This window comes from Acinetobacter sp. 826659, from assembly GCF_000588515.1.
GTDB lineage: Bacteria > Pseudomonadota > Gammaproteobacteria > Pseudomonadales > Moraxellaceae > Acinetobacter > Acinetobacter pittii.
In genome coordinates, this window is the sequence record NZ_JFYD01000001.1 from 807,397 (window position 1) to 865,067 (window position 57,671).

Genomic DNA, 57,671 nt, shown 5'->3' on the forward strand with positions numbered 1-57,671 from the left:
TTTCACGATCTTGTAGACCGCCACACATCTGAATAAAACGGTCAGCCAATGTAGACTTACCATGGTCAATGTGGGCAATAATCGAGAAATTTCGTATATTTTTGATATCGACGGATTTTTTAGCTTGCGCCATGGGTTACCTTGAGAAAATATAGAGTGCTATGTAGCTTGTTTTAATACACAGCCAAAGCGGTTAAATAAATTGCGTGAGATTATAACAGATTGCCGATATGAAAAAGATATAAATTCTTTCTTTTAAAAAAGCTTTTTAAACTTCTCAACATAACGATCTATTTCTCGTTGAAAAGCCTCTAAATCAGAACAGTTTTAACTCAAACTTAATTAGGCTTGCAGATAAATTATTGCCAGTTTCATTAGCTATATCCCCAATTAATTCAAATCCAAGTTTCTGCACGACCTGTTGAGATCTAATGTTCTGTTCAAATATTTCAGCCCAAACATATTTTATTTGTTTTTGGAATAATCTGCTTTGTTTCAAATACTGGATGAGCCCTACAAGAGCCTCTTGCATATATCCCTTACCCCATGCATTAGGATGAAGTTCATAACCAATGACAACCGCAAAATCATCACCAATTTGTTTGATAGTATTTACCCCACATGTTCCCAACATAGTTCCATCTTTTTTAAGACGAATAGCATGCCTAAAACCTAGCTGTTGATTCCATTTTTTATGCATTTTTTCAATTAAAGCCTCAGCTTCTTCCAATAAAGTAAAGGCTTTTAAATCATAAAATTCGAGTACGCTTGAATTTGAAAATAATTCAAAGATAAAATTTTTATCAGCTTCTGTAAGGTCACTTAAGATTAATCGATCGGTTTCTATGGAAAATAAATTCTTCAAATTCCAGCCTCTCTTTTTTACTTACTTACCATACGAAACGGTAAAATCGTAAGGGTTTATGCTTGAGTCAAGCGGCTTATATGCATGGGTAAAAGTTGGTGACATTCGTTTAGGACGTCCTGTAGCAATTTCAATACATGCCCATTTGGTATTTCCAACAAATAATACGGCCTGATCTAATGGGCGAAAAAACACATACTGGCGGAATGAATAAAGTGCATTAATGTCATCTAACCATGTACGTAACACAATTTGTTCGCCTTCAAATGCAGCTTTACGATATTGCACATGATGCTCAACCGCGACCATTGCGTGTTTTAACTCAAGATATTTAGTTACCCCTACTCCCAAAGTTTCAACATGGGCAGCCGCTACATCCTGCATCCACTGAACATACATTACGTTATTTACATGTCCCAACGCATCAATATGATGTGGCTGCACCTGAATATGTAAATCAAAAATACTACTCACAAATGAACACTCTTATTTATTAACCTTAAAACTGAAATAAGTGTAGGTAGATATCGCTAAACGCTCAAGATAAATAACAAAAACCACCCATTTTCAGGGTGGTTTATTGATTGGGTTAAGGATTATTGAATACGTAAACCAAGCATTGCGCGCTGTCCCTGACGAATAATAGCAACACGTGCTACAGTATTTTTCGGCAAGTTAGAAACAACTTTTGCAAAATCCTGACTATTTAAAATTTGGCTATTATTGACTTGGGTAATCACATCACCCGGAATGATATTGGACAATGACGCTAAACCACCACGGCGAACATCTTGTACAAAAATACCACCTTTTACACTCAACGCATTTTTTTCCGGTTCAGCTAGATCACGAATACTCATGCCTAAAACTGGCCCCTTAGATGCAGCACCTTGTGCACCAGTAGCAGGTGTTTCATCTGGTGCAGTCGTTAAAGTCGCTGAAATATTGCGTGTTTTATCATCACGTAACACTTCAAACTGAACAGTTTGATTTGGCTGTACTTTGTTTAATGCGTAAAGTAAATCACTCGTACGAAGTACAGGCGCACCATTTAATTTTAAAATCACGTCGCCCGCTCTTAGCCCTGCTTTTTGTGCAGGTGAGTTCGGAGAAATTTGAGTAATTAAAGCACCTTCAGGTTTTGGTAATTTGTACGCATCAGCAAGGTTTCGGTCAATATCTTGCATCATCACCCCTAGGTAAGAGCGTGTTACTTTACCTTTTGTTTTGAGCTGGTCTGCAACATCCATAGCTACATCAATCGGAATAGAGAAAGACAAGCCCATATAGCCGCCAGTACCACTAAATATTCGAGAGTTTACCCCGACCACTTCACCATTTTGGTTAAACAATGGACCACCAGAGTTACCCGGGTTTAAAGCCACATCTGTTTGAATAAACGGCACCGAAGTTTCACCGCTCATGTTTCGTGATTTTGCACTGACAATACCGGCCGAAGCTGAGTAATCAAAGCCAAACGGCGAACCAATTGCTAAAACAGGTTCGCCGACACGTAAACGGTCAACATTTCCTACTCGTAAAGCTGGATAGTTAGTTCCATTGACCTTTAACAATGCAACATCGGTGCGCTCATCACTACCCACCACGGTTGCATCAATTTCACGTCGGTCATTTAAAGTAATGCTGATACGCGAGGCATTTTCAATCACATGGTGGTTAGTAAGTAGGTAACCATCTTTACTAATGAAGAATGCACTTCCATAAGCTGTCTTTTCTTGTGGACCTTGTTGCTGTGGAATGATGACCTGATTGCCAAAGAAACGTTTTAAAATTTCAGGAACTTGCTGCTGCAACAGTTCATCCTGAGTCATTTTTTTTACGACATTTACACTCACGACTGCTGGACTAACTTGTTCAACAAGATTTGAAAAATCAACAGCAGCATTTGCTTGAACAGCAGCAACTGTAAATACCGCTGCATACATTCCTTGTTGTAAATAGCGAGATTTCATTCGGTGCTCACCCACAATTGGTCTACGAGAATAAGGATAAAACTGTTGTATCACAACGCTTTGAGGTTGTGCGTAACAATATGTTTATTTGTAATACGTCATCACAAGGATTATTTTACGCATTGCAACTTTTTAAGCCAATTGCAATTTTTCTCTGAGTTAGAGCGCTTAAGCTCTTGCCTTTTTAGGTAAAAAGGGGTGTCATTAGCGGACGTTTTAAATTGATGCGAATGGACATGCCTAATTTACAGACAATTCACCACTTTGACGTGATTATTGTGGGCAGCGGCGGCGCTGGTTTAAGTCTGGCTTTATCGTTACCAAATCATTTTAATATTGCAGTTTTAGCCAAAGCTGCTCTAACCGAAGCAAGTACCTTTTATGCTCAAGGTGGCGTTGCTGCTGTTCTTGATGAGACTGACTCTATTCAACAGCATATTAATGACACTATGATTGCAGGCGCTCATTTATGTGAAATGGACGCGGTACAACATACCGTAGAAGGCGGCCGCCCTTCTGTTGATTTTCTTTTAAAACAAGGCGTGCAATTTACCTTAGATGAAGATGAGCAACTTCACTTAACTCGCGAAGGTGGTCACTCGCAACGTCGCATTATCCATTCTGCTGATGCAACAGGCAAAGCCATTTCAACCACTTTAGTTGAGCGTGCCAAAGAACGTAAAAATATTACTATTTTTGAAAATTATATTGCGATTGATTTAATCACGTCGCATAAATTAGGCCATACCGACCAAGCGAATCGTGCTATTGGTTTATATGCATTAGATGAAAATACTGAAAAGGTTCATACTTTCCTTGCATCATTCACCGCATTGGCTTGCGGCGGTGCGATGAAAGCTTATCTGTACACATCTAATCCAGATATTGCCACAGGTGATGGTATTGCAATGGCTTACCGCGCAGGTTGCCGTGTAGCCAATATGGAATTTAATCAGTTTCATCCAACATGTCTCTATCACCCTCAAGCCCGCTCTTTCTTAATTACTGAAGCTATGCGTGGTGAAGGTGCTTATTTGCGCCTACCTGATGGTGAACGTTTTATGCTGCGTTTTGACGATCGTGCAGAACTGGCTCCTCGCGATATTGTGGCACGTACCATTGACCATGAAATCAAACGTCTCGGTATTCGTCACGTGTGGTTAGACATTACCCATAAATCACCTGAGTTTATTAAAGAGCACTTCCCTACACTTTATGCAAGATTGCTTGAGTTAGGCATCGACATTACCAAAGACATGATTCCAGTGGTACCAGCAGCTCACTATACATGTGGTGGTGTTGTGGTTGACTCAAATAGCCAGACGGATATTGATGGTCTCTATGCAATTGGTGAAACATCTTATACAGGCTTACATGGTGCAAACCGTATGGCAAGTAACTCATTACTTGAGTGCTTCGTTTATGGCATGAGTGCAGCAAAAGATATCGAAAATAAATTTGATGAAAACTTCAAATTACCTAAAGTACCAACTTGGGATGACTCACAAGTAACCAATCCAGATGAAGATGTTGTGATTTTACAAAACTGGGATGAGTTACGTTCAACCATGTGGAACTACGTTGGTATTGTCAGAACCACAAAACGTTTAGAACGTGCTTTACACCGTATTGAAATGTTAAAGCGTGAAATCACCGAATATTATCAAGACTACCGTGTTAGCAAAAACCTGATTGAGTTGCGTAACCTTGTTTTAGTATCGGAAATGATTGTTCGCTGTGCTATGCAACGTAAAGAATCACGTGGTTTACATTACACACTCGATTATCCGGAAACTTCGAGTGAAATTCGTAAAACTGTTTTAACTCCTCCAAATTTTGCAGTAGAACAGCCATTGGTTAATACTGACATTTAAGTTGTTCTTCTACAAAAAAGCACAGCTCTGACTGTGCTTTTTATTTGGTTTGATATTTATGCTCTAGGTGGGATTGAATAAGTCGCGGTCACATGCGCAACGGGTTCATCCAGACCAACTGAATAAATCCAGACTTCCCCAACAACCAAGCTCTTTCCAACCTTCATGAGTTTACATTCACTACGTAAGTCTTGATCACCTGCGGGTTTTCTTAAAAAATTAATATTAAAGTTGGTGGTTACGGCTAAACCAACAATACCGATCTCACCTAATATGGCAATATATAAAGCAAAGTCTGCCAAAGTCATCATGGTTGGGCCAGATATGGTGCCACCAGGGCGTTGATGCCTTTGGTCGACATGATAGTAAACAACTGCAGCTTTGGGAGTGACTGATTCAATTGTGCAATGTTCAAGACTTGGTGGAAATTCCTTTTCAAGAAATGCCACGATTTCTTCTTTTGAGCTTTTCATCCTTGTTATTCTTCAATCTATAAATCATGTGTAAGATAGCGTAAGAAAATAACAGATATTTTCTATGACGTTTTAAATCAGAATTAACGTCATTTTTCACCACTCCCATATTTTTATAAGAGTGGCTCATCCAATTGCTTACCGTAAATATTGTAGAGCTTGCTCAAACACCTGATCTGGACTTTGTGTAGCATCTAAACGTTTAATACGTTCCGGTTCAGCCTTCCATAAGGTTTCATAACCTTCACGGACCTTAGTAAAGAAGCTTAACTTTTCTTGTTCAAAACGGTCTAAAGCTCCACGTTCACGTGCACGGTTCATACCAAGTTCAATCGGTGCATCTAACCAGAAAGTCACCTCTGGCATGCGTGAAACGAAGTTCTGATTTAAAAGTTGTAATTTATCTTGGCTTAAACCACGGCCAGAACATTGATAAGCAAAACTCGCATCGGTAAAGCGATCACTTAATACAATTTTGTTAGCTTCTAAAGCAGGCAAAATGACCTGTTGTAAGTGTTGAGCGCGTGCCGCATAAATAAGCAATAGCTCAGTATCATGACTCATATTTTCATCATGATTCACCGCCAAAAGCATCGAACGAATTTGCTCAGCTAACGGTGTACCCCCCGGCTCTCGAGTTAAAATAACTTGTTTGCCTTGCTCTTCAAAATGCTGATGAATTTTTCGAATGAGTGTAGTTTTACCTACCCCTTCCGTGCCTTCAAAGCTGATAAACATCTCTTTTCCTTATTTCTTCGATCTCAACACGGATAAATATTCTTGCACAGCTTGATTATGAGCTTGCAAGTCTGCCGTAAATTTATGTCCACCATTACCAGTCGCTACGAAATAGATGTTATTTGAATCATCTGGATGTAATGCTGCTTCAATTGCTTTTTGGCTTGGCAAAGCAATTGGAGTTGGAGGCAAACCATTAATGGTATAAGTATTATATGGTGTTGGAGTACGGAGGTCTTCTCGGGTAATGTTGCCTTTATAGTTATTACCCATTCCGTAAATAACAGTTGGATCCGTTTGTAAACGCATACCGAGTTTTAAACGGCGGACAAAAACTCCAGAAACTTGTGTAAGTTCACTGTCTAAACTTGTTTCTTTCTCAACAATAGAAGCCATAATTAATGCTTCATATTTATCTTTATAAGGTAAATTCGGCGCGCGATTTGTCCAAGCTGCATCTAGAGCTTTTACTTGACGATGATATAAATCGGTAAGAATTTTCTTGTCAGTCTCGCCTTTGGCAAAGAAATAAGTATTCGGCGCGAACAAGCCTTCTGGATGATCGTAAGGAATCCCAAGCGCTTTCATAAGCTGATCATTAGGTAAATCCAATATTGTATTTTTTACATTTTTATCATTTTTGAGTGCAGTAATAAGCTGCTTAAAAGTTGTACCTTCAATCACCAAAACACGGTTCATCTGAGCATTATCAGCATCAGATAACATCTCTAACACTTGTCTTACACTCATCCCTTGTTCAATTTCATACACACCAGCTTTCATGCTGTCATGAATCATAAACTTTTGATAAAGCTTTAATACGATAGGAAAGCTAATTTTGTCTTCTTTTGCTAAACGATCAATAAAACCAGAATAAGTTTCCCCAGATGTAATAGATAACATCTGTTTTTTGCCTTCGATAGGATAAGCCTTAAACAAACTTGACCATAAAATGGCAAAAGTAGAAATTAAAACAATAAAAAGGCCAATTAGAACCAATCGCTTAGAAAATTTTGGAGCTTGTTTTTTGTTATTTTTCTTGGCGTTTTTTGCTTTCGCATTCACAGGTGGCTTCGGCATATTAATGAATCTGATTTAAGTTAAGGATATGAAATAAATCTATGCATGCCTGTGTTTCTAGCGTTTTCTCACCTAAATGAGTGACTACTCGCATAGGGTTTAAAGCATTACAAAAGAATAGACTTTGTATTTCAGATACTTCATCTAATTCAATCACACGTACTTCACAGGCAATACTATGGTGCTGCATACGCGCCAGAATTTCTGCCCGCATTACACCGTGGACGCCATTATAGCGAAGTTCAGGAGTAATCCATCTATCATTTAAACGAATAAAACAATTACTACTGATCCCTTCAACAATATAACCTTGTACATCAGTAACTAATGCTTCAGCCCACCCGAGTTGATCTGCTTCTTTTTTTAGCAATACTTGTTCAAGGCGGTTTAAAGATTTAAGCCCGACCAAGCTCGGCATGGTTAAACCTAGGGCCTGATTTAAAACACCGCACTGGATAGAGTCAGGCACAAACGGCTCTAAAGCTTTTGGATAAAACCAGATATAAATATCAGCTTCATGTTTCGGCAAACTATAACCGCGGTCGCCTTCCCCACGACTAATCACAATTTTTAAAGTGCCATTGAGTACGAGGTTGTGTTTTTGCAGTTGCTGTAAACTCAGTTCGATTAATTCAAAATTTACAGTCAAAGACAGTTTTTGACATGCAAGTTTTAGACGTTGCCAGTGCCTTTCTTTAAGCTCAATCTGATTTTGAAAAACACGAATTGTGGTAAAGCATCCATCTCCATAATGAAAGGCTCGATCTAATAAAGGAATAGTCTCAACGGGTTGCCCATTTTTAAAACACCACATGTTTGTTCCATCCTTTACTAAAAGCCGCACAACAATACAACACCTTTCATTTAAATAATAAATGATTGATTTTAAAAAATTATACCGATTTCTTATTAACTTTTGAAACTTGTTATATATCAAGATTTAAGAATAGTTTATCTCTTTTTATTATTTCTATTTTTTTCATATTAAATTCGTTTTTTATTATTTTTTTAGAATAAAGACTAGCGCTATTCTGCGTTCATGTTTTGAACATTTCATATTTTTTGAGGACTTATCTCATGCGTTTTTCTCAATTAAAAGTCGGGGTTATCGCTGCACTTCTTTCTGTTTCGTCATTTGCAGCCCAAGAATTTTTAAACGTTTCTTACGATCCTACTCGTGAGCTATATACAGATTTCAACAAACAGTTCGGTACTTACTGGAAACAACGTACTGGTCAAGATATTGAGTTTAAGCAATCACACGGCGGCTCTGGTAAGCAGGCTCGTGCGGTTATCGATGGCTTAAATGCAGATGTGGTGACATTAGCACTTGCAGCAGATATTGATGAAATTGCCGAAAAAGCAAAATTACTTCCAACCAACTGGCAGAAAAAACTGCCACAAAACTCAACGCCATATACATCAACCATTGTGTTTTTGGTGCGTAAAGGCAACCCAAAGCAAATTAAAGACTGGGCTGATTTAATCAAACCAGGCGTAGAAATCATTACACCAAACCCAAAAACCTCTGGTGGTGCTCGTTGGAACTATCTTGCAGCTTGGGCTTGGGCAAAACATCAACCAGGCGGCAATGACGCGAAAGCACAAGAATACGTTCGCCAAATTTATAAACATACTAAAGTTTTAGATTCTGGTGCTCGCGGTGCGACGACTACTTTCGCTGAGCGTGGCATTGGTGATGTATTACTGGCTTGGGAAAATGAAGCTCATTTAGCTATTCGTGAACAGCCGGGCAAATTTGAAATTATTACTCCGTCTCTTTCGATCTTAGCTGAGCCTCCAGTTGCAATTGTGGAGAAGAATGCAGCTAAAAAAGGCAACTTAACTATTGCTAAAGGTTATCTCAACTATTTGTACTCACCTGCTGGTCAAGAAATTGCAGCACGTAACTTCTACCGCCCTCGTAACGCAGCTGTTCTTAAAAAATACAGCAATGTATTTAAGCCATTGAAGCTTGTAACAATCGACAAAGAGTTTGGTGGTTGGACAAAAGTACAAAAACAACACTTCGATAATGGTGGTGTTTTCGATCAAATCGTGAAAATTAATAGTGCAGAGAAGTAATTCTTTGCACTAAAAGTAAGGAGAACAGACATGATTCACACTGTAATTGTTCCGGGTGTAGGTGGCAGTGAACATCAGCATTGGCAATCTTGGTTGCAGCGTCAACTCGTGTCTAGTTCTCGTGTTGAGCAAAAAAACTGGGATAGACCTGTATTAAGCGAATGGGTTGAGCAATTCGTTAAAACAGTTCAAGCAGCTCAAGCTCCTGTTCAAATTGTTGCACATAGTTTTGGATGCTTAACGAGTGTAGCTGCTTTGGCTGAGCATCCAGAATTAAGAAGCCAAGTTAAGAAACTAATTTTAGTCGCTCCAGCGAATCCGGCACGCTTTGGGGAAGCAGGGTTTGCTCGCCATAGCTTGACCGACTACAAAGATTATTTTCATCAATTAAAAATTGATGTGCCTGCAACGCTACTCATTAGTGAAAATGATCCATGGCTCGGCTTTTTTGATGCCTTACAACTTGCAAAATCATGGAAGTTAAATCCCGTTAATCTTGGTGAAGTGGGCCATATTAATGTTGCCTCAGGTTTTGGGCCATTCCCGGATTTGCTGAACTATTTGATTCCAGAAGATTCGATGTGTAGTCACTCATCTATCGACCCGGTAAAAACACATTTCTCTTTGAAATTTGCTTAATACCAATCTTTATACCGCACTGTTTATCTTTATTTATTCGCTTACTGGTTTCAGCAGGCTTTTCTCTTTGAGGAAATATCATGTCGCAGCGATCCCGAGTGCTGCCTGGGTTTGGTCTATCTTTGGGCTTCACCCTCGCCTATGTGTCTTTTATTGTGCTTATTCCATTAGCCGCAGTCTTTATCAAATCATTTGGAATCGGATGGGACGGATTATGGGAAATTTTAACGTCTGAGCGTATTTTGAAATCACTTCAACTCAGCTTTAGTTCAGCTTTAATCGCAGCATCTATTAATGTTGTGTTTGGTCTGCTTTTGGCTTGGTGTCTTGTCCGCTATAACTTTCCAGGAAAGCGTCTAGTTGATGCATTGGTCGATTTACCTTTTGCTCTTCCGACCGCAGTTGCAGGTATTGCACTGACTTCACTCTATGCACCTACTGGTTGGTTAGGTCAATATCTGGAACCACTTGGTATTCAGGTTGCCTATACGCCTATCGGAATTACGCTGGCATTGGTCTTTATTGGTATTCCTTTTATTGTTCGGACCGTTCAACCGGTACTCAGCGATATTGAAACCGAACTTGAGGAAGCAGCTTCAGCACTTGGTGCAAATCGTTGGCAGACCATTACTAAAATTATTTTACCCATCTTACTACCTGCTCTATTTACAGGCTTTGCTTTAGCATTTGCTCGCGGCGTGGGTGAGTATGGCTCTGTTATTTTTATTGCAGGTAACCAGCCGTTTAAAACAGAAATCGCACCGCTGATGATTATTTCTCGTCTTGAAGAATATGATTATGCAGGTGCAACGACCATTGCAGCGGTCATGTTAGTTCTCTCTTTTATCATTCTATTTGTCATTAACTTACTTCAAGCATGGGCAAACCGTCGTACAGGGAGAAACATCACATGAATTTACATACCGACAGCAATGCACTTGCCTTGAAGTTACAGTCTCGTGATGCAACACGTGAGCCGACTTGGGTACGTTATACCCTCATTACAATTGCACTGATTTTTTTCCTCAGTTGCCTCATGCTGCCACTCATTTTGGTTTTCGTAGAAGCATTTAAACAGGGACTTGAAGTCTATGTTCAGGCTTTGATTGATCCAGATACCTTATCAGCAGTGAAATTAACATTACTCACCGCAGCAATTGCAGTTCCAATTAATGTGATATTTGGTGTTGCTGCAGCTTGGGCTGTCTCTAAGTTCCAGTTTAAAGGTAAGGCAATTTTAACAACTATCATTGATATGCCTTTTTCGGTTTCACCCGTTATTGCAGGTTTAATGATTGTTCTAATTTTTGGTGCACAAGGCTGGTTCGGCGGCTGGTTAATGGACCATGACATTAAGATTTTATATGCCGTACCTGGAATTGTTTTAGCAACTATTTTTATTACAGTTCCGTTTGTAGCACGTGAGTTAATTCCACTCATGGAAGCTCAGGGAACAGAGGAAGAAGAAGCAGCAATTGTACTCGGTGCATCAGGTTGGCAAACCTTTTGGAAGGTTACACTCCCTAACATTAAATGGGGTCTGATTTACGGCGTGATTTTGTGTAATGCCCGTGCAATGGGTGAGTTTGGCGCAGTATCAGTGGTTTCTGGTCATATCCGTGGTGAAACCAATACCCTGCCACTTCATGTCGAAATTTTATATAACGAGTACACCTTTAGCGCAGCCTTTGCCGTGTCCTCACTGCTTGCCTTCTTAGCTCTTTTAACACTGATTTTAAAAACCTGGTTAGAGCTACATCAAGATAAACCAGAACCGCATTCAACTGATTCGTAAGGAATGAAATCATGAGTATTCAAGTTAAAAATATTGAAAAACACTTTGGTGCATTCCATGCGCTTAAAAATATTTCCCTAGACTTTCCAGAGGGTGAACTGGTTGCGCTACTTGGACCATCTGGTTGTGGTAAGACGACTCTGCTTCGTATCATTGCAGGTCTAGAGTCAGCCGATGGCGGTCAGGTTTTACTTGAAGGTGAAGATGCGACTAATGTACATGTGCGTGAGCGACAGGTCGGCTTTGTATTTCAGCACTATGCTTTATTCCGTCACATGACTGTATTTGACAATATTGCCTTTGGTTTACGCGTTCGCCCTCGTGCAACCCGTCCTTCAGAAGCTGAAATTAAAAAACGTGTCACTCGTTTACTTGATCTAGTTCAACTAGGCTTTTTAGCAGACCGCTACCCTGCTCAGCTTTCTGGCGGACAACGTCAGCGTATTGCTTTAGCCCGTGCTTTGGCAGTAGAACCTCGCGTGTTATTACTCGATGAACCATTTGGCGCTCTAGATGCCAAAGTACGCAAAGAATTACGTCGCTGGTTACGCAACTTACATGATGAATTGCATATCACTTCAATTTTCGTGACTCACGATCAAGAAGAAGCACTTGAGGTTGCAGACCAGATTATTGTCATGAATAAAGGTAATGTTGAGCAAATCGGTTCACCTCGTGAAGTTTATGAAAAACCTGCAACGCCATTTGTGTTTGATTTCTTGGGTCAGGCAAATCGATTTGAAGGTGAACATACGGAAGGTATTATCCGTATCGGTAATGACCGTATTCAATTACCAACAGCAGTTGAGGCACCTCAAGGAAAAGTGATTGCTTTTGCCCGTCCAGATGAGTTACATATTCACTCGCAACCGCAAGCGAATACCATTGAAGCGACTTTTGTACGTGAAATCTGGATTGCTGGAAAAGTAGTGGCCGAATTACAAGACCGTAATGGACGTTTAATTGAAATTGCTCTGAGCAGTGAAGCTGCAAAATTACATGCATTTAAACCTAATCAAACTGTTTGGGTGAGCGCATCTCAATTGCACTTATTTGCAGACCAAGTTGCTTAAGAAATATATTTGGTGAGGAAATATCTTGCGGATCTTTAGACGCTCCTCACCTCTTTTGAGGAAAAGTGTAAATGAACTTTCAACAATTAAGAATTATCCGAGAAACAGTACGCCAAAACTTTAACTTGACGGAAGCATCGGCTGCACTCTACACATCTCAATCGGGTGTAAGTAAACACATCAAAGATTTAGAAGATGAATTAGGTGTTCAACTTTTCGTTCGTAAAGGTAAACGCCTTTTAGGTTTAACTGAACCAGGACAGTCACTTCTTAGCATTGTTGAACGCATGTTAGTGGATGCTGAAAATATTAAACGACTTGCTGAAGATTTTAATAAGGTTGATGAAGGAACACTAACGATCGCAACTACGCATACTCAAGCGCGTTATGTATTGCCTCCAATCGTTAATCAATTTAAGAAATTATTTCCAAAAGTTCATTTGATTTTACAACAAGCTAGCCCCGTCGAAATTTCAGAAATGCTTTTACAAGGCGAAGCGGATATTGGAATTGCAACCGAGTCTTTAACGACTGAAGAAAATCTGGCTAGCATTCCTTACTATCAATGGCAGCACAGTATTATTACCCCGCAAAATCATCCTCTGGTGCAGGCGGATAAGATCACTCTAGAACTTTTAGCAGAATATCCACTCATTACTTATCATGGTGGTTTTACAGGTCGATCTAAAATTGATAAAGCGTTTGAAGAAGCTCATCTAGATGCAGATATCGTAATGTCAGCTCTTGATGCCGATGTTATCAAAACCTACGTGGAACTTGGCATGGGTGTCGGGATTGTCAATGACGTGGCTTATGATACAGAACGTGATTATCGTTTAAAGCAAACCAAAACTGATATTTTTGGTGTTAATACTACATGGATTGCGGTTCGCAAAGGCCACTTATTACGCGGTTATGGTTACGAATTTATTTCTTTATGCTCACCTGATGCGGATATTAAAGCGCTTAAGAAAATTGCTTACCCAGACGAATAAAAATTAAAAATAAATAAAAGAGCTTTTTAGCTCTTTTATTTATTTTATTAAATACAAAAAAAACGAGCCGTAGCTCGTTTTTTCTTTTGTGATCTTACCAGTAGAAGTTCACACCAACTTTACCAACTGGCATCCATTGGTATTTATCGTCATTACGAATTTCATTTGCTTCTTTATCAACAGCATCTTGGGCAGATGTTGGGTTACCTGTTACAGGAGAAAGGTTATATTGAGTTAACTGAACTTGTGGGTTACCAGTATAGTAAGCACCTACCTCACCAAATACACCCCAGTTTTTATTGATTTTAGGTGCAAAACCAAAACCTAAGTATGGAGCGATATCATTCTTGTAAGACATTTTACCTCTTACACCGCCCTCTTGACCTGCAACTGCTTGTTGATAGTTCTTACCATCAATTGATAAAGTTTCACCATTACCAATGCGTTTAGCTAAGTCATAATCATTATCTAGATAAGCAGCACCCGCAGCTATATATAAGCCTTGAGCCCAACGGTTAGCACTTGCACCCCATGGACGAATCTCAGCATTTAAATAGATATTATTGTTATCCATATCTAGGTCATATTTAGTACCATTTACAGAAACATCATCTGTCCACGAAATGTCACCACCGTTATAACCCAAAGCCAAACCTACATATGGGTTTGCTTGCCATAATAAAGCACCACCGTAACCAGTTGTACCTACCTCAGCACGTGCCCCCACAGGAATTAATTGGTTTTTGTCAAATGCGTAGCTGTCATGAACAACGGCTTCATCTGCCATAGCAGCGCCAGCAGCGAATAAAGCTGTTGTAGTGACTAATACACGTAATGCTTTCATAGTTTTCTCCTCAAAAAGGCTCTGTTTTTAATTTATTCATCTTGTGACTGAAATCATAATAATGACAGCTTAGATTCTTTTTTATACAAAAAATGCTAGATTTCTGTTATTTTTTGATACAAATTGAGTTAAATTTTTATTTTCAAATCATTTTTGTGTAAAAAACACTTGATTATCTAATAAGCTTATTTCGATTTACCTCATTTATATCATCAATCAAACGTAACACGTTTTTTGAAAGATTCTTGTCACAAATTAGTGTAAAATCTTTAAAATTTTTTATGGAAGGAAGATCATGTCTCAGCTTTCTACGATCATTGAGCAAGCATTTGAAGACCGCGCAAATTTTACTGCAGCAGATTGTTCAAGCGAAATTCGCCAAGCTGTTGAAGAAGCAATTGCTGGTTTAGATAACGGTACACTTCGAGTTGCTGAAAAAATCAATGGTGAATGGGTTGTTCATCAATGGTTAAAAAAAGCTGTTTTATTATCATTTAAACTGAATGACAATAAACCAATTGAGTCATGTGATCTTCGTTTCTATGACAAAGTTGAAACTAAATTCTCTGGTTGGACTGAAGAGCAATTTAAAGCTGCAGGTGTTCGTGTTGTTCCTCCTGCTGTAGCACGTCGTGGTAGCTTCCAAGCTAAAAACGTGGTGTTAATGCCATCTTATGTCAACATTGGCGCTTATGTAGATGAAGGCACAATGGTTGATACATGGGCAACTGTAGGTTCATGTGCTCAAATCGGTAAAAATGTTCACTTGTCTGGTGGTGTAGGTATTGGTGGTGTTTTAGAACCATTACAAGCTAACCCAACTATTATTGAAGACAACTGCTTTATCGGTGCACGTTCAGAAATCGTTGAAGGCGTAATCGTTGAAGAAGGCTCAGTCATTTCAATGGGCGTTTTCATTGGTCAATCAACTAAAATTTATGACCGTGAAACTGGCGAAATCCATTATGGTCGTGTACCAGCAGGTTCAGTTGTAGTTTCAGGCAGCTTGCCATCTAAATGTGGTACTTACAGCTTATATGCTGCAATTATCGTGAAAAAAGTTGATGCGCAAACACGCTCAAAAACAAGCTTGAACGATTTGTTACGCGCTGACTAATTTGTTATAACTCTCTTGCGGAGCTTTAATCGCTCCTCATCTCTACGATCAAACTGATCGTAGAGATTTTATTTTTTATATAGTGTGGTATTTCTAGAATGGCTTCCTTACGTTCCTCTGCAATTCCTGTCTCAGACCCTGCGTCCGGTTTACGCATTACCGAGATTTTTTACTCGTTGCAGGGTGAAGCAAATGCCTCTGGCCTACCGACTGTATTTATCCGTCTAACAGGCTGTCCATTACGTTGTAGCTATTGCGATACCACTTATTCCTTTGAAGGTGGCGAACGTTTTTCACTTGAACATATCATTGAAACAGCTACACAATTTCAAACACCTTATATTTGTGTAACAGGTGGTGAACCTCTTGCTCAGCCAAACTGTTTGATTTTATTACAACGTTTATGTGAAGCTGGCTTTGATGTTTCTTTAGAAACCAGTGGCGCTCTTGATGTGTCAAAAGTAGACCCTCGTGTCTCTAAAGTTCTGGATTTGAAAACACCAACTTCTGGTGAAGAACATCGCAATCTCATCAGTAATCTTGACCATTTAACACCACGTGACCAAATCAAATTTGTGATTTGTAATCGTGAAGACTATGAATGGTCAAAGCAACAAGTTGAAAAATATCAACTGCAAACCAAAGTCAGTACCGTTTGGTTCTCCCCTGCCTTTGCGGTTGAAAAAGGTGCTGTAGGCCTGCCACGTCTAGCACGTGATCTGGCACAGTGGATACTTGATGATAAATTACCTGTTCGTTTCCAACTTCAGTTACATAAACTGCTTTGGAATGATGAATCAGGTCGTTAATCACTCAATAAAATAAATCATTCCGAATATGGAGAAAAATATGCGCTCTCGTGCCATTGTTTTACTTTCAGGCGGCTTAGACTCAACCACTTGCCTAGCTTGGGCACAAGCGCGCTATGAATGTATTGCTATTAGTTTTATGTATGGTCAACGCTCAACTACTGAACTTGATGCTGCAAAAGCATTAGCTCAGCGTTCAGGTGTTGAACATCGTGTAATTAATATTGATCTAGCAAATTTAGGTGGATCAGCACTTACAGATCACAACATTGCAGTACCAGAACAGTTACAAGAAGGTATTCCTGTAACTTATGTACCAGCGCGTAACACTATTTTCCTCTCGTATGCTCTAGCAGCAGCTGAAGTATTTAATGCTGAAGCTATTGTTATTGGTATCAATGCTGTTGATTATTCAGGATATCCTGATTGTCGTCCTGAATTTATTGATGCTTTTGCGAATATGGCCCGTTTAGCAACTAAAGCTGGCGTAGAAGGAAAACCACTTAAATTTGAAACACCCCTGTTACATTTATCCAAAGCGAATATCATACGTTTAGGGATTGAACATGGCGTAGACTATAGTCAAACGGTATCTTGCTACCAAGCAGATGCTCAAGGACGTGCGTGTGGTAAATGTGACAGTTGCCGTTTGCGTAAAGAAGGCTTTATCGATGCCGGTGTTACCGATCCAACACGCTATATACCGTAATAAGTAGGTAAAATTTATGAAGTTGTTAAAATCAAATCTTATTCTTTCATCTTTATTCTCAGCAGCTGCACTTATGGCGGGTTCAGCTCAAGCAGCTGAAAACCCAGTTCAAGCGGCATATAAAAGCACTAACGTTAAAGGTGCATTAGTTAACGTTTGTAAAGAACAAACTGCTAAAGGCGGCAAGTTAAGTTCATCTGAAGTTAGCAAATTCTGTAGCTGCCAAGTTGAAGCACAAGGTAAAGTGACTGAAGCACAAAAATGGGAAATCCAAAGCGCAATCAATGCGAAGAAAAGCCCAAGTTCTCTAGGATTTGTACAACAACAAAACCGTGATCTTAAAGCATGTTTTGGTCCTCAGTTAACAACTAAGCTTGAAAAGTTAACTGAAGATGCAATGAAGGCAGCTCAACAACAAGCTCCTAAAAAATAAAATTTTAATGTTCCAAATTAAGCCTGCATTTATGCAGGCTTTTTTATAGTTTTGTTAAAATAACAGCACTTTTGACCAATTCATTTGATGTAAGCCATGCAAGAACAATGGAAAACTAATGCTAACCATAAAAGGTCTATTGTCTCATTTAGTGGAGGCAAAGACAGCTCTCTAGCACTCTACCATGCAATGCAGACAGGCGAAGTGATTGGATTGATCGTAATGCTAGAAGAACAAGGCCAACGTTCTCGCTCACATGCCATGCCTCTTGATATTATTCAAGCGCAAGCTAAAGCAATCGGCTTGCCCGTGTTTATGGCTTCATCAAGTTGGAATGACTATGAAGTAAAGTTTATTGAATTACTCAATCAAGCAAAGCAACAAGGAGCCGAGGTACTGGTTACAGGTGACCTTGATATGCCTGAACACGGCTGTTGGCATGATCGAGTAACGCAACAAGTAGGTCTTCAATTAGGAATGCCTCTTTGGCTACGTCCGCACCGTGAAGTTGTTGAAGAATTTATTCAACTTGGATTCCAGAGTGTAGTGGTGACCGTAAACCTTAAACTCGGGATGAATATAGAAGATTTAGGTAAAACCTTAACTTTAGAATATATCCAAGAGCTTGAGAACCGTGGCATTGATCCATGTGGTGAGGGCGGTGAATTTCATACGACTGTGATTGATGGACCAATTTTTAACAAAGCAATCCCTGTAAGAAAACTCAATATTGTTTATCATGAGGAATACGCTTTTTTACCACTTGAATTAGATCAAATTTAACTTTTAAAGGATAAGAAATGTCTGAGAATATTCAACTGCCAAATCAGGTGTTCCCTACTACACACGGCGAAGTGAACTTGACCGAAGTCGAAAATGAATGGCTAATCATTTACTTCTATCCTAAAGATTCAACACCAGGGTGTACAACACAAGCAGTGGGTTTTTCTTGTTTGAAAGATCAGTTTGATGCTTTAGGTGCCCGTATTTTCGGTATTTCACGTGACTCGGTAAAAGCCCATCAAAATTTTACAGAGAAGCAAGCACTTACTATTGATCTGATCAGTGATAAAGAAGAAATTCTTTGTAATCACTTTGATGTGATTAAAGAAAAGAATATGTATGGTAAAAAAGTCATGGGTATTGAACGTTCTACTTTTATTTTCCATAACAAAACTTTAGTTAAAAGCTATCGCAAAGTTAAAGCAGCTGGGCATGCAGAGCAAGTTCTAGAAGACTTAAAAGCTCTACAAACAGCTTAATAAACTTAAGAAACAAAAAGCGGGCATGATGCTCGTTTTTTGTATATGAACAAATTACTTACTCCTTTACTTTGGCGTATGATAAAGACATTAGAATAATTCACGCTAAGGTATTTACATGAGTCTGCTCAAAGTTTGTAATTTACTGTCTAGTGGTCTTGTTATCTCTGCTTGCTCCGTTAGTTCATCCAGTATGCCGCCCTCAATTACACCATCTACCACACAAGTTGAAACTCCACCTATAACAATAAGTTGCCAAGATTTACAAAACCCTGCCTATCAACAAACCGTACTTAAAATAATTAATCAGATTCGCCAGCAATCACGCCAATGTGGACAACAATATTTCGCTGCAACCAGACCATTAAGTTGGAGTAATAATTTATATAAAGGTGCACTTTCTCATAGTGAAGATATGGCAACACACAACTTTCTCGGACATGTTGGCTCCACGGGACTAGATTTAAAATCACGTTTGAAAATTTATAATACACTCGGTAAAGCCAATGGTGAAAATGTCGCAAGTGGACAGAAAACATTAGATGAAGTGATGTCTAGATGGCTGTCGAGTCCCCTACATTGTAGTAACCTAATGAACCCTAAATTTACAACTTACGCAATTGCTTGTGCTTCTGATCAATCTGTAAAACAAAAGAGCTATTGGACTCAACAATTTGGTACACGTTAAAAGGAAAAAAGATGCAATCAGGTTCGATCACCCCTATTTTAAGAATTTTTGATGTCGAGTTAGCTCAATCATTTTATCTTGAGTTCTTAGGTTTTCAGCTTGATTGGCAACACCAATTTGAAGACAACTTTCCGTTATATTTACAAATTTCTAAAGATGATTGCGTTATTCATTTATCTGAGCATTTTGGAGATGCGAGTCCTCATAGTGCGATCCGTATTTATTGGGAACATATCTATGAGTTGCACAGTGAGCTAAGCCAAAAAAATTATAAATTTTCTAAGCCTCAAGTTGAAAAAACAGATTGGGAGACACTTGAACTCAGCATCACCGATCCTTTTTCAAACCGAATTATCTTTTGGGCAGATGCTTAATTTATATGCACTTACTCAAAATCATCTAAATTAGAGCGATCATCTTCTTCAAAGCGTTGTTGCAACTGTTGATAAGTACGTGTTTTTTTAAATTCATCCAAAAATTGAATAGTTCCTACAGGGAAAAATTCGGTCTGGATTTCACCACGATAATAAGCTTCACGCATTGGCGTTGCCGAAATTGAATCTTTTAAACTATCTAGTTCAACCATAATCCACTCAGGAAATAGTCGTAAATAATATGAAGACTCATCCTTAAAGTGTCCAATCAAACCAACTTTTGAGTTCGGTTCAATTACGCCATTCACTAAAGATTTGACTTGTTTTACCCATTTTTCGTCATTATAAACATCTACTACATGTACAAAACGAATGCGTTTTTGCTCTTCTAACGAGAAATTTGACAAGATCATTTGCTCGCGCTCTACTGCTAAGAACGGATTTTTAATATTACGTTCCATTTGAGCAGAACCTAATGCCAAAACGACATAGTGGCTTTGTTGTAAGGCAATTTCAATTGTCTGCATATGAGCTAAATGAAATGGTTGAAAACGCCCTATAAAAACGAGATAGTCAAATTTATACATAATTAGATTTTCACTTTTTATGAACTCACCAGTTAACCGCATTACAAAAAATATGCGCCATAATGAGAACCTAAAAATTAACAACGTGGTTTAAAGCAAGGATAGTACGATGACACTTAGCTGTATTCAACAACCTCATCAACATTTACACGCAAATTTAGAAGGTGGCGTACTCACCTTAGCCATAAATCGCCCAGAAGCAAAAAATGCACTGTATGGCGAGCTTTACTTATGGATTGCCAAAGCACTTGATGAAGCTGACCAAGACAAAGATGTACGAGTAATCGTTCTACGTGGTGTAGAGCAAGATTTTACCGCTGGTAATGACATGAAAGATTTTATGGGTTTTGTACAAAATCCTAATCTAGGCTCAGCAGGTCAAGTCCCTCCGTTTGTACTCCTTAAATCTGCTGCTAGATTATCGAAGCCGCTTATTATTGCAGTAAAAGGTGTGGCAATTGGTATTGGTGTTACGATTTTATTACATGCAGATTTAGTTTTTGCTGACAATACCGCCCTTTTCCAAATTCCATTTGTAAGCCTTGGCCTTTCTCCAGAAGGCGGTGCAAGCCAACTATTGGTTAAACAAGCGGGTTACCACAAAGCAGCTGAACTGCTATTTACTGCGAAAAAATTTAATGCAGAAACTGCAGTACAAGCAAGCTTAGTTAATGAAGTTGTTGAAGATGCTTATGCATCTGCTCAGGCAACCGCTCAACATTTAGCAGCTTTACCACTTGCCTCATTAAAACAAACCAAAGCCTTGATGAAACATGATTTAGATCAAATTATTGAATGTATTGATCATGAAGCTGAAATCTTTATGCAACGCGTTCAATCTCCAGAAATGCTAGAAGCTGTACAAGCATTTATGCAGAAACGTAAACCAGATTTCTCGCAGTTTAATTAAAAATCAATTTCTATGATTTGAATAAACTCAAAGGCAGGCTCTTCATAAGGATGGCTTGCCTTTAATGCTTTTGTCACAGCCTTTGCATTTTCTTCAATTACAATTGTTTCAACTCGCCACTCATCAACTTGCTCAAGTTCACCCAGCTCTCCGATATAAGGATCTGCACCTTTGACTGGTTTAAATTGCCCTATTCCTTTCACTTGCCATGCGCAGTGTTCGTAATTACCGATACCCCCCGCACCAGCAGAAAAAATAGCTTGTTTAGTCGACTCAAGATGTGAATCAGGCACGTAATAAATCAGCTTTAACATAAGTAGAATGACTCAAAACTAGTAAACTTGCTTTAAATCATACCGTTAAAAAAGCTTCTAAATCAAAGTCAGCTCATCATTACCAAATAATTTGCTCCAATAAAGAGAATTTGAATGGCAAGCGCCAAGCCAAACAAGCGCCAGCCCTTATCTTTGGTATACATTGTTCTTATGTGATACTTATTTTTCATCATTTTGATCTCCGATTTTTATCGTTGTTACAGAGAAAGCAAAAATTGATCCAATTTTGAACAAACTATAAAGTGTTAAATAGCCGAATGTCTATAGGCTTATAATTTTTCTAAAATGCTTAAAAGAGCTACACTCATTTATATGTAGCTCTTATTCTGAACAAAATTTTAAATTTCAGTGTACTAGCTGCATCTTTATAATTTTAAGCATTCGATTTCTTTAAATATCTGTTCTCATATATTGTCATCATAAATGCTAAACCACATAAAATGACGAAGCCGCCAGTCATTGGTATTAATGTACCGTTATATAATTGCCCAATAATAGATGCCAGAATAAGTGACAAAACGGAGGATGCTGCACCAATAATGGCCGATGCCATACCAGCAACATGTCCCATCGGTTCCATTGCAATTGCGTTTAAATTTCCAAATAAAGTTCCAAATAATAAAAATAAAATGCAGGCATAAAGCATAAACATCCAGAATGAAACAGCCACACCTAAAAGTTGAATTCCTAAGAAAACTAAAGAAATTAAGCACAAACTTAGAAAGCCATAAATACAGATTGGACGCATACCAAACTTCATAACAATTTTAGAGTTTGTAAATGAAGCGACTCCCATTACACCTGCAAGCACAGCAAAATAAGTACTAAACTCTTGCCCTGTTTTCCCAAACTGCTGCATAAAAATTTGCTGAGAAGTACCTAAGTAACCAATGAATCCACCAAAACAGAAACCTGCACATAGCAAATAGCTCATGGTGGTTTTATTACTTACAACTTCTTTAAAACCTTCCCGAAATGCTTGTAGATGCATAGGTAAACGATTTTCTGGAAGTAACGTCTCTTCCAAACGTAAAGCAACCCATACCCCGACAACTGTGGCATAGGCCATATATAAAACAAAGATCTCACGCCAACCAAAGAAATGGATAATGAGCTGTCCCAAACTTGGTGCAATTGCTGGGGCAACCATAAACACCATCATAATTAAAGACATGATGCGGGCCATTTGAGCCCCACTGTATTTATCTCTAACAATTGAAATAGAAGCCACGTAAGGACCTGATACGCCAACCCCTTGAATGAAACGTCCAACTAAAAACCATTCAAAACTTTGTGTGGTAAAGCACAATAAACTTCCCAGAAAATAAATAACAATTCCTGTGAATAAAATGCGTTTACGGCCAATTGCATCGGATAGAGGGCCAGCAATCAATTGACCAATCGTCATACCAGAAAAAATACCAATAATGACCCACTGTGTCTGATTATTATTTTTTAAGTCAAAAACTCGTCCGATTTCGCCCAAAGCAGGTAGGACTGCATCTATTGAAAAAGAAACAATAGACATGAGCAATGCCATTAGTAATGCAAATTCATGGAAATGGATTTTTGATTTCATTTTTCTTCTCTGCTATTTATTAATATCGTACTACATACAAATAAGCCACCTTACGGTGGCTTATTTCAACTTTTATATTACCCGATAAACTTACGTGCATTACGGAACATACGTAACCATGCACCATCTTCAGTCCATTCTTCTGGACTCCAAGAGTGTTGAATTGCACGGAAAGTACGCTCTGGGTGTGGCATCATGATCGTTGCACGACCATCTTTAGACGTTACACCAGTAATCGCTTCAGGTGAACCATTCGGGTTCAATGGATAATGTTGAGTCGGGTTACCATGGCTGTCAACATAACGCAAAGCAACTTGGTTAGCTGCATTCAAGCCTGCAATATCAGCTTCACTCGCAACTGCACGACCTTCACCGTGTGCTACAGCAATCGGTAAAATCGAACCTTCCATTCCATTAAGCAATACAGAAACAGATTTTTCAACACGAACGTTTACACTACGAGCTTCAAAAACTTCTGACATATTGCGGTGGAAACGTGGCCAGTGTTCAGCACCTGGAATAAGTGGCGCTAATTGTGACAACATTTGGCAACCATTACAGATACCTAAGCTGAACGTATCTTCACGATGGAAGAATTGTTCAAACTGATCACGTAATTTCGCATTGAACAATACAGATTTTGCCCAACCACCGCCAGCACCCATTACGTCACCGTAAGAGAAACCGCCACAAGTTACTAAACCTTCAAAATCACTTAGACTAACGCGACCAACAAGTAAATCACTCATGTGCACGTCAACGGTATTGAAACCAACCTTATCAAAGGCTGCTGCCATTTCAATATGACCGTTTACACCTTGCTCACGCAAGATCGCCATATTAGGACGACGTGTGTTAATGAATGGTGCTTCGATAGGTTCATTCAAGTCAAATGTTGGTTTAGCAATTAAGCCTTGATGTGATTTATCTGCAATTAAAGCAAATTCTTGGTCAGCAGTTTCTACGTTATCACGTAAACGTTGGATCTGATGAGATACTTCAGACCAAGCCTGTTGTAACTCTGCGCGCTCTAAAGTCAAACCGTTTACAGATAATTGATCTGTGTTGTTTACACGACCAACTACAGCAATTGCATCTTTTAAGCTAGAAGCAGCAACTTCTGCTTGTAAAGCTTCCCAATCAGCTGCTTTGATTTGAACAACTGCACCAATTTCTTCAGCAAACAAACTTGCTGGAGTTTGGTCTTCTAATGCAACACCTAAACGTGCAGCAAACATCATTTCAGCAACAGTTGCAAGTAAACCACCATCACCGATGTCATGGTAAGCTTGAATCAAGCCACGGTTGTTCCAATCTTGAATTAAAGCAAAGAACGCTTTGAAATCATCAAAACTATCAACATCTGGAGTGACTGAACCAATTGCTTTATATACTTGCGCAAGAATAGAACCACCTAAACGGAATTGTCCTTTAGATAAATCAATACGGACAAGTACTGAGTCTTCTAAATTCTTAAGTTCAGGTGTTAAAGTCTTACGAACATCAGCTACTGGAGCAAATGCAGTAATTACACCAGTCATTGGAGATGTTACAGCTTTATCTTCACCATTATCATTCCAAGTGGTACGCATTGAAAGCGAGTCTTTACCTACAGGAATCGCAATTCCTAAAGCAGGACACATTTCCATACCAATCGCTTTCACACCTTCAAACAATGCTTGGTCTTCACCTTTTTGACCAGCAGCAGCCATCCAGTTTGCAGAAAGTTTGATATCGCTAATTTGTTCAATGTTTGCACATGCAATATTGGTAATTGCTTCAGCAACTGCCAAGCGAGCAGATGCTGCTGGATTCAACAATGCAACTGGTGGACGTTCACCCATCGCCATTGCTTCACCAGTGAAGCCTTGTAAGCTTGTAGTCGTTACTGCTGCATCTGCAACAGGAATCTGCCAACGACCAACCATTTGATCACGCGCAACCATACCTGTAATTGAGCGGTCACCAATGGTGATTAAGAATGATTTAGAAGCAACTGTTGGATTTTTCAATACGCGGAAAATCGCATCTCTCAAATCAACTTTTGAAGCGTCAAACTCGTTACCTTTACGCTCAATTGTTTCATAAGAACGTTGCATGCGCGGTGTACCACCAAGCATTACTTGCATTGGGATATCAACTGCATTGTTCTGGAACAATGGATCTTCAACAGTTAAATGACGAGCTTCAGTTGCTTCACCTAACACGGCAAATGGACAACGTTCACGAGCACAGATTGATTCGAACTGTTCTAAAGACTCTGGACGAATTGCAAGAACATAACGCTCTTGTGCTTCGTTTGACCAGATTTCCATTGGGCTCATGCCCGGTTCTAATGAAGGAATCTTACGAAGGTTAAGAACTGCACCTAACTCATGGTCATTCACAAGTTCAGGCATAGCATTTGATAGACCACCCGCACCAACGTCGTGTACAGAAACGATTGGGTTGAAGTCTTCTAAGCGCCAGCATGTATCGATCACTTCTTGACATCGGCGTTCCATTTCTGGGTTTTCACGTTGTACAGATGCGAAATCAAGGCTTTCACCCATTGTACCGCTGTCTACAGAAGATGCTGCACCACCGCCAAGACCGATTAACATTGCAGGGCCACCCAATACAATGAGCAAGTCACCTGGTTGAATCGCATCTTTTTCTACATGGTCAGGACGAATGTTACCGTAACCACCAGCGATCATGATTGGTTTATGGAAGCCCTTCACTTCACCATTTACATTTTGTTCGAAAGTACGGAAATAACCATTTAATGCAGGACGGCCGAATTCGTTGTTAAATGCCGCACCACCTAATGGACCTTCAATCATGATTTGTAATGGCGATGCCATACGTGAAGGTTTACCGTAGTTTTCTTCCCACGGTTGTTCAAAACCAGGAATATTTAAGTTAGAAACTGTAAAGCCCGTTAAACCAGCTTTTGGTTTACCACCACGACCAGTTGCACCTTCATCACGGATTTCACCGCCTGAACCAGTTGCAGCACCAGCAAATGGAGAAATTGCTGTTGGGTGGTTATGAGTTTCAACCTTCATTAAAATATGAGCTGCTTGGCTCTTATATTTATAAACAAAGTGACCATTTTCATCCGCTTTTGGATAAAAACGCATCGTATCATAACCAACAATTACAGACGCGTTATCTTTATATGCAGATAAAACATCAGTTGGAGATTCTTTATAAGTGTTTTTAATCATCTGGAACAATGATAATGGTTGTTTTTCACCATCAATTGTCCATTCAGATCCAAAGATTTTATGACGACAGTGCTCAGAGTTTGCTTGTGCAAACATCATCAACTCGATGTCATTTGGATTACGACCAAGCTTAATGAATGCTTCAGTTAAGTAATCAATTTCTTGTTCAGATAACGCAAAACCAAACTCATTGTTAGCTTTAACCAAAGCTTCTTTGCCTTGACCCAAGATATCAATTGAATTTAATGGTTTTGGAGCTGTTTCTGAAAATAATGCTTTTGCATCATCAATTTGAGCAAAAACTGTTTCTGTCATACGGTCATGAAGTACTTGTTTAACTTCATTCGTAATTTCAGTAACACCTTTTAACGTAAATAAAAGACCACGTTCTAAACGGTGTACTGGTGTATTACAGTTTTTGAAAATATCAGTTGCTTTAGAAGACCAAGGTGAAATAGTACCCACACGTGGTGTAACTAAAATCTGAATCTCATCACTTGCAGATTGACGAAGTTCAAAAGACTCACCGTCATTCAATAATTGCAAAGCAGATTGATGTTGCTGCTCGTTGAGCGCTTGATCAAACAAATAGACCCATTGGCTGTCAAAAGATTGAACAGAACTAATTGACGATAAACGTGTTAATAGTTGAGCTTTCTTAAAAGAAGAATGTGCTGCTGCACCGGCCACGATAAACATGTTGATTTTGGCTCCACGGGCAGGTCTTGTGAACCTTACCGCAATGTGACTTTAGAGAGAGCGCATATTCTACTGCTTCTTGCTAAAATCAGCTAGATGTAGAATCAGTATTCTGTAACCTAATTCTGCAAGAAGTGATTTGTTTTTTGTTCAAAATCATTTTTTTAGTCATTCCTGCTAAAAATAAATTGTTGCATGTTTATTCAATAACATAATAAAACCCGAACTAAGACAAACTATGTCGCACCAAGCTAGTGCTTTTAAGTTTTTTTTGGCATGATCAGCTTTTATAGTTTTGAATAATGATAAATGGAACAAATGCGTTGGTTAGAGCTGCTTTCCGCAGTTCGTTTAGGTAGCAAAAAAAGTAGTACAGAACTGGCTCGTAGCCCATTCCATAAAGATTATGACCGCATTATATTTTCTCAAAGTTTTCGTCAGTTAAACCGTAAGACGCAAGTTCACCCTTTAGCACAGCATGATGGCATTCATACCCGCTTAACACACTCCCTTGAAGTTTCCTGCATTGGTCGCTCAATGGGTATGCTTGCCGCAGAAAAAATAAAAGATGAATTCCCCGTTTGGATTTCCCCTGCCGATGTCGGGGCAATTATTCAGGCAGCTTGTCTGGCCCACGATATAGGTAATCCTCCTTTCGGGCATGCGGGTGAATATGCAATTCGTGAATGGTTCGATGATGCCTCACATGATGATTTTTTAAAGAAACTAAGCCCCGAAGAAGAAGCTGATGTTCGTCAGTTTGAAGGTAATGCTCAAGGATTACGTCTATTAAGTCGCATTGACTATCATCCAAATGATGGCGGTATGCGCTTAACTTATGCAACTTTAGGTGCTTATCTAAAATATCCGTGGCTTTCAAAAACAATTGCTTCACAAGGTGATCGACCTTCACATCAACGAGCAAAGTTTGGTTGTTATCAATCTGAAAAAGAAATTTTAAAACAGATCGCTGAACAGCTTGGGCTGATTCAACTCGGTGAATATCATTATTGCCGTCATCCACTCACCTATTTGTTAGAAGCCGCTGATGACATTTGTTATGCCCTCATTGATTTAGAAGATGGCATTGTCTTAAATATGCTGAGTTACCAAGAAGTTGAACCCATTTTCTTAAATCTTATTGCTGACTATGGCCAACCTGAAGAGTTATCTCATCCAAACAGTACATGGCAACAAAAGATCTCAGCATTACGTGGACGAGTTATGAAACGTCTTGTTGATGAAGTGACCACAGCATTTGCCAAAAATCATTATGAAATCATTACAGGACAGCTTAAAGGCAACCTTTTGCAATATTGTTCACCCGATATTGCAAAAGGTATCGAAACTGCCAAGAATCTGGCACGTGACAAAATTTTTGAGCACCCACAAAAATCTGGTTTAGAAATTATTGCACATCAGAGTTTACAAACGATTTTGGATGCATTTGTACCACTCACAACGCCGCATAAATCTTTAAGCTTTAAAGAACAACGTTTAATGTCTATCCTTAACCTGTATGGTGCTAACTTTAGCAATAATCACTACAGCAATATCATGCAAGTACTCGATATTATCAGTAAGTTCTCAGATCATCAGGCTTATAGCTTGGCGCAAGAGTTGCAAGGTAATAAAATTGGCTTGTTTTAAGCTGGCTTGATATAGAAAGAAATAAAAACAGTGTCGTTTTCAATTCATTTTAGAACGACCAGATTTACAGTTATGAATAAGTGAAATTACGCTATGATCGGATGTTTAATTGGCGAAGTGTTTGCCTTAGAAGCCCCTACTGTCTTACTGAATGTAAATGGTGTGGGCTATGAAATTGATACGCCACTTTCAACATTTTGCCAATTACAAAAGGGCCAGAAAGTTACGTTATGGACGCATTTAGTTGTTCGTGAAGATGCTCAACAACTCTACGGTTTTAGCGATGCTCAAGAAAAAACAATTTTCCGTACCTTATTAAAAGTAAACGGTGTTGGTCCGAAAATGGCATTGGGTATTTTATCGACACTAAGCGTTGAATTATTGGTTCACACCATTGAACATGATGATATAAATACGCTGGTCAAAGTTCCAGGGGTTGGCAAAAAAACAGCTGAACGTTTAATGATTGAACTCCGTGACCGTTTCAAAACATTGGCTCAAGGCACTTCAACTGTGGCGACCATGCCTCAAATTCAATTTGCTGCAAACTCTCCTGTTGCAGAGGCAGAAGCTGCTTTGCAATCTTTAGGTTATAAACCACTTGAAGCACAAAAAGCTGTTGCTGCGGTTAAAGCCGATTACACAGAATCAGCCGATATTATTCGTGCTGCTCTTAAATCCATGATGAAGTAAAACACTTATGCAAGACCGTCTAATCAGTGGAACAGAAAAACCAGAAGATCATTTTGACCGGGCTATTCGACCAACTTCTCTTGCCGACTATATTGGGCAACCAGTCGTACGCGAGCAAATGGAAATTTTCATTGGTGCTGCTCGTGGCCGTGGTGAAGCACTCGACCATACGCTGATTTTTGGTCCGCCGGGTTTAGGTAAAACCACACTTGCTAATATTATTGCCCGAGAAATGGGGGGTAACCTCAAATCTACTTCAGGACCGGTATTAGAGCGTGCAGGTGATTTAGCAGCAATGCTGACTAACCTTGAAGAAGGCGATGTTTTATTTATTGATGAGATTCATCGTCTTTCACCAGTGATTGAAGAAATTCTGTATCCAGCGATGGAAGATTACCAATTAGATATCATGATTGGTGAAGGCCCTGCTGCTCGTTCAATTAAACTCGATTTACCGCCTTTTACACTTGTCGCTGCCACTACACGTGCGGGCTTACTGACCTCACCACTACGTGATCGCTTCGGTATTGTACAACGTCTTGAGTTTTACTCTGTAGAAGACTTGACTCACATTGTGTCACGCTCTGCAAACTTAATGGATGTACCCATTACAGTTGAAGGCGCAGAAGAAGTAGCACGCCGATCACGAGGAACACCTCGTATCGCTAACCGTTTATTACGACGTGTTCGTGACTATGCTCAAGTGAAAGGCACAGGTGAAGTGACCCATGAAATGGCGCAGCGCGCACTAGATATGCTCAATGTTGATAAAGCTGGCCTAGATACCCTCGACAGACGTTATTTGAGCATGCTACTCGAGCGTTTTGATGGCGGTCCTGCTGGAGTTGAAGCGCTTGCAGCAGCGATGGCTGAAGACAGCGGTACGCTTGAAGATGTGATTGAACCTTATTTAATTCAACAAGGTTATGTCATGCGTACTGCACGAGGTCGGATTGCAACCAACCAATCTTATTTACAGTTTGGAATGATACCACCTGAGCCTAAAAACTAATCAAAGGAAGAGAATTTTCTCTTCCTTTTTTAATTTAATCTCTTTATTCAATTAAAATAATAATTGTCTTATCAATAAATTAGCCACTCTATACCTTTTAAGTCTTTTTTTATACCTTATTGATTTTTTAATATTTCTAAAAACTAAATTATAAGAAATGTAGATATCAAATCTTATGAACAATAATATTTTTAGGATAAGGACATGTACAAAAAAGCCGCTTTGATTTTTCCACTCGCTCTAATGAGCCAGCTGAGCCTAGCAGATTGGGTAAAAGATGCTGCACAACAAAATGAAAATCAGGTGATTCAATTAAGACAACATATTCATGAACACCCTGAACTAGGCAATATGGAATTTAAAACATCTGCACTAGTTCAAAAAGAATTAAAGTCCTATGGCATTCAAGTCAAAACAGGTTATGCGAAAACAGGTGTTATTGGTATTTTAAAAGGGAATAAACCCGGCCCTATTATTGCACTTAGAGCCGATATGGATGCACTACCTATGGAAGAAAAAAGTGGTGTTCCCTTTGCGAGTAAACAAAAAGCAATCTATCAAGGTAAGGAAACTTATGTGATGCATGCATGTGGACATGATGCACACACTGCAATGTTATTAGGCGCAGCAAAAATTTTAGCTGCGAATAAAGATAAAATATCAGGCACAGTTATTTTTGTTTTCCAACCTGCTGAAGAAGGTGGTGCAGATATAGATAACTTCACGCAGGGTGATCAAATAGGTTCAAGAAAAATGATCGCAGACGGCGCATTTAGAGATTATAAACCCGAGGCTATTTTTGGAATGCATGTCATATCTGGTATGCAAAGTGGACACCTTTATTATAAAGATGGTGCCATTTTAAATAGTGCAGACCATTTACGTATTCAGGTCAACGGCAAGCAGGTTCACGGCTCAACCCCTTGGTTAGGTAGAGATCCGATTTATGCATCGGCACAAATGATTAATAATTTACAGAGTCTTATTAGCCGAAGAACTGATCTCACTCAAGGCATGGGCGTCGTCAGTATCGGTAACATTCAAGGTGGTACAGCAGGAAATGTGATTCCAGAACAAGTCAATATGATTGGGACTATTCGCTCTAACAACGAACAGATAGGGGAAAATATTTAAAAAATTTTCCCTGCCATGATAGAGCATAACGCTCAAGCCAATGACGTCACCGCCAAAGTTGAAATTGCTCCTTACGCTCCAGTGACCATGAATGATAAAGCGCTCACTCAGTTTATTCAGCCAACCCTAGCCAAAGTTGTTGGAGATTCAAAACTCCATGTTTTAGATCATAATGCAAGCGCAAGTGAAGATTTTGCCTATTATGGCAAGTTAATGCCGTCATTCTTTGTTTTCTTGGGTGCAACACCAGAAAATCAAGACTTAACTCAGGCGGCACCAAATCATAGCCCTTATTTTATTGTAGATAACAAGGCTTTAAAAACTGGGACCGAGCTACATGTAAGATTCGTATTAGATTATCCGAATATATCAAAACAAGTTCAAACTTCATGGAAGCCCTCTTAACTTAAAAAGCTTGCTAGCCATAAGATGTAGCGTTTTTAGATTAGAAATACAGCAACCGCAATTGAAAGGTTGTGCCATAGGACTTAGTATGCAATCTGCTAAACTGCCCCGTATTTAAAAGCAGATGTATGGCTGTTGAATAGAGCTGATGTTTTATTCAAATCCATATTTTAAATATAAAGCTCTATAGTGAACTAAAAACGGAATACTCTCATGGCGAATCATTTTGAATTCAACATTCGTGTTTATATTGAAGATACGGACGCAGGTGGTATTGTTTACCATGCCAACCATATTCGCTATATGGAACGTACCCGTACTGAATGGCTCCGTGCTTCTGGCGTTGATCATTACTGGCATCAAAAAGACTACAACTTTGTCGTACACAAAATTGACGTAAAATACATGCGTCCTATTTTAATGGATGATTTAATTACTGTTACAGCACGTGTAGTTTCATGTAAAGCTGCGTCATTTGTGTTGCAACAAAATATTTATCGTGGTGAAATCTTGCTTGCTTCTGGCGAGGTTGAGTTGGCATGTTTAAGTAAAGAACTTGTAGCTCGTCGTCTTCCAGAAGAAATACGTGATCTTATTCGTAAAGAATTGGAACAAGACTAAAAAAACAACCGGCATATGTAACCTATGGCAACAAACATTGAATCAACCCTGCATATTTCTGACCTTATTTTACAAGCAAGTCCAGTCGTTCAGTTGGTCATGCTAATTTTATTGTTAGCATCGATCTTTAGTTGGTATCTGATTGCCAAGTTACATATGAGTTATAAAAAAGCACATCAAGACGATGAACATTTCCAAAAAATGTTCTGGTCTGGTGCCGAACTCAATACGCTTTATAACAATGCTCAACTCAACTCAAAGCGCTCTGGGCTTGAAGATATTTTTTATCAAGGGTTGAGCGAATTTTTTAAACTTAAAAAGCGTCAGGCTCCTGTTTCACAAACAATTGAAGGCACTGAACGTATTTTGCGTGTAGGTTTGAGTCGTGATCAGAGCCATTTAGAATACGGCTTAGGTACTTTAGCAAGTATCGGTTCTGTAGCACCGTACATCGGTCTATTCGGTACTGTTTGGGGTATTATGAATGCCTTTATCGGTTTAGCTGCGGTTGATCAGGTAACTCTAGCAACTGTTGCACCGGGTATTGCCGAAGCACTTATTGCAACTGCAATTGGTTTGTTTGCCGCAATTCCTGCTGTATTAGCTTTTAACCATTTCACTGCTAAAAGTGAAAGTGTTTATTCTGATCGCGCTTTATTTGCTGAAGAGATGATTGCTTTATTGCAACGTCAATCTGTGGGTTCATCACAGGAAGATGCATAATGGCAATTCAGCGTTCAGGGCGCTTTGAGCGCATAAAAAAACCATTAAAAAGTGATATGAACGTCGTACCTTATATTGACGTTATGCTCGTGCTTTTGGTTATTTTTATGGTAACTGCTCCTATGATTACCAGTGGTATCAAGGTAGATTTACCTCAAGCAAACAACCACCCAATCGAATCAAAAGATATGCCTGCCATGGTAACAATTGGCAAAGATGGCAATATTTATCTTCAATATGAAGATTACAAAGATAATGAACCATTATCTCGTGAAAAACTCGAAGCAGTTTTAAGCGATGCTCAAAAAAAAGCTGAACAAGAAAACAAACAACTCACAGTTTTAGTCAATGGTGATAAGTCTCGTCCTTATGGAGAAGTCGTATCATTGATGGCGAGTTTACAAGAAGCAGGTTTAACTCAAGTTGGCCTTCTGACAGAGCCTTTAAAATAAGCTATGAACAAAGATCAAAAGCCGCCCTTTAAACAAAATGCGATTGCATTAAGCTTTACACTCGGAGTTCATGCAATTGCCATTGTTGGCTTGCTTTTTTTAGGCTTGAGTAAACCACCTGAACAGCCAAAAAAGCTAACGACTATTTTAGTTAAGCCAGAAGATTTACCCCCTCCTTTAGCCAAAGAAATTGAACAAGAGACTACAGCTACGAATGAAGCAAAAGAGGTATTAGCCCCTATTGTGGATGAAAAATTACCTCAAAATCTTCCAGTTGTACCTCCTCCTCCAACAGCTCAACAACTTGCTGCTCAAAAGCAAAAGGCCGAACAGGCTCAGCAAGCCAAGTTAGCTGAGCAAAAGCGTAAAGCTGAAGAAGCTGCGAAAGCGAAACAAGCAGCAGAACAGCAACGCATAGAGGAAACTCAAAAACAGCAGGCTGAAGCTAAAGCAAAATCAGAAGCTGAACAAAAACGTAAGGCTGAACAAAGTGCAAAAGCTGATGCTGAAGCTAAAGCCAGCCAAAAAGCTGCTGAAGACGCTAAACGTAAAGCTGAGGCTGATGCGAAATTAAAACGTGAAGCTCAAAAGGCCGAAAACGCTAAGCTTCAAGCACAACAAGAAGCTAAGCGAAAAGCCGAAGCTGATGCTAAGGCTAAGCAACAAAAAGCTGCCGATGACGCTAAACGAAAAGCTGAAGCTGCTGCTAAAGCTAAACAGCAAAAAGCTAATGACGATGCTAAACGTAAAGCTGAAGCAGATACTAAAGCTAAACAGCAAAAAGCTGATGATGCTAAACGCAAAGCTGAGGCCGATGCAAAAGCTAAGCAACAAAAAGCCAATGACGAGGCTAAACGTAAAGCTGAAGCCGATGCAAAAGCCAAACAGCAAAAAGCTGATGATGCTAAACGCAAAGCTGAAGCTGATGCTAAAGCCAAACAAAAAGCTGCTGACGATGCTAAACGTAAAGCTGAGGCCGATGCCAAAGCCAAACAGCAAAAAGCTGCTGACGATGCTAAACGCAAAGCTGAAGCGGAGGCTGAAGCAAAAGCTGCATCTGCTCAAAAAGCACAAGAAGAGGCAGCTCAAAAGAAAGCTGAAGCTAAAAAGGTTGCTTCTTCAGCTAGACGCGATTTTGAGCAAAAAATTCGACGCTCTTGGGATGTCCCAACTGGCAGTAGTGGTAAAACAGTTGGTGTTCGTTTTACTCTGTCGGATTCGGGAAGCGTTAATTCTATTGTGATCACGCGTTCAAGTGGTGACGATGCTTTAGACGCAAGTATTAAAGCTGCAATTCAAGCCGCAGCGCCCTATCCTATGCCATCAGATCCAGATGCAAGACGTGAAGCAAGAAGTGTTAGCTCTACATTTAGAGCGCAATAATTTTGAAAGAGTTACATGCTTTAAATAGTTTAAGGCATGTAACTATGCTACAAAATCAACAGTCACAAAAATCCCTGCTATGACTTTAAACTTATGAATACGAGCCGCAAACACCTGCTATCTTTAGCACTGATCACAGCCTTAAGCCCTATTGCTTCTACCACTGCTTTTGCCCAGTTATATCTTGAAATTGCCAAAGCACCAGATCAGGCACCCAAAATTGCTATTGTCCCATTTACTAACGACAATGGGCTCTATCCTATTGTTGAAACAGACTTAAACCGTTCTGGACGCTTTACAAGCTCATCTAAAAACTTCCCTGCCAATGCTGCAATTAACCAGATTCAAGCTTCTGACTGGCAAGCCGCAGGTATTCCATATGTAGTTACGGGTCAAATTAAACAAACAGCGACAGGTTTTGAAGTTCACTACCAACTTTATGATGTACAAAAGCAACAATACATTTTAAATGAACTTTTAAATGTACCAGCTGCTCGCATACGTCAGGCTGGCCATATGGTAAGTGATGCTATTTATCAAGCGCTTACTGGTATTCCAGGTGACTTTAGCGGCCGTATTGCATATGTACTAAGAAACCCTGCAACACCTGCCGAGCGTTATACACTACAAATTGCAGATACGGATGGTGAACAACCAAAGACCGTTTTATCGTCTCGTGATCCAATTCTTTCTCCAGCATGGACACCGGATGCTAAAAAAATTGCTTATGTTTCTTTTGAAACTAAACGTCCAGCAATTTATTTACAAGATTTATCAACTGGAACACGTGAAGTTCTTACTAGTTTCAGAGGTCTAAACGGCGCACCAAGTTTCTCACCAGATGGCCAATCAATGCTGTTTACAGCATCTATGAATGGCAACCCAGAAATTTATCAAATGGATTTATCAACTCGCCAAGTCAAACGTATGACAAATGACTCGGCAATTGATACCGAAGCACGTTACACACCAGATGGAAAATCCTTTATTTTCACTTCTGACCGTGGTGGCTCTGCCCAAATTTATCGTTACACCTTTGCTGATGGCTCAGTAAAGCGTTTAACATTTAAAGGGTCATTTAATGCACGTGGAACTCTGAGTGCAGATGGCAAAAAGATTGCACTTGTTCATCGCCCAAGTGGCAGCAGTTATAAAGTTGCAATTCAAGACATTAATACTGGCATCACCAATATTCTTACCCCAACTAGTTTAGATGAATCACCAAGTTTCTCACCAAATGGGCAAATGGTGGTCTACGCAACTCGTGAAGGCAACCGTGGCTTGTTGTCTATTATGTCTACTGATGGACGTTTTCGTATGAATTTGCCAAGCGAACAAGGTGAAGTACGTGAACCAGCCTGGGCACCAAAATAACTTTTAATTCCATTGACGGAGATGATCATGAAATCAATCAAGTATTTAGCTCTACCCTTTCTTAGCGTAGCACTCGTAATGACAGGCTGTGCTAGCCGTAAACCTGCAGCGACGACCACGACTGGTACAAATCCAAGCACGGTAAACACTTCTGGTTTAAGTGAAGATGCTGCATTAAATGCTCAAAATTTGGCAGGTGCTTCATCTAAAGGTGTAACTGAAGCAAATAAAGCGGCTTTGGCTAAACGCGTTGTTCACTTTGATTATGACAGCAGCGATTTATCTACTGAAGACTACCAAACACTTCAAGCTCATGCTCAGTTCCTTATCGCAAATGCAAATTCAAAAGTTGCATTAACAGGCCATACAGATGAACGTGGTACACGTGAATACAACATGGCTTTAGGTGAGCGTCGTGCTAAAGCTGTACAAAGCTATTTAATTACCAATGGTGTAAACCCGCAGCAACTTGAAGCTGTAAGTTATGGTAAAGAAGCTCCTGTTAATGCGGGACATGATGAATCAGCATGGAAAGAAAATCGCCGCGTTGAGATTAATTACGAAGCAGTCCCTCCTTTATTAAAATAAGGGATATGCGTAAAAAAACGCTCATAATAATATGAGCGTTTTTTTATTACTTAAGAAGATTTCTTGTCTTCTTCATGATGTTGCATGGACTCAATCAAATCATGCTTATTAAAATCTTTATATTCAGGTTTTGCCTCATAATCTTTCCAAGCTTCCTGAACATTTTCTTTCGAAATTTCATCTAGATTGATTGGTTCACCTGCCGTGGGGGTCGCATCAAACTTCTTTGTTGTCATTTCGATTCTCCTAAAAATATACAATCCTTTGTAATGCAATCAACATACCATTTTAATTGGGGCTTGTAAGCATAAATCCAACACAAATAAAGTAAGATAATTTTTATTTTGTGACATTCTCATCTAGAATATGCCACGTATTTATCTGACTCATTTTGATGCTTGAAGCACAGGAGCGTTTTTTTATGTCCAACCTCACTTTGTCCCAATTTTTACAACAACAAAAAGGGAATCTAACACCTGAGTTGGCTCAAGTCATCGATACTATTGCCACTACTTGTAAAACAATCGACCAAGCATTACAAAAAGGTGCTCTGGCTGGTATTTTAGGTAGTGCTGGCAATGAAAATGTTCAGGGTGAAACACAGAAAAAACTTGATGTGATTTCAAATGACTACTTAATTGATGCTTTAAAAGTACACCCGCACGTAGGCGGTCTCGCTTCTGAAGAGCTTGATGAGTTCACACCTGCACAAGAAAATGGTAAATACCTCGTTTTATTTGATCCATTAGATGGCTCAAGCAATATCGATATTAATATGTGTGTAGGTACGATTTTCTCTATTTTGCCTGCAAAAAATGCAGTAACACAAGCAAACGATTTCATGCAAGCTGGTACACAGCAAGTTGCTGCTGGTTATGTGCTTTATGGTCCATCAACTATGATGGCTTTAACTGTAGGAAATGGCGTAGCATTCTTTACTTTAGATCCAGAAACTCAAACCTTCTTGCTTACTAATGAGAATGTACAGGTTGCAGCAGATACTCAAGAATTCGCTATTAATGCATCTAACCAACGTCATTGGGAACAACCCGTAAAACAATATATTGATGAATTACTCGCGGGCAAGACATCTGTTCGTGAAAAAGATTTCAATATGCGCTGGGTAGCATGTATGGTGGGTGATATTCACCGTATTTTATGTCGTAGTGGTATTTTCCTTTACCCATACGACTTAAAAGATCCGAAAAAAGCTGGTCGTTTACGTTTAATGTATGAAGCGAACCCAATGAGTATGCTCATTGAACAAGCAGGCGGTGCATCAACTACTGGCCGTGTACGCATTCTAGAGATTGAACCTACAGAACTTCACCAACGTGTACCTGTGATTATCGGTTCTAAAAATGAAGTTGAACGCGTAACAAGCTACCACTAATAATTTTAATTACTTAGGGCATCATAGTATGATGGTGCCCTTTTGTTGGATATTTTCTTATGGCGGTTATTTTTTTAGAATCAAAAGACAATGCAAAAATTAAACATTTGCGTGGATTAATCGAACTCAGTAACGCCCGAAAAAAGCACCAACAAACCGTTCTTGAAGGCACCCATCTTTGTTTGGCTTGGTTACAACAGCAAAAGAAGATTTTTTCTTTATTTACGACAGAACAGGCCTTAGAACACGAAGATTTAAAGAAAATAACAGAGCTACATCAAGGCCATATCTTTGTTATTAGTGAAGTTTTATATAGAGATTTGAGCACATTAGGTACAAGCTTACCTTGCTTAGCGATTATTGATTTACCTAAAACTGCATCAACTATCGACTACAATGTAGACACCTTAATTCTAGAAAATATTCAAGATCCGGGTAATGTAGGTACTTTGCTACGTTCAGCAGCAGCAGCAAATATTAAACAAATCATTTGCACACAAGGCTCTGCATCACTTTGGTCACCGCGAGTTTTAAGAGCAGGTATGGGCGCTCATTTTAGCTTACATTGTTTTGAAAACTTCCAGCTGACAGATATCCTTCCAAAATTCCAAATCCCGGTTTTTGTTACTAGCTCTCATCGCTCAACCAGTCTTTACTCAAAAGACCTTTCTAAACCGTGTGTGTGGATTTTAGGAAATGAAGGTCAAGGTGCAAGCGATTACGCGTTAGATCACGCACAATCAGTGACTATTCCTCAACCGGGTGGACAAGAGTCATTAAACGTGGCAATTGCAGGATCTATTTGTTTTTTTGAGATGGTTCGCCAACGCCAATAAAACGTTAATTTATTTTACATCGCACATATTTGTGAAAAAAATCAATTACACTAGTAAAAAATAACCGATTGTTGTCAACCTCCCACCTCTTTTCAACGTTATATAAGAGATATATTGAAGATAAGGTGGGTATGTCCAATGACAGGATTTTCCATCTCCATGGATTTAGCACCGAAAAAGTCTCGATCGGAAACATCTAGTGCTCATGTCAGCACGGCTGAGCAACGCCTGAAAGTTTTCATGCAAGATGTCACTGGTCGTGCTTTGGTGATGATGGAGAGTGCTACCCAAGGTCAACAAGGTATTGCGATGGATTTGGTACAAGAAGCATTTATTGCTTTACACAAATCTTACGCCGATAAAAGTACTGAAGAATGGTATCCCCTGTTTTACACTATTTTGAATAACAAACTTCAGGATTGGCGCCGCAAAGAAGCTCGTAGAGCAAACCCATTTTCATTCTTCAAAAAAGTTAGTCTGGATAATGACGACGACGAAGTTATCGATGTAGTTGATGAAAAAGCTATTAATCCTGCAGATTTTCTCGATCAAGCGGTAACGATAGAGGAGATTCGGGAAGCAATTGAAAAACTACCTGTTCGTCAACAACAGGCATTTATGTTACGTGCGTGGGAAGGGTTTGACACCCATACAACAGCTCAGATCATGAACTGTACCGAAGGTAGTGTGAAAACCCATTATCACCGAGCAATTCAGGGACTTAGAGAATACTTGGCACATTTAAATCCCTTGGGAGGTTCTGATGAATCATGATGATTTCACTAAAAAGGTGACATCCAAACTTGATAGTTTGGCAGATCACCATAAAAATAAAACAGTGGTCATGAATCATGTGCTTGACCATATTCAACAAAAACCAGCCTCTTATTATAGTGTCTGGAAAATGACTGGTTTCGCACTTGCCGCAGCAATTACAGGCTTTGTGATTCTGCCTAACTCAGTCGAGATTGTGGATAAGCCACAAAATCAAGTGATCGTAAATCCTAAATTATCTCCACAAATGGTGGAAGATTTAGAGATGTTAATGGTGTTGGGTGAGGATAAAGTACAACATGGCAGCTAAAAAATTAGCACTTATCCTGTGTTCATTAAGTTTCTTGCAGACAAGTTTTGCAGGTTTTGAACGCTTTTGGATTTTTTCTAAAGATGCCAATGCACAAGTCGATGACACATGGGATGCTCTTTCTGAAGAAGAGCAACGTGCAGTCATTAAACGTTACCAGAGTTTAAAAGAGTTACCAGCAAATCAGAGCAATAACTTACAGCAACGCATGGACTGGTTTACTCAACTTCCTGAAGCTGAAAAACAAAAAATGCGTGAAGCATGGCAAAAAATGAGTACGCAAGAGCGTAAAGACTTACGTGAGCGGATGCTTAAAGCGAATGGTGAAGAAAGAACAGCGATTCGTGAAGAATACATGAATAAGTATTTAGAACACTAACCTCTTATTCAGTTATCAAAGATAAGACATCTATTCACTTAATTATTTGATCTTATTTCTTATAAAAAAGCCTCCAATTGGAGGCCTTTTTTATTCTTTAAGTTTATTTACGGTAGCGTCTATAGGCTGCTAAACCAAGTAAAGATGCTAAAGATAAAATTCCTAAACTACCACCACCTCCGCCGCGTGTATCATCTGTAGTAGTAGCAGTACTTACTAGTTTAATCGTACCTGGAGTACTAGAAATAACGTTATCAGCATCATATACATAATAAGTGATCGTATCATTAAAAGTGTTAAAGACATTATTCGCTTGAATATAGATATTCCCGCCATAACAAGTATTCTTACTATCTTTACCAGGACATGGTCCTTCACGATCTGCTTTGACTACTTTAAAAATACCATCTTTTGATATTTTGCTTGGTAAATAAATAGGCAAGTCTGCAAACTGAGATTTATTAGACTTTATGATAAGTGTATTAGCTGGTCCATCGCCTTCATCGTTAGCATATTTAAGTAAATTCAATGGAATTATTTCATTTGCTAAATATTTAAATGTAATTGTTCCATCCCCTGAAACAGGAGCTATGTTAGCAAATGAAGCCTTGATTAAACCGCTCGAAGAAATATTTCTATTTTCTTTTAAGGTAACTGTATATTTACAGAAATCAAAATAGTCTGCAGAAACCTCATCGTCACTACGATATAAAATAATTTGTTGTAATGATGAGTTCCACTCACACTTCAATCGATCTTTATTCCCATCTTTTTTTGCCAATTCAACAGTTTGACCTCGGCCAATTACTTCTGTACTAACCTCATAATTAACAGAATTAAAAGGCTTAAAAATATGATTATTATCTTCACTAGGAACAATACTAATAATATTATCTTTTAAATAATCTGGTGAATAAGAATTTTTTAAAGTTATATAAATACCGCGATATTTTAAATTAGCTTTTGTTTGAGTTATTAAGTTTTCATAATAAGCAAGACTATTTTTTAAGGCTAACACTTGGGATGAATAAACAGGATTTTCCAAACGAGATTTTGCTAAATCAGCACCAGTTTGATAATCATTTAACAGCTCAGTAAGTGAGATATTTGTATTAGAATTATTAGCTCCTTGCACTACATTACTATCTGTTGCAGTTAATTTAGTTAGTTCAACAGATCCTATGTCACAACTATTAGGATTATCAGACTGATAATATGTAGGTGTACTTGTTCTTACTAGTTGACGCTGATCTATTAAAGAACATCCACCTTCATTTTTGGGATCAGTATCTACTAAATCAGTAGATGTATTGTTATTTTTAGGATAATAAATCGGCAAGAAACGAGTACCTTCATTTACTTCTTCTTTTAAAGGCTCTAATAAATCACTAAAAACCCTATTATTTTGGAATATATCAATATTGCTATTACCTGTTGGAATTACTTCTTTAGGCAAATCACATTTTGCTGTATTTCCAGTCAAATTTAATGCGTTAAATTTAAGATTTATACCTACATCCTTTTGCTCTGCAGCTGCACCCAAAAGATAGCGGCAAGCATAGGAACCCGTATTAAAAGCTAGAACATTAAAATTTAAATCTTTTTTCCCAAGCTTATCATATAAAAAAGTAGTATGAGCTGAGTTTTCAACAATTGTATTATTCTGTAATATTAAAGTACTATCTGCACTTAAAATATTTGTAATACTATTAGAGGGATCTGCATCAGCAGTAAACTTAATAATATTACCATTATTAAGACTAGCATTATTTTTTGCTATTGTATTATTTACAAAATTTGTCTCTATGGCACCACACAATTCAAATGTGCTTAATGAATTTCCAGAACCATTCTTAATAAAACTATTAGAGTTAAAGTTTAATATTCTAGTAGCATAAGAAGTATTAAATTTACAGCTCATAGCTAGAATACTACCTAGCGTTGAGTTTATGCCATTACCTTGGACTAATGAACGTTCTATTGTTAAGTTCGCTTTCGCTCCCCCTAAATAAATTGCCCCACCCTTAGGTGCTTGAGAATTCAAAATTTGACTATCTTGTAAAGTTACATCTGCTCCTGCATAAATAGCCCCCCCTACATCAGCAGCCTTTCCATTTTCCAGAATAATATTTACTAGTGTTAATGATTGTTGATAGACAGCAGTATTAAAAATCCGTGAATTACCACTAGCATTTATACGTGTTTGAAGTGCGGTTAATGCAGGATAATCATTAGTTAATAATCCTTTTATATCCCAATTTGATGGATCTTTTCCTATAATATTTAAAGCAATTTTGGGAGTTAATTCTTTATTTAAATAATAGGTCCCACCTTCAAGTTGAATTGTATAGCCTATATCTATGAAAGGGACTTCACAGCCTCCATAAGATTTTCGTGTTTCCGCCGCTACTATAGCTTCTCTTAAGGAGCACGCATTTGTATTTTCACCTTCTTCATCTGCAAAGGTAGTAACTTTAATAGTCGTTTGAGCCATAAGAGGCATAGTTGCTAGAACAGCAATTACACCAAATGCTTTTTGATAATTTTTCATCTTTCACATCCCTGATTATGACTTGAAACGTCGTAAAGCAATTAATCCTAATAAGCCCAACAAGACTCCGCTTCCTACGCTACCTCCACCACCAGTACTCACAGATTTATCTTCAATTCCTGTCAGAGGTTGCTGAAAAACAGTGGCTGGAATTGATATATATTGGAAATCTACTCCTTCATTAAAACGGGTTACACTAGTCACGACCTGAATACTAAAAATATCTGCTCCATGCCAATTTCCATTTGGCGTGTAAGCAACATTACCGTTTTGATCTAAAGTTATTGTACCTTTTGAAACTGGTGTATCTGTGCTTTGTCTAGTTTTAAAACAACCTGGTTGCCATTCTTTACCATCTGAACGTTCTCCAAACAAACGTTTACAAGTGGCAGGGGTAACTAAATCAGCTTCGCTTAATGAGCCCAAGATATTAAATTTTGCAACTTGACCATACCCTATATCTTGACCTACAGGAGCTACTTCACTATCCAAGATATATTCAATTGCACCTAAATCACAAAGTTCATCATACCCAGTACGATATTTACCTCTTTGATCAAGTCTTTCACAACTCGCTAATCCTTTTGATGAGCCATCACTATATAATCGGCCTTTATTGATAATTAATGAGTCTGATAAAGTTGTATAACGTTCAAGTAAGCGAGGTTTAAAGAACCCTAAAAAACTATCTTTAGGTGTAGAAAAAGGACAAAGCAAACCATCTTGTGAAGTTACATCACAGATTCCTTCATCTTCGCTACCCGCAATTAGTTTTTCATTCACAGGATAAAGGATATTAGGTAATGTTGCCGTAGCATTACGATTACATTCAGCAGTGACTAAATTACTTTGAATAATTGTTTTATCACTTGTAGAAACCTTACAGTTTGTCGTGTTACCTACTAAAATACTATTAGAAACAGACGCTTTTCCTTGTGGAGCATCAAAATACAAGCCCCCCATATTTTTAATCATCGTAATATTATTGATCACCATTCCATCACGGACATTGGCAATAAAACTACCCTTATTATGAAAAATTGTGCTATTGCTCAAACCAATAATGCGTGAAGTTAAATATCCTCCTGTACTTTCATCATTGAATTTAGCTGCAGCATGAAACAATCCACCATCTGCAGCAGTCACCTCGTTATCACGTACTACAGATTGCGCAATATAGTAAAGTGGCATATCACTATATAAAACGCCCCCCTGACTTGCTTTGTTATTCTGCATCAGGCTATTAATAATCGTTACTGAACCTGCTGTTTTTGGAGTATTTGATAAATTACCAGCATTGTAAATTGCTCCCCCGTTTGTTGCGTAACCATCCATTAAACGAGAATTTTGAATAACCAATTGTTCATGATTATAAATTAAACCACCGTTAACCTGAGGTGACCCGCTCTTTGAACCGATACCTTTTAAATTGATAGTATTAAATGTAACTGTAAAAGAGTTTTTTTCAACAGTACCATCATCTATACGGAATAGTTGATCTGTACCAGCCGTTTTAATAGTCGCATTATGAGAACCAGGTGCATCATTATCGATGAAGGAGGTGTCGCTTTCGGTACGAATAGTTAATGGTGCTGCAATGGTTATACTCGTATTTAATAAATATTCTTTATCACGCTTCAAAATAATATTTGAAGAGGCGTCTTTACCTCCGCATCCGTGATAACCAGTTGCATATTTTTCAACATCAGCAGCATTGGAAGATGCTCGATAATTTAGAAATTTTACAGCCTCGCGTAATGAACAGACCGTGTTATCGACGTCTTCATCAGTTGTAGTTGTGACTTGAATATCGGCAGAATAAGCGTGTCCAGCAGCAGCCAATAAAGCAAAAGCAATGCTCCGTTTGAGCATACCCATCTCCTTACATCTTTTTTTCATTTTTCTTTGTCAATATTGCAAAATTTCCGCTTTTGCAATCGCATCCTTTGTGCGTACTTTGTCACAGGAAGTAGAATTTCTCAAGACATTTTGGTCGGTCTGTAGAGTCATTTTTAAGCTAGATTACAAAAAGCTTCTTAGACCTAAAAAAGTTTTTTAAATACAAAAAAGTGGCGTATTAAAAAATTAAAAGAAAATTTAATAGATATAAATATAACTATTCTGAAAGGAGAAAAACTTATGTAGGGAAAGCCATTTTTTAAATTGTATGAGTTTAATTTAAGCAAAACAGCAAACTTAAGTTAAAGAAACTATTGTTGATACTCATCAATCAAAGCGTAAATTTGTCTTAAAGTCGCATTAGAAAGTTTTGTTTTTTCGCCTTTGAGCAGTTTTTCTAACTGAGCAACAGTTTGCAGTAAAAGAGACGCTTGATGAGGACCATGTAATAATAAGTAGTCAACAATTTGTTGGTCAAAGTGAATACCCCGTCTAGCCATTACAGATGTCACCAAGGCATAGCGGTCTGCATATAGACTTCCACTTGGCACTTTTACACTAACGGCTTGTGTAAGTCGTGATTGTAGGTCCGGGAATTCCAGCTTTAATTCAATCGGTGCTACACGCGACGAAAACACCAGTTGTCCTTCGTGATTATTCATTAAATGAAAAACAGCTTTCTGCCAGTGAGGCACACCACTAATCGATTCAATATCATCCAAAGCAACAAGATCATAATGTTCTAAAGAGGTAATTGCCTCAATAGGTGCATCAAGCAGTTCGAGTAAAGATACTTTAATAGCAGATTTGCCTATTTCTAAATAAGAATCACAAATTGCAGAAAGTAAATGACTCTTCCCCGTCCCCGCTCCACCGTAAATATAGAACCTACTCACCAGACCAGCATGTAGTTGACGCACGGCATCGACTACATGCCCCCAACCCGGTCCCGAAAAATCACTGATTCGGGCATCAAGTTGAGGTTCTATATCCAGTTGGAGTTGACGCATATATTGAATTAACCTTGAAATTATTTCTGGTTAGGAGATTTTAGTTCATCTGTATCTTGCTGTGTTTTAACTTCAAGATCAAGCTTAGTACTTTCAGTTTGTACATGAATTTGCTCAATATCGCCATGTTGGATCACTAATGTAGATGGCGGAGCATAAAGTGAGCTTCTTTCGTAATTCTCTCTTAAATGCTTCAACAACACTACAATAACCGCAGCAACAGGCAATGCAATTAACATTCCCAAGAAGCCTGCAAGTTGTGCACCTGCCAATACTGCAAAAACAACTGCTACAGGAGATAAGCCAATTTTATCACCCAGTAGGAATGGCTGTAAGATATAGCCTTCTACCGCTTGACCAATCATAAAGACGATGCCAACCAGTAATAGATGCATCCAATCCAATCCGAACTGGAACAAGCTGGCAATAACAGCTGCAATAATACCTACGGCAAATCCTAAATAAGGAATAATACTAGCAAGCCCTGCCACCATACCAATAATCAGGCCAACTTCCAAACCGATGAGTTGTAAACCAACTGCATATACTATGCCGAGTAATAGCATGACAAGAAACTGACCTTTAACAAATGCCCCTAAAACGCTATGGCATTCACCAACGATCTGTAAAGTAGTTGCTTCATATGGACGTGGGATGAGACGGCGTAAGTTTTGTAACATACGTTCCCAATCAAGCAAGAAATAGAAAGCAATAATTGGAATTAAAACCACTGTTCCACCAATCTGAATAAAATTCAAACCAGATTGAGCCAGTTTTAATAACACTGCCTGAATGCTGTCTGCGCTATAGTTTGTTTGGACATATTCCATGACAGCTTTAGACAACTGCTCTGTGTCAATTTCCATTTGCTGGACATTAAATGTCGAAGACACCCAAGGTAAAAAGGTAGCGTTAATCCAGTGAATACCTGCTGGAATACTATCTCGGGCATAAACTAATTGTTTCCAAATCAGTGGAACTAAATACCAGAGTGCAATAGTTAAGGTTACACCTATTCCGACGAATACCACGCTAATTGCTAACCAGCGAGGCAATTTCATTTTTACCAGCACATCAACAAGTGGACTGAATAAATAAGCCAGGAAAAAAGCACCGATAAAAGGAATGACTACAGGCTTGAGTAAGTACAACACCCATACCAGCAATACAATACCTGCGAGTAAAAAAATACGGCGCAGTATACGATCTTGCATAAAATCTAGCCTTTTTTGATTTAATCGTTATAAATGAAAAAATATTTTTATTAAAGATAGCATTTTCGAGCATAAATAACATAAGAGTTTCGTATATTCAGGTTATAATCTGCCGCCAATGCGGAGACTTCATTTATGAGCAACTCAACTTCTACCCCAAATACCGGTTTAAGCTACAAAGATGCGGGTGTCGACATTGAAGCGGGCGACGCACTGGTCGATCGTATCAAGTCAGTCGCTAAACGTACAAGTCGTCCTGAAGTAATGGGCGGGCTTGGTGGCTTTGGTGCACTATGCAAAATTCCTAAAGGTTATGAAGAGCCTGTTTTAGTTTCTGGAACCGATGGTGTAGGAACTAAATTACGTTTGGCCCTTAATCTCAATCGTCATGACACAATCGGCCAAGACCTTGTGGCTATGTGTGTAAATGACCTTTTAGTTTGTGGCGCAGAACCATTATTCTTCCTTGATTATTACGCGACTGGTCACTTAAATGTTGACGTTGCTGCAAATGTTGTTACTGGTATTGGTAAAGGTTGTGAGCTTGCAGGTTGCGCACTTGTAGGTGGTGAAACCGCAGAAATGCCAGGCATGTACGAAGGCGAAGATTACGACCTTGCTGGTTTTGCCGTTGGTGTTGTTGAGCAAAGCAAAATTATTGATGGCTCTAAAGTAAAGTCTGGTGACGTACTTATCGGTGTTGCATCAAGTGGTGCTCACTCGAATGGTTACTCATTACTACGTAAAATTTTAGACGTTAAAAACGTTGATTTAACTCAAACGATTGATGGTCGTCCTCTTGCTGATGTAGCAATGGAACCAACTCGTATTTATGTAAAACCAGTTCTTGAACTCTGCAAACAAGTTGATGTTCATGCTATGGCGCACATTACTGGTGGTGGTTTACCAGGTAACTTACCTCGTGTATTGCCAAATGGTGCTCAAGCGGTTATTGATGAATCTTCTTGGGAATGGCCTGAATTGTTCCAACTTCTACAACGCGAAGGCAATGTAGAACGCTTTGAAATGTACCGTACATTTAACTGTGGTGTAGGTATGGTTATTGCTGTTGATGCAAATGATGCTGAAAAAACAATTGAACTACTTAATGCTCAAGGCGAAAAAGCTTGGAAAATTGGACATATCCAAGAAAATTCTGAGTCAGTGGAAGGTGCAGACGAAAAAATTCGTGTGATCTTTGCATGATAAAAATTGCTGTTCTAGTCTCTGGGAATGGCAGTAATTTACAGGCCTTGATAGATGCAAATCTATCAGGGCAAATTGTAGGTGTACTGTCTAATAAAGCAAATGCTTATGCCCTAGAGCGTGCTCAAAAAGCCAATATTGCTACGGCGGTTATCTCCCATAAAGACTTTCCAACGCGCGAAGTTTTTGATGAGGCAATGCATCAGCAACTCTTAGCTTGGGAAGTAGATGTAGTTATTTTAGCTGGCTTCATGCGTATCTTAACACCAACCTTTGTCAACAAATGGCAAGGGAAAATGCTGAATATACATCCCTCGCTTCTTCCAGCTTACAAAGGTGTGAATACTCATCAACGTGTTTTAAACACAGGTGATCGTTTACATGGTTGTACCGTACACTTTGTAACTGCTGAACTGGATTCTGGTCAATCTATTGCCCAATCAGCTATATCAGTTAAAGAACATGATACTGCCGCTTCATTAGCAGATCGAGTGCACACACTTGAGCACTTTATCTACCCACAAGTTGCAGAGTGGCTGTGTAACGGTCAACTTACATGGAAAGATGGGCAAGCCTATTTCCGTAATCAAGTTCTAAAAGACCCTATTCGTTTTGCAAGTTGGTAAAGTATTTTACTAACAAACAAAAATAAAAAAAGGACATGCTGGCATGTCCTTTTTTTATAAGCTTTAAATTAATTTAATTAATGATGAATCAATTTCTTTATAGAATTTACTGTATCAATAGGATGCTCTAGAGGGAACATATGGCCCCCTTCAACCACAGTAAATGGGATTCCCATTTTTCGCTTTGCCATTTGAGGAAAGCCTCTTTTTAAGAAATCACTTCCTTTACCCACCACTAAATGCACAGGCATCTTAGGTTTTGGCATAGGCAGCCACCACCAAGAAGGATTTTTACGGAAAATTGCAACTTCATCTTCACGAGAAATCGTTAAAGTTACTCCACCGCGAATCGAATCTTCTTTCAAAGCATAATCAATATAAGCCTGAAAACAATCCTCATCAAAATCTTTATAAAATCCTTTAGGACGAAGTAACTCAGCAGCCTGCTCTCTCGATTCCCAATGTTCACGACGACGTGCAGATAAGCCCGCCGGTGTCATCGCATCAACCAATTTAGGACGAAATAATTTTGCCATATGAAAAGCAAATGAATATCGCCCTAAAATAAGAGGCGGATCTAACATAATGACTTGAGAAAACAGTTCAGGACGTCGAAAAGATGCCATCAATGTTAAAACCGAACCAAGAGAATGGCCTAATCCGATGACTTTACGTCCTTTCGCCTGACGCACAATACTATCAATAACTTGATCAACCAAAGCAGGCCAATGGTTAGTCACAGGATAACGTTTGTCAGGACCAATGAGTGGAACATAAATTACGTCATACTCATCTTTTAATTGATCAAACAATTTTTGATACACCATAGATGGCACACCATTGGCATGTGCAAAGTGTATAACCGGTTTCATTGACATACCGTTATCCTAAAAATACAGATTTATTGTAATTTTGCGCTTTGACTAGTCTGCACCTCTTGAGCAATAGATTCACTTACTCCTTGCCCGATTTGTGCCCCCATACGACCCAAAATGGATTGTAGTGGGTTACGCTCAATTGTGTAGTCAACTTTATTATCAAGGTTTAGTTCGCGCATCAAGCTCGTAATATTACCTGAACGGTCAGCAACACCTAATTGAATTGCTTGTTCACCCGTCCAGAATAAGCCAGAAAAAATAGCTGGATCATTCGATTTCAAACGCTTACCACGGCCTTCTTTCACTGCGGTAATAAAGTGAGTATGAACATTATCAAGAACAGATTGAATATGTTGCTTTTGAACAGGATCAATCGGTTTTGTCATACTTAAAATGTCTTTATTCGTTCCGGCAGTTAAAGTGCGGTCTTCAATACCGAGCTTCTGAGCTAAACCAGTAATGCCATAGTTAGGCATAATTACACCAATTGAGCCCACTAAACTTGATGGGTTGACAATAATCTCATCCGCAGCAGAAGCGATATAGTACGCACCCGATGCCCCCATATCACCAATAACGGCATAAACTTTCTTATCAGGGTGCTGTTTTTTCAAATAACGAATTTCCTGCCAGATTTCATCAGACTGAACTGGAGAACCGCCAGGTGAGTTAATGTTAAGTGCAACAGCCTTACTATTTGAGGCTTCAAAAGCACGTTTAAGCGCTTTATTCGTATCTTCACTATTTACCGCTTGATTACTCGAAGCATCAATCGTTCCAATAATATCCACCACTGCCAAATGAGCACTACTGCTACTTACAGCAGAGCCTTCTTTGCTGGTTGAACAGCCTTTGCCCATGAGTACAATAATGAATAATAGATAAATAAAAGTTAATGTTTTAAAGAAGATACCCCAACGACGACTACGGCGTTGCTCTTCTACTGAAGCAAGTACAGCCTTCTCAAGAATTTGCCATTCTGGTCCATTTTGTTTAGGGATTATAGGTTCATTTTGTGGTTTTGGTGGCCAATCGGACATAAAATTCCAATCCAAATCAATCTAAAATGATGTCATTATATACGTTGATTTGATAAAAACTGTCTAAATTATATGATTTCATTTATAATATTTTTATCTTTTTTTACTTGTTGCCTCCTTTTTACCGCGATAGATGACCAAACTAGATGTAAAAAGCATGAACTATTACTTACTCAAAACTTTTAGCCGTCAACCCATTCAATTTGGACGTTTTATTGCCCGTATGTTGGCAGGGTTAGTCAATACTTTAAAAATTACTAGAACATCAAAAAGTATAGAACTTAACTTACAAATTGCTCTTCCCCACTTAACACCACAGCAACGAATAGATATTACACAACAAGCTATTCGTAACGAGTTAACCTCATACTTCGAGTTTTTAAGTATTTGGGGCTCATCAAATAGTAAGAATATTTCACGTATTCACCATATTGAGGGTGAACATTACTTTCATGAAGCACTAGCAGCAAAAAAAGGTGTGGTTTTGATTGTTCCACATTTTGGTACATGGGAAATCATGAATGCTTGGTGTGCCCAGTTCACTTCTATGACTATTTTATACAAGCCTGTAAAAAATGAAGATGCAGACCGTTTTGTTCGAGAAGCACGTAGCCGTGAACAAGCCAACTTGGTACCTACCGATGAGACTGGTGTTCGACAAATTTTTAAAGCACTCAAACAAGGCGAAACCACTGTAATTTTACCCGACCATACACCTAATGTTGGTGGGGATATGATCAATTATTTTGGTGTACCACTTGCCTCAAGTAATTTAAGTGCCAAGCTCATCCAAAAAACAAAAGCCAAAGCATTATTTCTTTATGCGATTCGTAATGAACACGACGGTTTTACGATGCATATTGAGCCTATGGATGAGAAGATTTACGAAGGTAGTGCCGATGACGGAACCTTTGTTATTCATCAAGCCATTGAACAACTGATCCAACATTATCCAGAACACTATCACTGGAGTTATAAACGTTTTAAAGCAAATCCCGCTTTAGATAATATTTACAATATTGATCCGAATGAAGCACTTCAAATTGTAGATAGACTTAAAGCAGAAGCTTCACAAATTCCTGTGAAGCCAAGTACGCTCGAAACGTCGAGTGTATAAAACCATCTCTTGATTGCGAGATACAAAACTCAATGTTCCTTGCTCAACTGTGCTTTTAAATGGAATATTAAGCTCTTGTATTCTCGCTAAAACCTCTTTGCTTGGATGACCATAACGATTATTAAAGCCAGCAGAAGCAACAACAAGCTTGGGGTTTAACGTCGCTAAGAAGTCGTAAGCTGAACTATGTTTACTTCCATGATGACCTAATACCAAGACATCCACCTTTAAATCAGGATATTCTTTCATGAGTTGATATTCTGCTTCCAACCCTGCATCGCCCATGATTAAATAATTTTGATAGCCATTTATCTGTTTTAAATGAATATAAATCACACAAGAATATTGATTTTGATTTGAAGAAACTAAGTTTAAATCTTTTTCTTTAGGCCAAAGAATTTCAATATCTAATTGTGGATATTGCCATTTTTGCCCTTGATGACAATAAGTAAATGGTTCTTTAATTTGCTCTGCCCATAATTCATTTGATATGACTTGTTTAATAGGAAAAGCCTGAGCGATTGAAGGAAATGCTCCGCTATGATCTTGATCAAGATGAGACAGTACGACGTGATCCAGTTGCTTAATTCCCTTTTGACGTAAATATGGAATTACCACATTTTGACCAATACTAAAAGCCTTCTCATCATAAGAACCACCCGTATCAATTAACCATGTCTGCTCTGGATGTTGTAGAAAAATCGCTTGTCCTTGGCCTACGTCTATAATATTTAATTGAACTTGCTGGGACGACTTATCTGGAATGATCAAGGGTAAACAGCATATTAGCCCCCAAGATTTGGGTAAAACCCCACGCGGTAAAAATAAGATAATAATAACGAAGCTAAGGCACACTAAATCAAGTGGTGTCAGGCTAAAACCTTGTAATGGTAGAGATAGCTTCTCTAAAAAGCCAAAACATGTCAGTACTATACTGATCAGAACATCATTAATTTGAAAAAGTAAACTTCCGAATGAGTTAAAAATAAGCCATACACAAGCTGCAAAAATATTTAAAGGAACAATCACTCCTCCGAGTAAAGGAACTGCAATAATATTTGTAAAAGGAGCAACCCATGAAATTTGTTGAAAGAAAATCAGCATTAAGGGACATAAGGCAATAAATATTTTGCCTTGAGATTCAATTAAAATTTTACTGAAAGGAATGATTCTAAATAACAGACTAGTTGAAACAAGATTTGGGGCCTGCTCTATAGTTTGATAAATCCGTAATAAAATAAAGCAAGAACCATAAGAGAGCCAAAATCCTGCGGATAAAACACTGAAGGGATCGAAAAGTAAAAGTAGACTTGCACTATAAACCAAGAGTGAAAATGGTTTAACAGCCACTTTAATCAATACCAAAAAAGCAAATAAAAATACTGAGAGTAAAGTTCTTAAGGCGGGAATTTCAAAACCAACAAATGCCGTATAAATTAAAACACCGAAACATAATGGAATCATGGTCCAAATTTGTTTAGGTTGATGCAAATAAAGCTGCGGATAATAACGTCTTATTAATTGATGTAATACCCAAGACAACATGATAGCAAAAATGAGTACATGAGGCCCTGAAATGGCTAACAGATGAGAGATTCCTAATTCCTTAAATTGATTTTTAATCTCATCATTTAAGAGACTTTCATCCCCTGTTAACAAAGCTAATAACAGACCTTTATTTTGCAAAGGAGATTGTTTTAACATTAATCTAAATGTTAGACGTAATTTTTCTATATTTAATTTTTGTCTGTTAAAGAATTTTTGTTGCTCTTTTAAATGATGTTGATAACCCAACTGATAAATTTCATCAGAGCTTAAAGCCTCAATATGCTGAACACTAAAACCAGACATTATATTTCGTTGAATGAACCATTGTTCTTGGTCAAAAACACCAGCCACTGCGTAACTATGAGCAGGTTTGGTTTTGCCAGAAATTCGATAATAATGACCTAATTGTAATTTTGGCTCATCTATGGCTGAGATTACTTTTTGATTTTTTAAATATAATAGCCAATTAACGGGATGTAAGGACTGCCCTAGTACCTGAACGGGTTGTTGTGTTTTATCTTCTTTTTCTTCACTTATACGGTCGACATACACAACAATATCTAAAGATTTAGGCTGCATTTGTCGCAGTTCTAATCTTTGATTTAAGGCCTGCTGAGCATATTGATGTCCTACAGTAAAGAGACTAATAGCACAGACTAGACAGTAAATAGCTTTTAATATGGGGCGATTTAAGAATAAATTTCTCTTAAAAATATAAAAAATAAAGCCCATAACAAGCAAAACTTTACCAATCCAACCATATTGCGTTATGAGAGGAAGATCTATTCCCATAAATGCAATACCCCCAATCCACCCCATTAAAATAAGTTTTAACATTCAAGGTCATATCATTATCTTTTTAGGGGCAAAATTAAAGCCCAACTAAGTGGGCTTTAACAATGTGATTTAATGACAATTTTTTAAGTACCACTCACCCAGAGTCCATCTTGCATATGCAAAATAGAATCAGCAGCCTGAGCTAAATGCTCGTCATGGGTCACAATTAACATTGCCATGTTGAGTTCTTTCTTAAGATCGGTCAGTAATTCAAAAATACCTAGAGCTGTTTTACGGTCTAAATTACCTGTAGGTTCATCAGCCAGAACAACCGCAGGTTTAGTGACTAAAGCACGCGCTAAAGCCACACGTTGGCGCTCACCACCCGAAAGCTCCCCTGGCTTATGATCCATACGATGAGACAACCCAACTCGATCAAGTAAATATTCAGCTTGCGCTTTTACCGATTTAAATTGGCTATCTGCACGAAGCATTAAAGGCATCGCGACATTTTCAAGCGCAGAAAACTCAGGTAATAAATGGTGAAATTGATAAACAAAACCGAGATATTGGTTGCGCTGAAAACCACGTTCAGCTTCACCTAAATTATCAAAACGTTGACCATTTAAAAATACTTGCCCTTGAGTTGGCTGCTCTAAACCACCTAGTACATGAAGCAAAGTACTTTTACCTGAACCACTCGCACCGACAATCGAAACAAACTGCCCTGCTTCAACTTGTAAAGAAAGACCTTTAATGACTTCAACTTTAGATTTACCGTCATCAAAATGTTTATATATTTCTTTCGCTTCTAAAACGATTTTACTCATAGCGCAGTGCCTCGGCAGGTTGAACTTTGGCAGCACGAAGTGCCGGATAAATAGTCGCCAAGAAGCTTAAAAGTAAAGAAACAATCACGATAATCGTCACATCTTGCCATCTTAAATAAGAAGGAAGGTAATGTACAAAGTAAGCATCAAATAGATTTAAGCCCAACACATTGTTAAACCATGAAATGATATCACTAATGGTTAAGGCTAAAATAACACCTAAAACCGTACCCGCAACGGTACCAATTACCCCAATCACGGTGCCTTGAACCATAAATATTTTAGTAATCATCGACGGCGAAGCGCCTAATGTACGCAAAATTGCGATATCAGATTTTTTATCAGTCACCACCATGACCAATGATGAAACAATATTAAATGCTGCAACCACAATAATAAGGACAAGCAATAAACCGACTAGAGTTTTTTCCATTTGAATGGCATTAAATAAATTACCATGCGTATAGGTCCAGTTCGTCGCATAGAAATTGCTTGGTAAACTTTTTACTAAGTCGTCAGCAACTTGTGGCGCTGCAAAAATATCATCTAGTTTTAAACGGACACCTTGGGCACCATCTGGTAAGCGTAATAAGGTTGAAGCATCGTATAGGGCGATATAACCCACCATAGAGTCGACTTCAGCACCTACACTAAAAATACCAACCACTTTGAAACGCTTAAAACGAGGTACAACACCTGCTGGAGACGGTGTTGCTTCTGGTAAAACCAATGTCACACTATCATTTAGACGTAAGCCCAATGAATCAGCCATATCTTTACCAAGTACAATACCAAATTCACCTTTTTTAAGTGAATCTAAACTCCCTGCAACAATATGATTTTGAATAATAGAGACATTCTTTTCATATTTTGGGTCAATACCCGTCACCATAATACCAGCGACCTGTCCTTGCGCAGTTAACATACCTTGCAATTGCGTAAAAGGTGCAACCCCTGTTACATGTGGATGATGTTCAACTCGCTTCACGAGTTCAGGCCAATCCGTGAGGATTTGTGTAGATGAAACTGTTGCTTGTGGCACCATTCCTAACACACGGTTTTTCAATTCGCGATCGAAACCGTTCATGACAGAAAGTACTGTAATCAGCACAGCGACACCTAGTGTCAAACCGACCATCGAAACCAATGCAATAAAAGAAATAAAATGATTACTGCGTCTTGCGCGAGTATATCTCAACCCTATATACAGTGAGATTGGTTTAAACATACCTTCTAAATCCAAGGTCATTGATGGAAAATATAAGATGTTGATGGCAAATTTCACCCACATCTACTATTTGACCATACCGTTAGATGCTGTATTAAGGTTTAAAAATCAGTAAGTTCTGACTTATCCTTAACAATCCTAATATTATATTGCTGCGCTATTTTCTACTAGTTAAGTTGGGAGATCAATTTGATCGTGCATTTCGCTACGAATTAGAACAATTTAATGAATAAGCTCAACAAATTACCCAAATCTTCTCCTATTTAGACTTCATATGTTGAGCAAAGTTCCGGTTTGCCTGAATGTCTTTATAGAAATATAAAAAGAGTCCAGACAAGATAATGAAAGCACCTACAAAAACCATAATTGAAAGTTGTTCATGATTTAAAGCAGCCCCAATCATCATCGCTAACATAGGGGTAATAACTGTCGTTAAAGATAAAGTCGTTGCCTGAATATTTTGTATAAGTTTGAAATAACAGAACATGGCAACGAGTGAAGCCATAAGTACCGTATAAACTAGGGCAAATAGTGATTTGGCTTCTGGCAAATGTGTCGGTGCATATTGCCAAATAAATGGAATAAAACAACTAGCAAAAATAGAAGACACTAAAATAGAGCCTGTTGCCTGAGCCATTGGCTGAATTTGGGCATTAACTTTCTTAACCCAGAAAATTGAAAATGAATAAACAAACACACTGATCAACATAAGAATAATACCAAACGGGTGTACATGCTGATTCGCACCGCTCAGACAAATAATAGCTAGCCCACAGACCGCAATTGCCATACCCAACCATTGCAGCTTATAAAGTTGCTGGCCAAAAGCAAACCGCCCAATAAGCCCCGCCATAATCGGTGCTAAGCCAAAC

Annotated in this window: 58 protein-coding genes and 2 pseudogenes (2 of these 60 only partly in view); 35 read left to right on the forward strand and 25 right to left on the reverse strand. The window is 38.6% G+C overall.

Annotated elements, in window-relative coordinates; translation table 11 throughout:
• The 4 genes from lepA to J663_RS03770 all read right to left on the reverse strand — a co-directional run.
• Positions 1-133, reverse strand: the start of a protein-coding gene (lepA, locus tag J663_RS03755; protein ID WP_002118606.1) for a translation elongation factor 4. Its footprint begins 1,685 nt before the window's first position; only the first 133 of its 1,818 coding nucleotides appear in the window; the start codon lies at positions 131-133; its stop codon lies beyond the left edge, outside the window.
• Between the two features lie 183 nt (positions 134-316).
• Entirely contained in the window at positions 317-865 is a 549-nt protein-coding gene (locus J663_RS03760) for a GNAT family N-acetyltransferase (protein WP_033847864.1), read from the reverse strand.
• Between the two features lie 21 nt (positions 866-886).
• A complete protein-coding gene (locus J663_RS03765; RefSeq protein ID WP_033847866.1) occupies positions 887-1,339 on the reverse strand; it encodes an acyl-CoA thioesterase in 453 nt (150 codons plus the stop codon).
• Positions 1,340-1,461: 122 nt separating this feature from the next.
• Positions 1,462-2,838: a Do family serine endopeptidase gene (locus tag J663_RS03770; RefSeq protein WP_005073145.1), complete on the reverse strand. Its 1,377-nt coding sequence runs from the start codon at positions 2,836-2,838 to the stop codon at positions 1,462-1,464.
• A 230-nt stretch (positions 2,839-3,068) separates the two neighbouring features.
• On the opposite strand from J663_RS03770, the gene nadB reads away from it, so the two are divergent.
• Positions 3,069-4,712 carry an L-aspartate oxidase gene (gene nadB, locus J663_RS03775; RefSeq protein ID WP_033847868.1) on the forward strand — a complete coding sequence of 548 codons (1,644 nt, stop codon included), beginning with the start codon at positions 3,069-3,071 and terminating at the stop codon, positions 4,710-4,712.
• 56 nt (positions 4,713-4,768) lie between these two features.
• On the opposite strand, the gene J663_RS03780 is transcribed toward nadB, so the two are convergent.
• The 4 genes from J663_RS03780 to pabC form a co-directional block, all read right to left on the reverse strand.
• Entirely contained in the window at positions 4,769-5,185 is a 417-nt protein-coding gene (locus tag J663_RS03780) for a PaaI family thioesterase (protein ID WP_000842533.1), read from the reverse strand.
• A 138-nt stretch (positions 5,186-5,323) separates the two neighbouring features.
• Positions 5,324-5,923: a dTMP kinase gene (gene tmk, locus J663_RS03785; RefSeq protein ID WP_033847871.1), complete on the reverse strand. Its 600-nt coding sequence runs from the start codon at positions 5,921-5,923 to the stop codon at positions 5,324-5,326.
• 9 nt (positions 5,924-5,932) lie between these two features.
• Positions 5,933-7,003 carry an endolytic transglycosylase MltG gene (gene mltG, locus J663_RS03790; RefSeq protein WP_033847873.1) on the reverse strand — a complete coding sequence of 357 codons (1,071 nt, stop codon included), beginning with the start codon at positions 7,001-7,003 and terminating at the stop codon, positions 5,933-5,935.
• A 1-nt stretch (position 7,004) separates the two neighbouring features.
• The gene (gene pabC / locus J663_RS03795; RefSeq protein WP_033847876.1) at positions 7,005-7,817 is read right to left on the reverse strand and encodes an aminodeoxychorismate lyase; all 813 of its coding nucleotides are present in this window, start codon (positions 7,815-7,817) and stop codon (positions 7,005-7,007) included.
• A 263-nt stretch (positions 7,818-8,080) separates the two neighbouring features.
• Between pabC and J663_RS03800 the strand changes: the two genes are divergently transcribed.
• The 6 genes from J663_RS03800 (at position 8,081) to J663_RS03825 (ending at position 13,590) form a co-directional block, all read left to right on the forward strand.
• Positions 8,081-9,088 carry a sulfate ABC transporter substrate-binding protein gene (locus tag J663_RS03800; RefSeq protein ID WP_001212602.1) on the forward strand — a complete coding sequence of 336 codons (1,008 nt, stop codon included), beginning with the start codon at positions 8,081-8,083 and terminating at the stop codon, positions 9,086-9,088.
• A 30-nt stretch (positions 9,089-9,118) separates the two neighbouring features.
• Positions 9,119-9,727, forward strand: a complete 609-nt coding sequence (locus J663_RS03805; protein WP_005073133.1) for an RBBP9/YdeN family alpha/beta hydrolase — start codon at positions 9,119-9,121, stop codon at positions 9,725-9,727.
• Between the two features lie 80 nt (positions 9,728-9,807).
• Entirely contained in the window at positions 9,808-10,641 is an 834-nt protein-coding gene (gene cysT, locus J663_RS03810) for a sulfate ABC transporter permease subunit CysT (RefSeq protein ID WP_005067805.1), read from the forward strand.
• Complete coding sequence (gene cysW, locus J663_RS03815; protein ID WP_002118746.1) at positions 10,638-11,522, forward strand: sulfate ABC transporter permease subunit CysW; 885 nt, start codon at positions 10,638-10,640, stop codon at positions 11,520-11,522. Before cysT ends, cysW begins: the two co-directional genes overlap by 4 nt.
• A gap of 11 nt (positions 11,523-11,533) precedes the next feature.
• Complete coding sequence (locus J663_RS03820) at positions 11,534-12,595, forward strand: sulfate/molybdate ABC transporter ATP-binding protein (protein ID WP_002118816.1); 1,062 nt, start codon at positions 11,534-11,536, stop codon at positions 12,593-12,595.
• Positions 12,596-12,666: 71 nt separating this feature from the next.
• A complete protein-coding gene (locus J663_RS03825; RefSeq protein WP_002118601.1) occupies positions 12,667-13,590 on the forward strand; it encodes a CysB family HTH-type transcriptional regulator in 924 nt (307 codons plus the stop codon).
• A gap of 94 nt (positions 13,591-13,684) precedes the next feature.
• Here J663_RS03825 and carO read toward each other — a convergent pair whose 3' ends face one another.
• On the reverse strand, positions 13,685-14,434 hold the full coding sequence (gene carO / locus J663_RS03830; protein ID WP_033847878.1) for an ornithine uptake porin CarO type 1: 750 nt from the start codon (positions 14,432-14,434) through the stop codon (positions 13,685-13,687).
• Positions 14,435-14,729: 295 nt separating this feature from the next.
• On the opposite strand from carO, the gene dapD reads away from it, so the two are divergent.
• From dapD to J663_RS03870, 8 genes are all read left to right on the forward strand, one after another.
• The gene (gene dapD, locus J663_RS03835) at positions 14,730-15,551 is read left to right on the forward strand and encodes a 2,3,4,5-tetrahydropyridine-2,6-dicarboxylate N-succinyltransferase (protein ID WP_002118664.1); all 822 of its coding nucleotides are present in this window, start codon (positions 14,730-14,732) and stop codon (positions 15,549-15,551) included.
• Between the two features lie 98 nt (positions 15,552-15,649).
• Positions 15,650-16,360, forward strand: coding sequence for a 7-carboxy-7-deazaguanine synthase QueE (gene queE, locus J663_RS03840; protein ID WP_033847880.1), 711 nt, complete (start codon positions 15,650-15,652; stop codon positions 16,358-16,360).
• A gap of 40 nt (positions 16,361-16,400) precedes the next feature.
• Positions 16,401-17,069 carry a 7-cyano-7-deazaguanine synthase QueC gene (gene queC, locus J663_RS03845; RefSeq protein ID WP_002118843.1) on the forward strand — a complete coding sequence of 223 codons (669 nt, stop codon included), beginning with the start codon at positions 16,401-16,403 and terminating at the stop codon, positions 17,067-17,069.
• Positions 17,070-17,085: 16 nt separating this feature from the next.
• A complete protein-coding gene (locus J663_RS03850) occupies positions 17,086-17,502 on the forward strand; it encodes a hypothetical protein (RefSeq protein WP_005073124.1) in 417 nt (138 codons plus the stop codon).
• Between the two features lie 96 nt (positions 17,503-17,598).
• Positions 17,599-18,285: a diphthine--ammonia ligase gene (locus J663_RS03855; protein ID WP_005067798.1), complete on the forward strand. Its 687-nt coding sequence runs from the start codon at positions 17,599-17,601 to the stop codon at positions 18,283-18,285.
• Between the two features lie 17 nt (positions 18,286-18,302).
• Positions 18,303-18,764: a peroxiredoxin gene (locus tag J663_RS03860; RefSeq protein ID WP_002118936.1), complete on the forward strand. Its 462-nt coding sequence runs from the start codon at positions 18,303-18,305 to the stop codon at positions 18,762-18,764.
• A gap of 118 nt (positions 18,765-18,882) precedes the next feature.
• Positions 18,883-19,452: a CAP domain-containing protein gene (locus tag J663_RS03865; protein WP_005067795.1), complete on the forward strand. Its 570-nt coding sequence runs from the start codon at positions 18,883-18,885 to the stop codon at positions 19,450-19,452.
• 11 nt (positions 19,453-19,463) lie between these two features.
• Positions 19,464-19,826 (forward strand): glyoxalase superfamily protein, encoded by a 363-nt coding sequence (locus tag J663_RS03870; RefSeq protein WP_005067793.1) that lies wholly within the window; start codon positions 19,464-19,466, stop codon positions 19,824-19,826.
• A gap of 11 nt (positions 19,827-19,837) precedes the next feature.
• On the opposite strand, the gene J663_RS03875 is transcribed toward J663_RS03870, so the two are convergent.
• Entirely contained in the window at positions 19,838-20,413 is a 576-nt protein-coding gene (locus J663_RS03875; RefSeq protein ID WP_002119001.1) for a nicotinate-nicotinamide nucleotide adenylyltransferase, read from the reverse strand.
• A gap of 109 nt (positions 20,414-20,522) precedes the next feature.
• On the opposite strand from J663_RS03875, the gene J663_RS03880 reads away from it, so the two are divergent.
• On the forward strand, positions 20,523-21,323 hold the full coding sequence (locus tag J663_RS03880; RefSeq protein ID WP_033847883.1) for an enoyl-CoA hydratase-related protein: 801 nt from the start codon (positions 20,523-20,525) through the stop codon (positions 21,321-21,323).
• Here J663_RS03880 and J663_RS03885 read toward each other — a convergent pair.
• From J663_RS03885 to purL, 4 genes are all read right to left on the reverse strand, one after another.
• Entirely contained in the window at positions 21,320-21,637 is a 318-nt protein-coding gene (locus J663_RS03885; RefSeq protein ID WP_033847884.1) for an NGG1p interacting factor 3 protein, NIF3, read from the reverse strand. The two genes, J663_RS03880 and J663_RS03885, sit on opposite strands and share 4 nt — an antisense overlap.
• 68 nt (positions 21,638-21,705) lie before the next feature.
• Positions 21,706-21,831: a KGW motif small protein gene (locus tag J663_RS19690; RefSeq protein WP_002118600.1), complete on the reverse strand. Its 126-nt coding sequence runs from the start codon at positions 21,829-21,831 to the stop codon at positions 21,706-21,708.
• A 200-nt stretch (positions 21,832-22,031) separates the two neighbouring features.
• Complete coding sequence (locus J663_RS03895) at positions 22,032-23,237, reverse strand: multidrug effflux MFS transporter (RefSeq protein ID WP_033847887.1); 1,206 nt, start codon at positions 23,235-23,237, stop codon at positions 22,032-22,034.
• Positions 23,238-23,314: 77 nt separating this feature from the next.
• Complete coding sequence (purL, locus tag J663_RS03900) at positions 23,315-27,148, reverse strand: phosphoribosylformylglycinamidine synthase (protein WP_033847888.1); 3,834 nt, start codon at positions 27,146-27,148, stop codon at positions 23,315-23,317.
• 309 nt (positions 27,149-27,457) lie between these two features.
• On the opposite strand from purL, the gene J663_RS03905 reads away from it, so the two are divergent.
• From J663_RS03905 to pal, 10 genes and pseudogenes are all read left to right on the forward strand, one after another.
• Positions 27,458-28,798, forward strand: a complete 1,341-nt coding sequence (locus tag J663_RS03905; protein ID WP_033847889.1) for a deoxyguanosinetriphosphate triphosphohydrolase — start codon at positions 27,458-27,460, stop codon at positions 28,796-28,798.
• Positions 28,799-28,891: 93 nt separating this feature from the next.
• The gene (gene ruvA / locus J663_RS03910; protein WP_002118762.1) at positions 28,892-29,491 is read left to right on the forward strand and encodes a Holliday junction branch migration protein RuvA; all 600 of its coding nucleotides are present in this window, start codon (positions 28,892-28,894) and stop codon (positions 29,489-29,491) included.
• Positions 29,492-29,498: 7 nt separating this feature from the next.
• Complete coding sequence (gene ruvB, locus J663_RS03915) at positions 29,499-30,503, forward strand: Holliday junction branch migration DNA helicase RuvB (protein WP_017399243.1); 1,005 nt, start codon at positions 29,499-29,501, stop codon at positions 30,501-30,503.
• A gap of 204 nt (positions 30,504-30,707) precedes the next feature.
• Positions 30,708-32,042, forward strand: a pseudogene (locus J663_RS03920) (M20 family metallopeptidase).
• A gap of 213 nt (positions 32,043-32,255) precedes the next feature.
• A complete protein-coding gene (gene ybgC / locus J663_RS03925) occupies positions 32,256-32,663 on the forward strand; it encodes a tol-pal system-associated acyl-CoA thioesterase (protein ID WP_004699892.1) in 408 nt (135 codons plus the stop codon).
• 24 nt (positions 32,664-32,687) lie between these two features.
• Positions 32,688-33,386 carry a protein TolQ gene (gene tolQ / locus J663_RS03930; RefSeq protein ID WP_016140259.1) on the forward strand — a complete coding sequence of 233 codons (699 nt, stop codon included), beginning with the start codon at positions 32,688-32,690 and terminating at the stop codon, positions 33,384-33,386.
• Positions 33,386-33,838 carry a protein TolR gene (tolR, locus tag J663_RS03935; RefSeq protein ID WP_033847893.1) on the forward strand — a complete coding sequence of 151 codons (453 nt, stop codon included), beginning with the start codon at positions 33,386-33,388 and terminating at the stop codon, positions 33,836-33,838. The genes tolQ and tolR overlap by 1 nt, the downstream gene beginning before the upstream one ends.
• A gap of 3 nt (positions 33,839-33,841) precedes the next feature.
• Positions 33,842-35,221: a cell envelope integrity protein TolA gene (gene tolA, locus J663_RS03940; RefSeq protein WP_033847895.1), complete on the forward strand. Its 1,380-nt coding sequence runs from the start codon at positions 33,842-33,844 to the stop codon at positions 35,219-35,221.
• 93 nt (positions 35,222-35,314) lie between these two features.
• Positions 35,315-36,595: a Tol-Pal system beta propeller repeat protein TolB gene (tolB, locus tag J663_RS03945; protein WP_032014502.1), complete on the forward strand. Its 1,281-nt coding sequence runs from the start codon at positions 35,315-35,317 to the stop codon at positions 36,593-36,595.
• A 27-nt stretch (positions 36,596-36,622) separates the two neighbouring features.
• On the forward strand, positions 36,623-37,183 hold the full coding sequence (gene pal, locus J663_RS03950) for a peptidoglycan-associated lipoprotein Pal (RefSeq protein ID WP_002118513.1): 561 nt from the start codon (positions 36,623-36,625) through the stop codon (positions 37,181-37,183).
• Positions 37,184-37,233: 50 nt separating this feature from the next.
• Here pal and J663_RS03955 read toward each other — a convergent pair whose 3' ends face one another.
• Positions 37,234-37,419 (reverse strand): NF038105 family protein, encoded by a 186-nt coding sequence (locus J663_RS03955; protein WP_017399239.1) that lies wholly within the window; start codon positions 37,417-37,419, stop codon positions 37,234-37,236.
• A 185-nt stretch (positions 37,420-37,604) separates the two neighbouring features.
• Here J663_RS03955 and J663_RS03960 point away from each other — a divergent pair, with 185 nt between their 5' ends.
• The 5 genes from J663_RS03960 (at position 37,605) to J663_RS03980 (ending at position 40,875) form a co-directional block, all read left to right on the forward strand.
• Complete coding sequence (locus J663_RS03960; protein ID WP_017399238.1) at positions 37,605-38,576, forward strand: class 1 fructose-bisphosphatase; 972 nt, start codon at positions 37,605-37,607, stop codon at positions 38,574-38,576.
• A gap of 59 nt (positions 38,577-38,635) precedes the next feature.
• Entirely contained in the window at positions 38,636-39,412 is a 777-nt protein-coding gene (locus J663_RS03965; RefSeq protein WP_002118372.1) for a TrmH family RNA methyltransferase, read from the forward strand.
• A gap of 159 nt (positions 39,413-39,571) precedes the next feature.
• On the forward strand, positions 39,572-40,186 hold the full coding sequence (locus J663_RS03970; protein WP_033847897.1) for an RNA polymerase sigma factor: 615 nt from the start codon (positions 39,572-39,574) through the stop codon (positions 40,184-40,186).
• The gene (locus J663_RS03975; protein ID WP_002118556.1) at positions 40,176-40,496 is read left to right on the forward strand and encodes a hypothetical protein; all 321 of its coding nucleotides are present in this window, start codon (positions 40,176-40,178) and stop codon (positions 40,494-40,496) included. The genes J663_RS03970 and J663_RS03975 overlap by 11 nt, the downstream gene beginning before the upstream one ends.
• On the forward strand, positions 40,486-40,875 hold the full coding sequence (locus tag J663_RS03980) for a DUF3106 domain-containing protein (RefSeq protein ID WP_016140251.1): 390 nt from the start codon (positions 40,486-40,488) through the stop codon (positions 40,873-40,875). Before J663_RS03975 ends, J663_RS03980 begins: the two co-directional genes overlap by 11 nt.
• A gap of 103 nt (positions 40,876-40,978) precedes the next feature.
• On the opposite strand, the gene J663_RS03985 is transcribed toward J663_RS03980, so the two are convergent.
• The 4 genes from J663_RS03985 to cxpE form a co-directional block, all read right to left on the reverse strand.
• Positions 40,979-43,426 (reverse strand): CSLREA domain-containing protein, encoded by a 2,448-nt coding sequence (locus J663_RS03985; protein ID WP_033847899.1) that lies wholly within the window; start codon positions 43,424-43,426, stop codon positions 40,979-40,981.
• Between the two features lie 15 nt (positions 43,427-43,441).
• Positions 43,442-45,304, reverse strand: a complete 1,863-nt coding sequence (gene rbtA, locus J663_RS03990; RefSeq protein WP_081404579.1) for a rhombotarget A — start codon at positions 45,302-45,304, stop codon at positions 43,442-43,444.
• 332 nt (positions 45,305-45,636) lie between these two features.
• Positions 45,637-46,335 (reverse strand): DnaA regulatory inactivator Hda, encoded by a 699-nt coding sequence (hda, locus tag J663_RS03995; RefSeq protein WP_033847903.1) that lies wholly within the window; start codon positions 46,333-46,335, stop codon positions 45,637-45,639.
• 20 nt (positions 46,336-46,355) lie between these two features.
• A complete protein-coding gene (cxpE, locus tag J663_RS04000; protein WP_033847904.1) occupies positions 46,356-47,549 on the reverse strand; it encodes a chloramphenicol efflux transporter CxpE in 1,194 nt (397 codons plus the stop codon).
• 135 nt (positions 47,550-47,684) lie between these two features.
• Here cxpE and purM point away from each other — a divergent pair, with 135 nt between their 5' ends.
• Both purM and purN read left to right on the forward strand, forming a co-directional pair.
• On the forward strand, positions 47,685-48,755 hold the full coding sequence (gene purM, locus J663_RS04005; RefSeq protein WP_002118876.1) for a phosphoribosylformylglycinamidine cyclo-ligase: 1,071 nt from the start codon (positions 47,685-47,687) through the stop codon (positions 48,753-48,755).
• Entirely contained in the window at positions 48,752-49,381 is a 630-nt protein-coding gene (purN, locus tag J663_RS04010) for a phosphoribosylglycinamide formyltransferase (RefSeq protein WP_002118669.1), read from the forward strand. The genes purM and purN overlap by 4 nt, the downstream gene beginning before the upstream one ends.
• 77 nt (positions 49,382-49,458) lie before the next feature.
• On the opposite strand, the gene J663_RS04015 is transcribed toward purN, so the two are convergent.
• Together J663_RS04015 and sppA are read right to left on the reverse strand one after the other, a co-directional pair.
• Positions 49,459-50,259, reverse strand: coding sequence for an alpha/beta fold hydrolase (locus tag J663_RS04015; protein WP_002118584.1), 801 nt, complete (start codon positions 50,257-50,259; stop codon positions 49,459-49,461).
• A gap of 23 nt (positions 50,260-50,282) precedes the next feature.
• Positions 50,283-51,299 (reverse strand): signal peptide peptidase SppA, encoded by a 1,017-nt coding sequence (gene sppA, locus J663_RS04020; protein ID WP_002118954.1) that lies wholly within the window; start codon positions 51,297-51,299, stop codon positions 50,283-50,285.
• 133 nt (positions 51,300-51,432) lie between these two features.
• Between sppA and J663_RS04025 the strand changes: the two genes are divergently transcribed.
• Entirely contained in the window at positions 51,433-52,416 is a 984-nt protein-coding gene (locus J663_RS04025; protein ID WP_002118440.1) for a lysophospholipid acyltransferase family protein, read from the forward strand.
• On the opposite strand, the gene J663_RS04030 is transcribed toward J663_RS04025, so the two are convergent.
• The 3 genes from J663_RS04030 to J663_RS04040 form a co-directional block, all read right to left on the reverse strand.
• The gene (locus J663_RS04030; RefSeq protein ID WP_033847907.1) at positions 52,369-54,801 is read right to left on the reverse strand and encodes a DNA internalization-related competence protein ComEC/Rec2; all 2,433 of its coding nucleotides are present in this window, start codon (positions 54,799-54,801) and stop codon (positions 52,369-52,371) included. The genes J663_RS04025 and J663_RS04030 overlap by 48 nt on opposite strands.
• Positions 54,802-54,884: 83 nt before the next feature.
• Positions 54,885-55,571 (reverse strand): lipoprotein-releasing ABC transporter ATP-binding protein LolD, encoded by a 687-nt coding sequence (lolD, locus tag J663_RS04035; protein ID WP_032004412.1) that lies wholly within the window; start codon positions 55,569-55,571, stop codon positions 54,885-54,887.
• Entirely contained in the window at positions 55,564-56,799 is a 1,236-nt protein-coding gene (locus tag J663_RS04040; protein WP_004790618.1) for a lipoprotein-releasing ABC transporter permease subunit, read from the reverse strand. Before J663_RS04040 ends, lolD begins: the two co-directional genes overlap by 8 nt.
• Positions 56,800-56,927: 128 nt before the next feature.
• Between J663_RS04040 and J663_RS19565 the strand changes: the two are divergent.
• A pseudogene (locus tag J663_RS19565) lies at positions 56,928-57,029 on the forward strand (PilZ domain-containing protein); the annotation flags it as partial.
• Between the two features lie 29 nt (positions 57,030-57,058).
• Here J663_RS19565 and J663_RS04045 read toward each other — a convergent pair.
• Positions 57,059-57,671, reverse strand: the 3' portion of a protein-coding gene (locus tag J663_RS04045; RefSeq protein WP_017399231.1) for a DMT family transporter. The gene runs 296 nt beyond the window's last position; 613 of the gene's 909 nt are visible here — the last part of the coding sequence; its start codon lies off the right edge, out of view; it ends in the stop codon at positions 57,059-57,061.

Coding starts and splice junctions, on each gene's coding strand:
- J663_RS03885 (WP_033847884.1), bottom strand. CDS start 21,637: ATGTTAAAGCTGATTTATTACGTGCCTGATTCACATCTTGAGTCGACT.
- purN (WP_002118669.1), top strand. CDS start 48,752: ATGATAAAAATTGCTGTTCTAGTCTCTGGGAATGGCAGTAATTTACAG.
- purL (WP_033847888.1), bottom strand. CDS start 27,148: ATGTTTATCGTGGCCGGTGCAGCAGCACATTCTTCTTTTAAGAAAGCT.
- queE (WP_033847880.1), top strand. CDS start 15,650: ATGGCTTCCTTACGTTCCTCTGCAATTCCTGTCTCAGACCCTGCGTCC.
- tmk (WP_033847871.1), bottom strand. CDS start 5,923: ATGTTTATCAGCTTTGAAGGCACGGAAGGGGTAGGTAAAACTACACTC.
- J663_RS03865 (WP_005067795.1), top strand. CDS start 18,883: ATGAGTCTGCTCAAAGTTTGTAATTTACTGTCTAGTGGTCTTGTTATC.
- cxpE (WP_033847904.1), bottom strand. CDS start 47,549: ATGCAAGATCGTATACTGCGCCGTATTTTTTTACTCGCAGGTATTGTA.
- J663_RS04040 (WP_004790618.1), bottom strand. CDS start 56,799: ATGTTTAAACCAATCTCACTGTATATAGGGTTGAGATATACTCGCGCA.
- J663_RS03875 (WP_002119001.1), bottom strand. CDS start 20,413: ATGTATAAATTTGACTATCTCGTTTTTATAGGGCGTTTTCAACCATTT.
- lolD (WP_032004412.1), bottom strand. CDS start 55,571: ATGAGTAAAATCGTTTTAGAAGCGAAAGAAATATATAAACATTTTGAT.
- dapD (WP_002118664.1), top strand. CDS start 14,730: ATGTCTCAGCTTTCTACGATCATTGAGCAAGCATTTGAAGACCGCGCA.
- J663_RS03965 (WP_002118372.1), top strand. CDS start 38,636: ATGGCGGTTATTTTTTTAGAATCAAAAGACAATGCAAAAATTAAACAT.
- tolR (WP_033847893.1), top strand. CDS start 33,386: ATGGCAATTCAGCGTTCAGGGCGCTTTGAGCGCATAAAAAAACCATTA.
- J663_RS03805 (WP_005073133.1), top strand. CDS start 9,119: ATGATTCACACTGTAATTGTTCCGGGTGTAGGTGGCAGTGAACATCAG.
- ruvA (WP_002118762.1), top strand. CDS start 28,892: ATGATCGGATGTTTAATTGGCGAAGTGTTTGCCTTAGAAGCCCCTACT.
- J663_RS03985 (WP_033847899.1), bottom strand. CDS start 43,426: ATGAAAAATTATCAAAAAGCATTTGGTGTAATTGCTGTTCTAGCAACT.
- pabC (WP_033847876.1), bottom strand. CDS start 7,817: ATGTGGTGTTTTAAAAATGGGCAACCCGTTGAGACTATTCCTTTATTA.
- J663_RS04025 (WP_002118440.1), top strand. CDS start 51,433: ATGACCAAACTAGATGTAAAAAGCATGAACTATTACTTACTCAAAACT.
- purM (WP_002118876.1), top strand. CDS start 47,685: ATGAGCAACTCAACTTCTACCCCAAATACCGGTTTAAGCTACAAAGAT.
- J663_RS03955 (WP_017399239.1), bottom strand. CDS start 37,419: ATGACAACAAAGAAGTTTGATGCGACCCCCACGGCAGGTGAACCAATC.
- queC (WP_002118843.1), top strand. CDS start 16,401: ATGCGCTCTCGTGCCATTGTTTTACTTTCAGGCGGCTTAGACTCAACC.
- sppA (WP_002118954.1), bottom strand. CDS start 51,299: ATGTCCGATTGGCCACCAAAACCACAAAATGAACCTATAATCCCTAAA.
- nadB (WP_033847868.1), top strand. CDS start 3,069: ATGGACATGCCTAATTTACAGACAATTCACCACTTTGACGTGATTATT.
- J663_RS03855 (WP_005067798.1), top strand. CDS start 17,599: ATGCAAGAACAATGGAAAACTAATGCTAACCATAAAAGGTCTATTGTC.
- tolA (WP_033847895.1), top strand. CDS start 33,842: ATGAACAAAGATCAAAAGCCGCCCTTTAAACAAAATGCGATTGCATTA.
- pal (WP_002118513.1), top strand. CDS start 36,623: ATGAAATCAATCAAGTATTTAGCTCTACCCTTTCTTAGCGTAGCACTC.
- J663_RS03970 (WP_033847897.1), top strand. CDS start 39,572: ATGGATTTAGCACCGAAAAAGTCTCGATCGGAAACATCTAGTGCTCAT.
- J663_RS03895 (WP_033847887.1), bottom strand. CDS start 23,237: ATGAAATCAAAAATCCATTTCCATGAATTTGCATTACTAATGGCATTG.
- cysT (WP_005067805.1), top strand. CDS start 9,808: ATGTCGCAGCGATCCCGAGTGCTGCCTGGGTTTGGTCTATCTTTGGGC.
- J663_RS04015 (WP_002118584.1), bottom strand. CDS start 50,259: ATGTCAATGAAACCGGTTATACACTTTGCACATGCCAATGGTGTGCCA.
- J663_RS03980 (WP_016140251.1), top strand. CDS start 40,486: ATGGCAGCTAAAAAATTAGCACTTATCCTGTGTTCATTAAGTTTCTTG.
- J663_RS03880 (WP_033847883.1), top strand. CDS start 20,523: ATGACACTTAGCTGTATTCAACAACCTCATCAACATTTACACGCAAAT.
- J663_RS03905 (WP_033847889.1), top strand. CDS start 27,458: ATGGAACAAATGCGTTGGTTAGAGCTGCTTTCCGCAGTTCGTTTAGGT.
- rbtA (WP_081404579.1), bottom strand. CDS start 45,304: ATGGGTATGCTCAAACGGAGCATTGCTTTTGCTTTATTGGCTGCTGCT.
- J663_RS19690 (WP_002118600.1), bottom strand. CDS start 21,831: ATGATGAAAAATAAGTATCACATAAGAACAATGTATACCAAAGATAAG.
- mltG (WP_033847873.1), bottom strand. CDS start 7,003: ATGCCGAAGCCACCTGTGAATGCGAAAGCAAAAAACGCCAAGAAAAAT.
- hda (WP_033847903.1), bottom strand. CDS start 46,335: ATGCGTCAACTCCAACTGGATATAGAACCTCAACTTGATGCCCGAATC.
- J663_RS03770 (WP_005073145.1), bottom strand. CDS start 2,838: ATGAAATCTCGCTATTTACAACAAGGAATGTATGCAGCGGTATTTACA.
- cysW (WP_002118746.1), top strand. CDS start 10,638: ATGAATTTACATACCGACAGCAATGCACTTGCCTTGAAGTTACAGTCT.
- J663_RS03975 (WP_002118556.1), top strand. CDS start 40,176: ATGAATCATGATGATTTCACTAAAAAGGTGACATCCAAACTTGATAGT.
- ruvB (WP_017399243.1), top strand. CDS start 29,499: ATGCAAGACCGTCTAATCAGTGGAACAGAAAAACCAGAAGATCATTTT.
- J663_RS04030 (WP_033847907.1), bottom strand. CDS start 54,801: ATGTTAAAACTTATTTTAATGGGGTGGATTGGGGGTATTGCATTTATG.
- tolQ (WP_016140259.1), top strand. CDS start 32,688: ATGGCAACAAACATTGAATCAACCCTGCATATTTCTGACCTTATTTTA.
- tolB (WP_032014502.1), top strand. CDS start 35,315: ATGAATACGAGCCGCAAACACCTGCTATCTTTAGCACTGATCACAGCC.
- J663_RS03800 (WP_001212602.1), top strand. CDS start 8,081: ATGCGTTTTTCTCAATTAAAAGTCGGGGTTATCGCTGCACTTCTTTCT.
- carO (WP_033847878.1), bottom strand. CDS start 14,434: ATGAAAGCATTACGTGTATTAGTCACTACAACAGCTTTATTCGCTGCT.
- J663_RS03820 (WP_002118816.1), top strand. CDS start 11,534: ATGAGTATTCAAGTTAAAAATATTGAAAAACACTTTGGTGCATTCCAT.
- J663_RS03860 (WP_002118936.1), top strand. CDS start 18,303: ATGTCTGAGAATATTCAACTGCCAAATCAGGTGTTCCCTACTACACAC.
- J663_RS03825 (WP_002118601.1), top strand. CDS start 12,667: ATGAACTTTCAACAATTAAGAATTATCCGAGAAACAGTACGCCAAAAC.
- J663_RS03960 (WP_017399238.1), top strand. CDS start 37,605: ATGTCCAACCTCACTTTGTCCCAATTTTTACAACAACAAAAAGGGAAT.
- J663_RS03780 (WP_000842533.1), bottom strand. CDS start 5,185: ATGAAAAGCTCAAAAGAAGAAATCGTGGCATTTCTTGAAAAGGAATTT.
- J663_RS03850 (WP_005073124.1), top strand. CDS start 17,086: ATGAAGTTGTTAAAATCAAATCTTATTCTTTCATCTTTATTCTCAGCA.
- ybgC (WP_004699892.1), top strand. CDS start 32,256: ATGGCGAATCATTTTGAATTCAACATTCGTGTTTATATTGAAGATACG.
- J663_RS03870 (WP_005067793.1), top strand. CDS start 19,464: ATGCAATCAGGTTCGATCACCCCTATTTTAAGAATTTTTGATGTCGAG.